General features: G+C 66.5%; 41 protein-coding genes and 3 pseudogenes (1 of these 44 running past the window's edge). 24 read left to right on the forward strand and 20 right to left on the reverse strand.

What is annotated here, in order from left to right:
* Positions 1 to 506: the 3' portion of a hypothetical protein gene (locus B9A95_RS03105; protein WP_084045479.1), read on the forward strand. Its footprint begins 226 nt before the window's first position; only the last 506 of its 732 coding nucleotides appear in the window; the start codon falls outside the window, past its left edge; its stop codon occupies positions 504 to 506.
* A 138-nt stretch (positions 507 to 644) separates the two neighbouring features.
* Here B9A95_RS03105 and B9A95_RS03110 read toward each other — a convergent pair whose 3' ends face one another.
* Positions 645 to 1070, reverse strand: a complete 426-nt coding sequence (locus B9A95_RS03110; RefSeq protein WP_084045480.1) for a hypothetical protein — start codon at positions 1068 to 1070, stop codon at positions 645 to 647.
* Between the two features lie 897 nt (positions 1071 to 1967).
* Between B9A95_RS03110 and B9A95_RS03115 the strand changes: the two genes are divergently transcribed.
* The 3 genes from B9A95_RS03115 (at position 1968) to B9A95_RS03125 (ending at position 6786) form a co-directional block, all read left to right on the forward strand.
* Positions 1968 to 4265, forward strand: a complete 2298-nt coding sequence (locus B9A95_RS03115) for an ATP-binding protein (protein ID WP_084045481.1) — start codon at positions 1968 to 1970, stop codon at positions 4263 to 4265.
* A gap of 524 nt (positions 4266 to 4789) precedes the next feature.
* On the forward strand, positions 4790 to 5011 hold the full coding sequence (locus B9A95_RS03120; protein ID WP_084045482.1) for a hypothetical protein: 222 nt from the start codon (positions 4790 to 4792) through the stop codon (positions 5009 to 5011).
* 584 nt (positions 5012 to 5595) lie between these two features.
* Complete coding sequence (locus B9A95_RS03125; protein ID WP_245808111.1) at positions 5596 to 6786, forward strand: oxygenase MpaB family protein; 1191 nt, start codon at positions 5596 to 5598, stop codon at positions 6784 to 6786.
* A 180-nt stretch (positions 6787 to 6966) separates the two neighbouring features.
* Here B9A95_RS03125 and B9A95_RS03130 read toward each other — a convergent pair.
* From B9A95_RS03130 to B9A95_RS03145, 4 genes and pseudogenes are all read right to left on the reverse strand, one after another.
* Positions 6967 to 7595, reverse strand: a pseudogene (locus B9A95_RS03130) (CoA transferase subunit B).
* Position 7596: 1 nt separating this feature from the next.
* Positions 7597 to 8330 (reverse strand): annotated as a pseudogene (locus B9A95_RS03135) (CoA transferase subunit A).
* Between the two features lie 97 nt (positions 8331 to 8427).
* Positions 8428 to 9156 (reverse strand): alpha/beta fold hydrolase, encoded by a 729-nt coding sequence (locus B9A95_RS03140; RefSeq protein ID WP_084045484.1) that lies wholly within the window; start codon positions 9154 to 9156, stop codon positions 8428 to 8430.
* Complete coding sequence (locus tag B9A95_RS03145; RefSeq protein WP_084045485.1) at positions 9149 to 10243, reverse strand: alpha/beta fold hydrolase; 1095 nt, start codon at positions 10241 to 10243, stop codon at positions 9149 to 9151. Before B9A95_RS03145 ends, B9A95_RS03140 begins: the two co-directional genes overlap by 8 nt.
* A gap of 159 nt (positions 10244 to 10402) precedes the next feature.
* Between B9A95_RS03145 and B9A95_RS03150 the strand changes: the two genes are divergently transcribed.
* The 6 genes from B9A95_RS03150 (at position 10403) to B9A95_RS03175 (ending at position 18161) form a co-directional block, all read left to right on the forward strand.
* Positions 10403 to 11563: an ABC transporter substrate-binding protein gene (locus B9A95_RS03150; RefSeq protein ID WP_084045486.1), complete on the forward strand. Its 1161-nt coding sequence runs from the start codon at positions 10403 to 10405 to the stop codon at positions 11561 to 11563.
* A gap of 107 nt (positions 11564 to 11670) precedes the next feature.
* Complete coding sequence (locus tag B9A95_RS03155) at positions 11671 to 12531, forward strand: branched-chain amino acid ABC transporter permease (protein ID WP_084045487.1); 861 nt, start codon at positions 11671 to 11673, stop codon at positions 12529 to 12531.
* A gap of 73 nt (positions 12532 to 12604) precedes the next feature.
* Positions 12605 to 13519 (forward strand): branched-chain amino acid ABC transporter permease, encoded by a 915-nt coding sequence (locus B9A95_RS03160; RefSeq protein WP_084045488.1) that lies wholly within the window; start codon positions 12605 to 12607, stop codon positions 13517 to 13519.
* Between the two features lie 26 nt (positions 13520 to 13545).
* Positions 13546 to 14292: an ABC transporter ATP-binding protein gene (locus tag B9A95_RS03165; RefSeq protein WP_170928394.1), complete on the forward strand. Its 747-nt coding sequence runs from the start codon at positions 13546 to 13548 to the stop codon at positions 14290 to 14292.
* Complete coding sequence (locus B9A95_RS03170; protein WP_245808112.1) at positions 14289 to 15023, forward strand: ABC transporter ATP-binding protein; 735 nt, start codon at positions 14289 to 14291, stop codon at positions 15021 to 15023. The genes B9A95_RS03165 and B9A95_RS03170 overlap by 4 nt, the downstream gene beginning before the upstream one ends.
* 51 nt (positions 15024 to 15074) lie before the next feature.
* Entirely contained in the window at positions 15075 to 18161 is a 3087-nt protein-coding gene (locus B9A95_RS03175) for an AfsR/SARP family transcriptional regulator (RefSeq protein ID WP_084045490.1), read from the forward strand.
* 127 nt (positions 18162 to 18288) lie between these two features.
* Here B9A95_RS03175 and B9A95_RS03180 read toward each other — a convergent pair whose 3' ends face one another.
* Both B9A95_RS03180 and B9A95_RS33160 read right to left on the reverse strand, forming a co-directional pair.
* Complete coding sequence (locus tag B9A95_RS03180; protein WP_170928395.1) at positions 18289 to 19455, reverse strand: glycosyl hydrolase family 18 protein; 1167 nt, start codon at positions 19453 to 19455, stop codon at positions 18289 to 18291.
* A gap of 99 nt (positions 19456 to 19554) precedes the next feature.
* Positions 19555 to 19944: a tachylectin-related carbohydrate-binding protein gene (locus B9A95_RS33160; RefSeq protein WP_084045492.1), complete on the reverse strand. Its 390-nt coding sequence runs from the start codon at positions 19942 to 19944 to the stop codon at positions 19555 to 19557.
* 285 nt (positions 19945 to 20229) lie between these two features.
* On the opposite strand from B9A95_RS33160, the gene B9A95_RS03190 reads away from it, so the two are divergent.
* The 4 genes from B9A95_RS03190 (at position 20230) to B9A95_RS03205 (ending at position 26914) form a co-directional block, all read left to right on the forward strand.
* Complete coding sequence (locus B9A95_RS03190; RefSeq protein ID WP_084045493.1) at positions 20230 to 22062, forward strand: sensor histidine kinase; 1833 nt, start codon at positions 20230 to 20232, stop codon at positions 22060 to 22062.
* Between the two features lie 19 nt (positions 22063 to 22081).
* Positions 22082 to 22735: a response regulator gene (locus tag B9A95_RS03195; protein WP_170928396.1), complete on the forward strand. Its 654-nt coding sequence runs from the start codon at positions 22082 to 22084 to the stop codon at positions 22733 to 22735.
* Positions 22732 to 23721, forward strand: a complete 990-nt coding sequence (locus B9A95_RS03200; protein ID WP_084045494.1) for a glycoside hydrolase family 5 protein — start codon at positions 22732 to 22734, stop codon at positions 23719 to 23721. Before B9A95_RS03195 ends, B9A95_RS03200 begins: the two co-directional genes overlap by 4 nt.
* A gap of 850 nt (positions 23722 to 24571) precedes the next feature.
* A complete protein-coding gene (locus tag B9A95_RS03205) occupies positions 24572 to 26914 on the forward strand; it encodes a peptidase inhibitor family I36 protein (RefSeq protein WP_139806422.1) in 2343 nt (780 codons plus the stop codon).
* A 213-nt stretch (positions 26915 to 27127) separates the two neighbouring features.
* Here the strand turns inward: B9A95_RS03205 and B9A95_RS03210 are convergent, their stop codons facing one another.
* Positions 27128 to 27826, reverse strand: coding sequence for a TetR/AcrR family transcriptional regulator (locus tag B9A95_RS03210; RefSeq protein ID WP_084045496.1), 699 nt, complete (start codon positions 27824 to 27826; stop codon positions 27128 to 27130).
* A gap of 139 nt (positions 27827 to 27965) precedes the next feature.
* Here B9A95_RS03210 and B9A95_RS03215 point away from each other — a divergent pair, with 139 nt between their 5' ends.
* Positions 27966 to 28853 carry an aldo/keto reductase family oxidoreductase gene (locus B9A95_RS03215; RefSeq protein ID WP_084045497.1) on the forward strand — a complete coding sequence of 296 codons (888 nt, stop codon included), beginning with the start codon at positions 27966 to 27968 and terminating at the stop codon, positions 28851 to 28853.
* A 50-nt stretch (positions 28854 to 28903) separates the two neighbouring features.
* Here the strand turns inward: B9A95_RS03215 and B9A95_RS03220 are convergent, their stop codons facing one another.
* The 6 genes from B9A95_RS03220 to B9A95_RS03245 all read right to left on the reverse strand — a co-directional run bounded on the left by B9A95_RS03220 (position 28904) and on the right by B9A95_RS03245 (position 37037).
* On the reverse strand, positions 28904 to 30154 hold the full coding sequence (locus B9A95_RS03220) for a VWA domain-containing protein (RefSeq protein ID WP_084045498.1): 1251 nt from the start codon (positions 30152 to 30154) through the stop codon (positions 28904 to 28906).
* Positions 30151 to 32397: a DUF5682 family protein gene (locus B9A95_RS03225; RefSeq protein ID WP_084045499.1), complete on the reverse strand. Its 2247-nt coding sequence runs from the start codon at positions 32395 to 32397 to the stop codon at positions 30151 to 30153. Before B9A95_RS03225 ends, B9A95_RS03220 begins: the two co-directional genes overlap by 4 nt.
* A 3-nt stretch (positions 32398 to 32400) precedes the next feature.
* The gene (locus B9A95_RS03230) at positions 32401 to 33486 is read right to left on the reverse strand and encodes an ATP-binding protein (RefSeq protein ID WP_139806423.1); all 1086 of its coding nucleotides are present in this window, start codon (positions 33484 to 33486) and stop codon (positions 32401 to 32403) included.
* Positions 33487 to 33512: 26 nt separating this feature from the next.
* The gene (locus B9A95_RS03235; RefSeq protein ID WP_084045500.1) at positions 33513 to 34967 is read right to left on the reverse strand and encodes a DUF5691 domain-containing protein; all 1455 of its coding nucleotides are present in this window, start codon (positions 34965 to 34967) and stop codon (positions 33513 to 33515) included.
* Complete coding sequence (locus B9A95_RS03240) at positions 34964 to 36346, reverse strand: SWIM zinc finger family protein (RefSeq protein ID WP_084045501.1); 1383 nt, start codon at positions 36344 to 36346, stop codon at positions 34964 to 34966. Before B9A95_RS03240 ends, B9A95_RS03235 begins: the two co-directional genes overlap by 4 nt.
* Before the next feature lie 406 nt (positions 36347 to 36752).
* On the reverse strand, positions 36753 to 37037 hold the full coding sequence (locus tag B9A95_RS03245; RefSeq protein ID WP_084045502.1) for a hypothetical protein: 285 nt from the start codon (positions 37035 to 37037) through the stop codon (positions 36753 to 36755).
* Positions 37038 to 37284: 247 nt separating this feature from the next.
* Between B9A95_RS03245 and B9A95_RS03250 the strand changes: the two genes are divergently transcribed.
* Complete coding sequence (locus B9A95_RS03250) at positions 37285 to 37527, forward strand: hypothetical protein (protein ID WP_084045503.1); 243 nt, start codon at positions 37285 to 37287, stop codon at positions 37525 to 37527.
* 331 nt (positions 37528 to 37858) lie between these two features.
* On the opposite strand, the gene B9A95_RS03255 is transcribed toward B9A95_RS03250, so the two are convergent.
* Positions 37859 to 38920 carry a lactonase family protein gene (locus tag B9A95_RS03255; RefSeq protein ID WP_170928397.1) on the reverse strand — a complete coding sequence of 354 codons (1062 nt, stop codon included), beginning with the start codon at positions 38918 to 38920 and terminating at the stop codon, positions 37859 to 37861.
* Between the two features lie 383 nt (positions 38921 to 39303).
* Here B9A95_RS03255 and B9A95_RS03260 point away from each other — a divergent pair, with 383 nt between their 5' ends.
* From B9A95_RS03260 to B9A95_RS03280, 5 genes are all read left to right on the forward strand, one after another.
* A complete protein-coding gene (locus B9A95_RS03260; RefSeq protein WP_245808113.1) occupies positions 39304 to 40557 on the forward strand; it encodes an ABC transporter substrate-binding protein in 1254 nt (417 codons plus the stop codon).
* A 65-nt stretch (positions 40558 to 40622) separates the two neighbouring features.
* Positions 40623 to 41546, forward strand: a complete 924-nt coding sequence (locus B9A95_RS03265) for a carbohydrate ABC transporter permease (RefSeq protein ID WP_084045506.1) — start codon at positions 40623 to 40625, stop codon at positions 41544 to 41546.
* A gap of 17 nt (positions 41547 to 41563) precedes the next feature.
* Entirely contained in the window at positions 41564 to 42436 is an 873-nt protein-coding gene (locus B9A95_RS03270) for a carbohydrate ABC transporter permease (RefSeq protein WP_084045507.1), read from the forward strand.
* A gap of 1 nt (position 42437) precedes the next feature.
* Positions 42438 to 43415, forward strand: coding sequence for a Gfo/Idh/MocA family protein (locus B9A95_RS03275; protein WP_084045508.1), 978 nt, complete (start codon positions 42438 to 42440; stop codon positions 43413 to 43415).
* Positions 43412 to 44425 carry a Gfo/Idh/MocA family protein gene (locus B9A95_RS03280; RefSeq protein ID WP_084045509.1) on the forward strand — a complete coding sequence of 338 codons (1014 nt, stop codon included), beginning with the start codon at positions 43412 to 43414 and terminating at the stop codon, positions 44423 to 44425. Before B9A95_RS03275 ends, B9A95_RS03280 begins: the two co-directional genes overlap by 4 nt.
* Before the next feature lie 160 nt (positions 44426 to 44585).
* On the opposite strand, the gene B9A95_RS34985 is transcribed toward B9A95_RS03280, so the two are convergent.
* The 3 genes and pseudogenes from B9A95_RS34985 to B9A95_RS36730 all read right to left on the reverse strand — a co-directional run.
* Positions 44586 to 44768 (reverse strand): hypothetical protein, encoded by a 183-nt coding sequence (locus B9A95_RS34985; RefSeq protein ID WP_084045510.1) that lies wholly within the window; start codon positions 44766 to 44768, stop codon positions 44586 to 44588.
* A 33-nt stretch (positions 44769 to 44801) separates the two neighbouring features.
* Positions 44802 to 45035: a hypothetical protein gene (locus B9A95_RS34990; RefSeq protein WP_245808114.1), complete on the reverse strand. Its 234-nt coding sequence runs from the start codon at positions 45033 to 45035 to the stop codon at positions 44802 to 44804.
* Positions 45036 to 45078: 43 nt separating this feature from the next.
* A pseudogene (locus tag B9A95_RS36730) lies at positions 45079 to 45624 on the reverse strand (hypothetical protein); the annotation flags it as partial.
* A 607-nt stretch (positions 45625 to 46231) separates the two neighbouring features.
* On the opposite strand from B9A95_RS36730, the gene B9A95_RS03295 reads away from it, so the two are divergent.
* Positions 46232 to 48043: an alpha-amylase family glycosyl hydrolase gene (locus B9A95_RS03295; RefSeq protein ID WP_245808115.1), complete on the forward strand. Its 1812-nt coding sequence runs from the start codon at positions 46232 to 46234 to the stop codon at positions 48041 to 48043.
* A 134-nt stretch (positions 48044 to 48177) separates the two neighbouring features.
* On the opposite strand, the gene B9A95_RS03300 is transcribed toward B9A95_RS03295, so the two are convergent.
* Positions 48178 to 49311: a glycoside hydrolase family 43 protein gene (locus B9A95_RS03300; protein ID WP_084045513.1), complete on the reverse strand. Its 1134-nt coding sequence runs from the start codon at positions 49309 to 49311 to the stop codon at positions 48178 to 48180.
* Between the two features lie 379 nt (positions 49312 to 49690).
* Here B9A95_RS03300 and B9A95_RS36735 point away from each other — a divergent pair, with 379 nt between their 5' ends.
* The gene (locus B9A95_RS36735) at positions 49691 to 49804 is read left to right on the forward strand and encodes a hypothetical protein (RefSeq protein ID WP_425429907.1); all 114 of its coding nucleotides are present in this window, start codon (positions 49691 to 49693) and stop codon (positions 49802 to 49804) included.
* 359 nt (positions 49805 to 50163) lie between these two features.
* On the forward strand, positions 50164 to 50343 hold the full coding sequence (locus B9A95_RS34455) for a Rossmann-fold NAD(P)-binding domain-containing protein (protein ID WP_212648233.1): 180 nt from the start codon (positions 50164 to 50166) through the stop codon (positions 50341 to 50343).
* A gap of 133 nt (positions 50344 to 50476) precedes the next feature.
* Here B9A95_RS34455 and B9A95_RS03310 read toward each other — a convergent pair whose 3' ends face one another.
* Positions 50477 to 50890: a response regulator gene (locus tag B9A95_RS03310; RefSeq protein ID WP_084045514.1), complete on the reverse strand. Its 414-nt coding sequence runs from the start codon at positions 50888 to 50890 to the stop codon at positions 50477 to 50479.
* Between the last annotated feature and the right edge of the window lie 68 nt (positions 50891 to 50958).

The raw sequence follows: 50958 nt of genomic DNA on the forward strand, positions 1-50958 counted from the left end.
TCGGCTGCTCTGTCCCGGACATTCAGGGCACCTGGCGGGGGCTACTTACCCATACCCACCTTCCTCCAGGTGTGGTCAACCCCGGCCCGTTGATTGTTTTTCTGGTGGTCCGCCAAAGTCCATTCGGACTCAAAGCGGCAGTACTGAGCATGGAGAGCCGTTCCCGCGTCCTGGCCGCGGCCTTTACCGAGGAACAGGGCGCAGTCCACCTCGTGTACACCTACCGGAAGGTCTCCCTTTTCAGGGACCGGCGGCAGGCCCCGCCCTGTCTGGGTACGGCCGTCCTTACTTTGGACGGAACTGCACCCACGTCGCTGCAGGGCACCTACTCCAATCAGCACCTGATTCAGGGCGAATTGAAGTTCAATATGCATGCCCCCGAGTTGGCACGGAGTTACCGGGAAGCGTTGGGACTCAGATACACCGTCAGGACTGCCCGGGGAAGACGGACCAAAAAGCGTCCTGTCAGTCTTCAACCTCTTTCGCCTACTCGAAGCCAGGTCTAGGGGCGACCACAAAAGGGCGGGTAACCGGCTGTGGTCCCAAATCCACCCCAATCTCCGCCCAGTTTGCGCCCTTCCCGACGCACTCTTGCCATACGTTACGGTTCAGTACGCGAGGGGACGCCGTGAGGTGGGTGAGAGTTAACTGTTCAGTCGGGCGATCTGGAAGCCCTCTGGACGTCCAGCAGCAAGGTGCACTTTAAGGTGTTCAGCGGCGCTTATCGTCTCTCGGTGGCCCTGTGCCTGCGCGTCCAACACCACCTTCAGCAATTTCTTCCTCGCGTCGCGGTTCAACTTCTTCGCGAACTGCTCTTCCTCGCAGAGGGCGAGCAGTTCATCCGGCGTGACCTCCTCGCTGAAGTCAAAGGCACAGTCCTTGAGCCCCAGCAGTCGGAGGGTGCGTGGACCCAGGGTTGCGGCCCCAGTGGAGAGGGCCGCGCGGTGATGAGGGGTGTCGAAATACGCAAGGCTGGGCTCGCCCGTACCCCCGTTTTCTGCGGTCCCGACCTGCTGACCGTCCTTGTACAAGCTCGCCGTAAGGCCATCCGAGGTCTGAGGGCACTTCACGTTTTTCAGTGCATAGCCGCCTGGACCGAACCCTGGGCTCGTGCTGGTGTCGGGAAGATTCGGCGTGAAGGATCAAGCATGCCGCAGATTCGGCCCGCGAGAAATTTCGTGGGCCAGGGGTAGGGTAACGGGTCGTTGACGCCTGATCGGGATCTCGACGGTGGCTTGAAGTTGTGCCTGTGTTCCGAGGTGGCCGTACGACGTGCCAGGTGCATGCGGAATAGGGTCTGCTGACGGCTTGTGACTTTATGCCGAACAGGTCTGAAGCATGCCAAGCAGGTCTGGTTGATGACCACCAGCCTTATGTGTACTGAGGCCCGCCCTTCATCCTCCCAATGCGCATTCGTAGCCTGTGCTCTACAGAGGAAGACATACACTGACCTCAATCCCTTTTTCTCACTTGTGCGTGCGCCTAACGAATGACACTACAAGCTGGATTTGTATCCATTGCCGGGAGCTCACTATCTGCCTCGCAGTCTTGGTTATTGCCCTGCTCAGCCGCACTGGTGTTTTGCCTGTGGGTGCGGCTCTACTCCTCAAGCTTATTGCCTTGCTGTTTCTGGGTAAGCTGCAAGGAGTAGGTGTCTCACACCTAGCCCAGTCGGCCAGCAGATTAGAGATTGTTGGCCTGTGATTCCTCAGCAACCTGGAACGCGCCTGCTCAGACCTGCTGAAGAGTTCCCTTCCGCCGGGACAGCGCCGGAGGGGCAACTTCTTTCCCGGCAACCCTAAGCGTTCCTTTCCCTTCGTTACGCGCTGCACCCCTCCGCTTGCACCAAACGGTTTTGTCACGGTCACACAGATGTGGTACCGCCCAGCTCGAGTTCAGACGGCCCGCTCCCACCCTTTGCAGCCCCAGGGGCTGTATTCACCTTCGCCGACAGGTATGTTGCGGTCATGTCAGGCGCGTCCACTACGCTTCCCCCATCGCTGAGCGAGCGTCTGCTGAGCGCCATTGAAACGCTCAGCACCGCTCAGACGCCGGAGGAGGTGCTGGACGTGATCCTCAGTTCTGCCTTGGGCGCTCTGAACGCCATCGCGGGCGCCGTTCTGCTTGTCGACTCCAGGGGAACGGGGTTGGAGGTCAAGCGGGTCCAGGGCCACGAGGAGAAGGCGCAGACCCTCTGGCAGGACGGTCCTCTGGACGGCCGTGTGCCCGCTGGAGACGCCCTCATGAGGCGGCAGCCCCTCTTCTTCGAACGTCGGGGAGCCCTGAACCAGGCCTATCCAGAACTCGAGGAGCGGACTGGCGGTGTGGCGGCCGTCGCCACCGCCGTCCTCCCCATGTTCCTCGATGACCGGCCGCTCGGGGCCCTGATCCTCGACTTTCGGGAGCCGCACGAATTTACCCTTCAGGAGGTGCGTTTCCTGCGTACCCTGACGGCCCAGGGTGCTGTGGCCCTCGGGCGTGCCCGACTTCAGCAGGACCTGGAGGCGCGCGTCGCGGCGCGGACCGCTGAGCTGGAGGAGCAGCGCGCCGCGCTCGACGCCTTCGTGGTCTACAAGGAGGCGGTGGGCCACGAGAGCGACGTTCGTGCGCTCGCGGGGCAGGCGGTCAGGACTGTCCGCGCCAACCTCCCCCACGTCAGCGCCGCCTACTACGAACGGGAGGGCAATCTGTGGAAGGCGCAGGCGTGGTCCGAGGATATGGCCCCCGAAGTCGTCGCCGAGATCACGGCGGGTGTCGACGTCAGGACCCCGAATTACGCAGAGACGGTGCGGTCGGGCACGCCCCTCTTCAAGGACGGCTGGGACGGTGCTGCTCAAGGCCTGTCTCGCACCGTGTCCCACGGGGCCACCGGCTTCCTGCCAACGGTGTACGGGGGCGAGACGCGCGGTCTTTTTGCAGTGGAAACCCGTCACGCCCACTCCTGGACAGAACGCGAGCAGTCCCTGATCCGGGCGGTGGTCCGCGGACTGCACCTGACGCTGGAGCGGACCGAGCAGACCCGGCGCCTGGCCATTCAGAACGCAGAACTCGAAGCCCGGACGCAGGCGCTGGAAGGATTTGCGCACCTTACCCGTGACCTGACGGACCAGAGTGACCCCCGCGCCTTCGTCAAGCGGGCGCAGGAGGTCGTGCTGTCGCTGCTGCCCTCCGGCTACGCGCTGTACTACGGGCGGGACGGCGGACGCTGGCGCAACTGGGTGCAGACGGGGGACGTGGGGCATTCCGGTCTGCAGGCCTTTATCGATGCTGGACCGCTCGTCGGTGAAACCCCGACCGTCGATATTCCGTGGACCACCGGGCAGCCCTTTTTCCAGGACACCTACGCGCAGGGCAGTGATACGCCGGCCGAAATGGTGCAGCACGTCAACGCGGCGGCGGCCCTCCCCGTCTCACGGCGTGGAGAGGTGATGGGCGTGTTCATCGCCGTCCTCTTCGAGAAGCGGGCCTGGAGCCGGACGGACCGGGTCGTTCTGGAAACTGTGGTGGGCAGCCTGGGACTCGCGCTGGAACGGGCCGAGAGCGTCGCGCTGCTGGAACGCCGCAACCAGGAGCTGGCGCGGAGCAACGCGGAGCTGGAGCAGTTCGCGTACGTTGCCTCCCATGACCTGCAGGCGCCGATTCGGGCCATGACCAGCTTCGCAGGCCTCCTGGAGCGCCGCTACAGCGACCGACTCGACGGACGCGGGCAGGCTTATCTGCAACATATCGTCGACGGCGGGGAGCACATGAAGCGGCTGGTGGATGATCTCCTGACGTTTTCCCGTGTGCATACCCAGCAGCGTCCCCTGCTGCCAACCGAAGTGGACGCTGTGTTCGACGCGGTGGTTCGCCGCCTGGAAGCGGAGGTGGACGGAGCGAGGGTTACGCGGAGCAGGCTGCCGGTGGTCCTGGCCGACGCCCAGCAGCTCGACCAGCTCCTGCAGAACCTGATCTCGAACGGCTTGAAGTACCGTCGGGAGGGCGTGACGCCGGAGGTCCACGTTAGGGCGGAACGTGACGGGGAGCTGTGGCGCTTCGCCGTGCGGGACAATGGGATTGGCATCGAGCCGCAGTACTTCGAGCGCATTTTCGTGATCTTTCAGCGCTTGCACGGCCGGGAGGAGTATGAGGGAACGGGCATCGGGCTGGCCGTCTGCAAGAAGATCGTGGAGCGGCACGGCGGGCAGATCTGGATGGAAAGCACGCCTGGAGAGGGAACCACCTGTTACTTCACCCTGCAGCCGGACGGAAACTTTCAGCAGTAATCACGACGGCAGCCGAGGTGGTCCTCGCCGTGCAGGCGTGGTGGAGAAGCCGGCCGACGGGCCGTATACGCCGTTCGGCCGCCCGCACCGCAGCGCGCAGCCTTCCAGAGCCAGTGGAGCGGTTGATCCGCGGCCAGTTCCCGGGACTCAAACCCCTCAGGGTGTGGAGAGGCGCGGCCCGCGCAGGTGGGGTGACTGGAGGTGAAGTCTGCGGCACGGCCAGGGAGAGCCGGACCCCACATATGACGGACGCAGCTTCTTCCGACGGCGCCTTACCCGCACCCAAACCATTCAGGATGAAGCGGACCGTCTTGGCCCGCCCCTGATGTCGGCCGATGCCCGTGGTTTCGGCCGAGCGGCAGAACACGGGCGTCCACTCTTGAGGGCTCCTTCGCCAGCAGCCTGACCAGGCTGCTGGCCCGGAAGGCTCACCAGCGCGAAGGCGCGGAGTAGGCAGGCACTTGTAGGAAGCAGGCCATCGGCCTACTCCGCAGCGCCGATCGCTGATTGCGGGCGGTTTCGGTTTGATTTACGGCCTAACCTTTTTTTACACGCGGGCCAAACTCGATCTTCGCTCCCGGCACACGGCGCTGGGCCTGCTGTTGATCGCCGTGACGATGCCCTGGCTGAGCCTACTGGCCGGCACGCTGCACCTGCCAGTGCGCGTCCTCAGCGCCTCGCTGGCGGTGCTCCCGGCGCTTGCTGGGAGACCCGGACCCGGGAAACCCGCTGGGCACACTGCCTGACGGCCTTGAGAACGCCCGACCCCGAGCGCCGCCGGTTCCCGGTCCTCGCCTGCACCCAGAGGGCCGGGGCACGCTCAGACCGGTGGAGCGCGCGGAACCTCCGGGGCAGCGGCGGCGCTCCCACGGAAGGGTCCTGGCAGATGCCCCCCGAACCATTTTCGTCCTGTCTGGATGGGATTTGGAGGAAGAGGCTGGCGGACCGGGTTCCACCCCACCGAATGATCAGGACGCCTACCTCCGCGCTTACAAAGTGATTCAAGCCGAGTAGAACGGTTGGGAGAAAAACGGGCGCTGGAAGCGGTCCATCTCCGGCCACTCCTTACCTACTCGCGTTCCAGAGGAACTGTACAAGCTCGGATTTGGTACCCCGTGTGCACCCGGGGAAAACTTTCCGACGACCGTTACATGGTGCGGCCTTTTTCAAAGCCACTTCGCGACTTGCGGCGCGCCGCCTGTGCCCCGCGGCAAGGGCACAGGCACAAACGTTGCGGGCGGCCACAGAGCAAACAGAACGGTTCGGGTGAGGTAGATACGCATAATGAGGCAGCATGAGCGCAACCATGAGGCCGAACCCTCCGTCCAGTTTGGTCCTTCTCGCCGCGGCCCGCGAGCGGTTCGGAAACGCAGGCGTGGACCTGCTGGTCCGGATGATCGAGCTCGGTGACCCCGTGGCTGACGAAGCGGACGCTGAACTGCGCGGTCAAGGGGAAGGCGCACGCCGTCAACTTCGCGCGGGACTGCGCCACGGCCGCCGGTTCGTCAGTAAGGACCTGCCCGCCGTGCACGCGCTGCTCAGCGAGACCGAGCGGGTGCCTGAATGGGTGGACCGCGCAGCGCTCGTGCGGGGTTCAGAAGCCTACCTCGCCATCGGCAACGTGTGGATCATGCTCTCGCTCGGGCCAGGGTCCTTGACGCACACCTACAGTTCGCCGTCCATCGCCCGGGTTCTGACCCGGACGGAAAACCTGACCGGAATGGCCCGGCGCCGCATTGTGGAAACGGGCATGTGGAACATCACCTCGGTTCTGCCGGGTGGGCTCCTGTTGGGCAGTGAAGGGTACGTGCACAACGTGCAAGTCCGGCTCCTGCATGCCCGCGTGCGCGCCCGTCTCTGGCAGCAGAACTGGGACCCCCGCGAAAGTGGGGGCCCCATCAATCAGTTGGAGATGGCCCGCACCTGGCTCGACTTCACCTTTGTGCCTTTTCATGCGCTGCAGACCTTTGGCATCACCTTCTCTGAATCGGAACTCGCCGACCTCTACCACTTCTGGCGGTACGTGGCGCACCTGTTGGGCGTCCACCCGGACCTGTACGCTGGCGTAACCAGCCAGGCAAAGGCTGCCGACCTGCTGGGCCTGATCAGCGCGACGGAACAACCCCCAGGTGAAGACGCTCGGGCGCTGACCCAGGCGATGCTCGTGGCGGTTGCGGATCTCCTGGGGCCGAGCGTCCCGACGTCACCGCCGCTCACGCTGGACCTGGTGCATGCTGTCGCCCGCCGCCTCCATGGGGACGTTATGGCAGACACATTGGGTATCCGAAAACCGCTCGTGCGTCACGTCCTGGGGCTGATCACGCTGGCCAATCGGTTGCGGCGCTGGCGAGAACGGATTCAGCCGGGCGCGCGTGCTCAGACCATTGAGAAGACCACCACGACCTTCGAAGGGCAGCTGGCCAGCCTGCGGGGTGAGACAACCTACCAGAGGAATGCGGAACAAGCGCCCGTTGCAGGCTGGCCGAAAGCCGTGGAACCCGCCAATGAAAAAGTGCCCTGACGCATACCCGACAATGTGGTCTGAACCGCCGCACCTTAGCGCATGTGTCCAAGTGCGGAGTTCTTTTTGACCGACCCCGGCGACCGAACTTGAATGGGCACGGGGGAGAATGGCGCCGTGAGGAGTGCCCTTCCACGCGCGGCGCCATTCGGACAAATACTTTAAGGTGCGAAAACCGGGTCAGGGGTGAATCTGGGCGCCGGTTTTGGCTTGGAGTTCCTGAAGGGAGACGCCTGGGGCGAGTTCGACGAGTTGGAGCCCTTCTGGGGTCACGTCCAGCACGGCGAGGTCGGTGATGATGCGGTCCACCACGCCCTTGCCCGTGAGGGGCAGCGAACACGCGCGCAAAATCTTGTGCGCCTCCCCTTTGGCGACGTGCTCCATCAGCACCACCACACGCTGCACCCCCGCCACGAGGTCCATCGCCCCGCCCATCCCCTTGACCATCTTCCCCGGAATCATCCAGTTTGCCAGGTCTCCCCCCTCACTGACCTGCATGGCCCCCAGAATCGCCAGATTCACGTGGCCTCCCCGGATCATGGCAAAGGAGTCGGCGCTGGAAAAAAGCTCGCGCCGGGCAGGGCCGTTACCGTCTGTTTTCCCGCGTTGATCAGGTCCGGGTCCACCTCCTCCTCGGTGGGAAAAGGACCGATGCCCAGCAGTCCGTTTTCGGACTGCAACCAGACGTTGACCCCCTCGGGAATGTGGTTGGCCACCAGCGTGGGCAGACCGATTCCGAGGTTCACGTAATAGCCGTCTCCCAGTTCCTGGGCGGCGCGGGCCGCCATCTCTTCCCTTGTCCAGGGCATTTCAGACCTCCTCTCCGGCTGCGCTGCCCACCCGGGCCTCCACCTTGCGGACCGTTCGCTGCTCGATGCGCTTTTCGGGATTTGGGTTGAGCACCACGCGCTGCACGAAGATGCCCGGGGTGTCGATCTCGTCCGGGTCCAGCTGCCCGATCTCGACGAGTTCCTCGACTTCGGCGACGGTCAGGCGGCCACAGGTGGCCGCCATAGGATTGAAGTTCTGCGCCGCCTTGCGGTACACCAGGTTTCCGGCCCGATCCGCCTTCCAGGCTTTGACGAGCGCCACATCCGCGACGATGCCGCGCTCGAGAATGTACGTCTCGCCGTCAAAGTCCTTGTGTTCCTTGCCCTCAGCGACGACCGTGCCCACACCCGTTCTGGTGTAAAACCCCGGGATGCCGGCTCCACCCGCGCGCATCCGCTCGGCCAGCGTTCCCTGCGGCGTAAACTCCAGCTCCAGCTCGCCGGCAAGATACTGGCGCTCGAACTCCTTGTTCTCGCCCACGTAACTGGAGACCATCTTGCGGATCTGCCGGGTCTCGAGAAGCAGCCCCAGGCCCCAGCCGTCCACACCCGCGTTGTTGCTCACCGCGGTCAGCCCCCTGACCCCACTGTCCCGCAGCGCGAGGATCAGCTGCTCCGGAATTCCGCACAGCCCAAACCCCCCACGGCGATGGTCTGCCCGTCCTCCACCACCCCGCTGAGCGCCTCCCCGGCGCTCCCATACACCTTGTTCATACGCCCTCCTGATTTTCGTCTGGCCGCCGCCGCTGCACCTCACGCCGCCCATCTCCAGACGGGGAGGAACTTCCGACCCGTTCCGGTCCAGGGCAGATCACCGTGAGCCGTGCTCTCCCAGTGAAGCGAGGAAGGCTTCCAGGCGACGACGAAAATTTACGGAGTCTTCCTGGGGAAAGCCGTGCCCGACGTGTTCCAGGAGGACGGCTTCCGTTTCCAGCGCAGCGGCCTGAGCGCGGACCAGCTCTGGCGTGATCAACGTATCGAGCAGCCCGCCCAGCACCAGGGCTGGAACACCCCTCAGGCGGGACACGTCCACCCGCCACGCCGCCAGGGCCCTGGCATTGCCCGCGTAGTGGGAGGCGGCCATCCGACCACCATCGTCGACCAGTTGATCGAAATTGGCTGGACGCCCGGAGGGAAAGAGGGCACCCAGGCTGAGTTCCCGCAGCCCCCGGTTCGTTCGCAGCAGTTCGAGCACCGGGTAGTTTTCCTCGGGCGTGACCAGACCGCCGGGAGGAGCGCTGGCCGCGAGGACCAGGCCGGACACCGCCTGTGGGTCGCGGGACGCCACTTCGAGCGCCACCGCGCCTCCCAGGCTGTGACCCAGCAGGACCGGGCGCTCCACTCCCTGGCCCCGCAGCCAGCGGGACAGCCAGTCGCCGTAAGCGGCGATGCTCACCTCACCTGGAGGCGGCGTGCCCGCGAAGCCGGGAAGGTCAGGTGCCAGGACGCGCCACCCGGTGGGGGGATGGGCGGCCAATGCGGTCCACCAGGCAGAGGAGGCGAAGTTGCCGTGAAGGGCCACGAGCGTCCGCTCAGGCATGGGGCACCTCGCGCCACGCGGCGGTGTCCGGCGCGAATGCTTCATCGGGCAACCCGTCTTCCAGCAGGGCGCGCAGCCCTCCCGCAAAGGGAGCGGTGTCCATCACGCAGCCCAGATGACCGTGGGGCGAGTCGAATTCGAGGTGGGTATGCGCTACGCCCGCCGCGCGGGTGGAGGCAGCAAAGGCGCGCATCTCCGCTGCCGGAAAGAACTGGTCTCCCCGGATATTGACGGTCAGGAGGCGCAGACCGGCCCTGCGCCACGGACCGAACGGGTCACCTTCCGGCAAAAGCGCGGCCAGATTGTGGGTGAGCACCACCCGCGCGATATCGAGAATGTGCGCGAGGCTGGCCGTGACCGACCGGGACCGCAGGTACGCGCCGAAATCGGCCTCTCGAAAATTCCGTTCCAACCCATCAGCCCCCATTCCGAACAGGGAGATAAGCCGGAGCGCGGCCTCCACATCCCCCGTTCCAGCCACGTCCCGCAGCAGTGGGCCGAAGGCGCCTTGCAGGACCGGTCCGGCGCAGGGGCTGGCGGCAATGGCCGCAACGCGGGGAGCCAGTTCTGGAGCCCGGCCCGCCCACTGCAGGGCCTGCATTCCGCCGAGGCTCGGCCCGACCACCGCGTGCCAGCGTTCAGCCCCGATCTGGCGAAGCAGCGCCTCCTGAAGCTGATGGAGGTCGGCAAAGTCCCAGGGAGGAAAGCGCTTGCCCCACACCTCGCCGTCCGGATGAAGGGTTGCCGGTCCCGTCGTTACCACCCCGGGACCGTGGGCCTGCACGTTGGACAGCGTGTTCATCGCAACCACGTAAAAGCGGTCGGTATCGATAGGGCGGCCCGGGCCGATCAGCTCGGCCCACCATCCGGGCGTTCCGTCCGCAGCCCGGCCCGCCGCCTGAGAAGTGCCGGTGTAATAGTGGCAGACCAACACGGCGTTGTCGCGCGCCGCGTTGAGCGCTCCCCAGCTGTGTCCTCCCAATTCCACTGCCACGGGCACGCCCGCCAGCACCGCCGTATGTCGCAGCGTAAACCTCTCTGGCGGCGAGCCAGGGCTGCCGCTCTCCTCTGCCTGATCACGTTCCATTGGTCCGAGGGTAGGCGGGAAGCGTTACGGCCCGGTCACAGAGAAGGGCAGATCTCGGGGACGGTGGACCGCACACGCGGGTGTTCAGCCAGTGTTCCGGCTGACGCCGGGCCGCTGTAACGCTGGAGTGATGGCGCTCGCCTACACTCACGGCTGAAGATGAAAAAGATGCTACTGACGGGCGTTCTGCTCGCGCTCTCCGGCGCGGGCGCAGTGAAGGTCGGCGTGCTGCTTCCGCTTTCTGGCGCGAGCAGCGTATCGGGTCAGGCCGCCCGCAACGGGTACCTGCTGGCCCTCGACGAGATCAACCGTGCGGGTGGCGTGCTTGGCAAGCCCCTGGACCTCGAATTCGCCGACGACGGTTCTGCGCCGGCGAAGGCTGTTCCCGAATTCGTGAAGCTGGTGACGGTCGACAAGGTGGACTTCATGGCGGGCGGCGTGAGCAGCGCGACCTCCATCGCCATCAGCGGTCCGGCCAAGCAGTACAACACATTCATGGCCTGGATCGGAGCGGCCGCGGTACCGGTCGAAGACGCCTTTGCAGACCACAAGTATTTCTTTCATTACCATCCGTGGTCGTACTACAACTTTGAGGCCATCTTGGGGTACTTCAAGACGCTCAAAACCCAGAAAAAGGCGAAGAACATCGCCATCGCCTACGAGGACGGCCCGTTTGGCAGCGCGGGGATCGCGGATACCGTGGCCGCCTTCAAGAAGGCCGGGTTCAACGTCGTGATGACCGAGAAGTTCAAGACGGGCAGCGGCAACTTCGGACCGCTGGTCAGCAAGGCCAAGGCCGTCAAACCCGACATTCTGTACTGGATCGGCTACGACACCGACGCCCTTCCCCTCGCCACCGAAGTCAAGCAGCAGAACCTGCAGCTCGGCCTGATGTACGGCACGCCGCCGAGTTGGCCGGTGGGCTTCGAGAAAAACAAACTGGCCGACAACGTGGCCGGCCTGAGCCTGTGGCTGCCCAGCAGTCCGCAGGCCGAGAGCCGCAAATTCGTGGCGGCGTACAGGAAGAAGTTCGGCAACGTGACCGAGGAGTACTTCGCTCCGCTGGCCTATGTGAACCTGAGGAGCCTCGCGGCGGCCATCAACGCAGCGGGCAGCACCGACAAAGACAAGGTGGCCGCCGAGCTGGCCAAGACGAATATGGCCACCCCGTTTGGCCCCCTCACCTTTTCCAAGAGCAGCAAAACCCAGTACCAGGGCTTCAAGGCCGGCAACTGGCTGCACTTCCAGTTCCAGGATGACCGGCGCGTTCCCGTGTTTCCCATCAAGTTCGCCCAGAAGCCGATGGTCTGGGGCAAGTGAGCCGCTGGCGGTGCGCCGTCAGCAGCTGAATGCTGAGGGTTCACCGCTCCTCCGGGCCGCCCGCCACCGCCGGGGCGGCCCGTCTCCTCGTGAACGGAGCCTTCTGAATGGAACTCTTTTTACAAACCCTGCTCAATGGCCTGCTGCAAAGCGGCCTGTACGCGCTGGTGGCGTCAGGATTGGCGCTGGCAGTTGGCGTGGTCGGGATCGTGAACTTCGCGCACGGTGAATTCCTGATGATCGGCGCGTTTCTCGCGTGGGGCATGAGCGCTTATCTGGGCCTGGACCCGCTGCTCTCGCTGCCGCTCGCCGCCGTGGCGGTCTTCGGCGTGGGGGCCCTGACGTACCGCGTGAGCATCCGGCACGTGCTGCTGGCCCCTGAGCTCAACCAGATGCTGCTGACCTTCGGTCTGGGCATCCTGCTGCAGAACCTGGCCCTGATGCTGCTGGGCGGCAACACCCGCACTGTCACGACACCATACCAGGGCAGCAGCCTGAGCCTCGGGGAACTGAGTGTGGGAGGGCCAAAAGCGTTGGCCTTCGGCCTGGCCGTGCTGCTGCTCGCCGGACTCTACGCGGTGCTGTACCGCACCAACCTTGGCCGCCAGATGCGGGCGGTGGCCCAGAATCGCCGGGGATCACAGCTGATCGGCATCGACGTGGACCGCGTGTACCTGATTGCTTTCAGCGTCAGCTGCGCGCTGGCGGCCATTGCGGGCGTGCTGGTGGCCGTGCTGCTGTTCGCCTCCCCTGCGGTGGGGCTGGTGTTCGCGCTTAAGGCGTTCGCCATCATCGTGATGGCGGGCCTGGGCAACCTGACGGGCGTCCTGTGGGCGTCGGTGGTGCTCGGCGTATCCGAGGCGCTGGTCCAGACCTACGTGCCGGGAGGCGGAGGCTGGAGCGACGCGGTGTTCTTCTTCCTGATCTTCGCCACGTTGGTGTTCCGCTCATACCGGGGGGCGCAGTGATGCGGCGGGTGGGCAGCCGCCCGGTTCAGCCTGAGGTGACCCCCCCCGACGCTCCAGCTTCACGCCCAGGTCCATGTTGCCGCTTGGCCTGTTTTTCCTGCTGGCCGCCGCGCTTCCCTTCTTGCCGCTGGGCACGCGCGCGGAGTACCTGCTTCAGATCGCCTACTTCACGCTGGTTGCCGGAGTCCTGGCGCTGTCGTGGGACATCCTGGCGCGCAGCGGGCAGGTCAGTCTGGCGCACGCAGCGTTCTACGGGCTGGGAGCGTACGGCTTCGCCCTGCTCAGCAAGGTGATGCCCTGGTTCGCGGCCATGCCCCTGGCCGCCGTAATGGCGGGGTTGATGAGCCTGGTGCTGGGTGCCGTGACCATGCGCCTGAGCGGAATGTATTTCGCCATCGCCACCCTCGCGTTCACGGAAGTGATGCGGACCGTGATCCAGAATCTGCCTGAACAGGTGGCCGGGGGAGCCAACGGCCTGCTGGTCCCGGCCCTGCTGGGCGGCAACGCACGGGCGCAGTATTTCCTGGCGCTGGGCGTCCTGGCCTTCACGGCGCTCGTGAGCCTGCTGGTCCGCCGCTCCCGCCTGCATCACGCCTTCGCGGCCATCCGGCAGGGCGAGGAAACCGCCCGCGTGTTGGGGGTCAGCGTCGTGCGTTACAAACTGCTGGCCTTCTTTATCTCCTCGTCGCTCGCGGCGTTGGGAGGCGTGCTGTTTGCCGGAAAGACGTTTTTCATCAACCCGCTGGACACCTTCAGCCTGGCCAACTCCATCGCGCCACTCACCACCAGCATTTTCGGGGGTCTGTACACCACGCTCGGGCCGATCCTGGGCGCGAGTGTGCTGCGGGTGGCGGAAGAACTGCTGCACAGCGGGGTCAAGAACGGTTACCTCGTCGTGTACGGCCTGGTGCTGATGCTCAGCATTCTGTGGTTGCCGCGCGGATTGATGGGCCTGTTCAAGAAAGGCCGGCAGGGGGGTGATCTGTGACGGCCCTCAGCGCTCAGCCTTCCGCCATGGGCGGAAGGGACGCCGTGCTGCGGGCCGAGGGCCTCAGCAAACGCTTCGGGGGCCTGCTCGCCGTGCAGAACGTGACGTTTACGCAGTATGCGGGCGAGATCCTCGCGGTGATCGGCCCCAACGGTGCGGGCAAGACCACCCTGCTCAACCTGCTCTCCGGCGTGTACCGGCCCACCTCGGGGCGGCTGCACCTGCTGGGGCAGGACGTGACGGACAGGAGCATGGAAGCCCGCTGTCACGCGGGGCTCGGCCGGGCCTTTCAGATCGTGAGGCCCTTTCCGGAGATGACGGTCCACGAGAACGTAACGGTGGGAGCGCTGTTCGGCAAGCCCGGCGGCCGCCTTCCGGAAGCGCGCGAGCGGGCCTACGCCCTGCTGGAACGCACGGGTTTGGCAGCGCATGCGGACAAGGCGGCGCACGAGCTGACCCTGCTTCAGGACAAACGGCTGGAAGTTGCCCGTGCCCTCGCCACGCAGCCGCAGGTTCTGCTGCTCGACGAGGTTATGGCGGGCTTGCGACCGGCAGAAGCCCAGGAAGCCGTCGGGCTGGTGCGCAGCGTGCGGGAGAGCGGCGTGAGCGTTCTGTTCATCGAGCACATCATGCCTGTGGTGCGCGACCTGGCCGACCGGGTGGTCGTGATGGACCAGGGTCAGGTCCTGGCCGAGGGCACCTACCGCGAGGTGACGGCCCACCCCCAGGTGGTGGCGGCCTACCTGGGCACCGAGGAAGGACTGCGCGCATGACGGCATCCCAAATGCAGGGACAGGAACTGCGGATCGAGCGTCTGGCCGCCGGATACGGCAAGGTGCAGGTGCTGTGGGACGTGAGCGTGCGGGTGGCTCCGGGCGAGTTCGTCGCCATGATCGGGGCCAATGGAGCGGGCAAGACCACCACGTTGCGCGCCGTGAGCGGTGTGGTCAAGCCCACGGCGGGACGGGTGCTGCTCGGCGGGCGGGACGTGACCCGCGCTGCGCCCAGCGCCGTCGTGGCCCTGGGTCTCGGGCACGTTCCGGAAGGGCGCGAGCTGTTTCCGAGGATGACGGTGCGGGAGAATCTGGAACTCGGAGCGGCCATGAGCGCCAGGGCGCGGAGCGCGCAGGCGCAGACGCTCGGGCAGGTGTATTCCCTGTTTCCACGCCTGGAGGAACGCGCTTCGCAACTCGCGGGCACCCTCTCCGGAGGTGAGCAGCAGATGGTGGCGGTGGGGCGCGCGCTGATGGCCCGGCCCAGCGTGCTGGTGGTGGACGAGCCCTCTCTGGGCCTCTCGCCGCTGATGACCCAGACGGTGTTCGGTGCCCTGAAGGCCGTAAATGCAGAGGGCGTGAGCGTCCTCCTGGTCGAGCAGAACGTGGGCCTGAGCCTGAAGCTCGCGGACCGGGCCTATGTGCTGGAAAACGGTCAGATCGTCAAGGAGGGGACGGGCACGGCGCTTCTCGCCGATCCCAGCGTCCGAGAGGCGTATCTGGCGCTGTGAGCAGGCGGCGCGCAAGGAGGCGTGTGCCCCGCGCTCCGCTAGCATGGACCCATGTTGCCAGGTGATTGGCGGGAACACGCCTCGGCGCGCCGGGCGCGACCTCCGCAGGTCCGGGGGGCGGTGGCGCGTCCCCGGTTGGTTGCGCTGCTCACCTCAGCACGGGTGGTAACGGTGGTGGCCCCCGCCGGCTACGGCAAGACCACCGCCTTCGCGGCGAACCTGGGGGAACTGGGCCGCACCTGCTGGCTCACGCTGGACGTGGACGACGCCGATCCACAGGTATTTGTGGCGGGACTGGCGGTCGCTGTATCACATCTGCCGAGCGGGGATGGCCCGGGTGCCCTTCTGGACGCTGGGGCCGCGCCGCGCCGGGTCGCCCGGCGCGTGGCGGACGTACTGGACGCTTCGGACGCGCTGCTGGTGCTCGACGAGGCGCAGCATGTGGCGGGCCCCCTCACGCAGGGCGTCTTACGGGAGCTGCTGGGTGAGCCGGGAGCAGGCAGCCGGACCGCGCTGCTGTCGCGGACCACGCTGGACGTTCCGGAACTGGCCCGCCTGGAAGCCGCAGGCGACCTGCGACGGGCGTCGGCGGCGGACCTGGCCTTCACGCCTGCGGAACTCACGGAGTTGCTGACCGCTCAGGGGATCGACGTGGATGGGGGTGAAGTGCGGCTGGCACACGCTGTGACGGAGGGGTGGCCCATCGCGGCCCGCTTTCTGGCCCAGGCGGCGGCCCAGGGCCGGGTTCGGCTGGCGGGCCTGGCCGATCTCGACGGCGGGGAAGCGCAGCTGGGAACCCTCTTCACGTATCTGGCGCAGGAGGTTCTGGGGCCACTTGACCCCAGCCTACGCGCCCTGCTGACCCGCAGCAGCGTCTTCGAGGAAATCACACCCGCCCTGCTCGCGGAAACGCTGCCGGAAACGCTCGCGGAGGAGGATCAGGTATCGTCCCTCCTGGAAGGCCTGGCGCGCGGCGGCACTTTCCTGACCCGGACCGGCGACAGCTACCGCGCCCATCCGCTCCTGCGCGCGCACCTGCGGGGCCTGCTTCAACCCCACGAGGTCGAACAGATCGCGGCGCGCGGCGCGGCCTTTTTCGAGCGCACCGGGCGTCCACGTCGGGCGATGGCCGCGCACCTGCTGGCGGGCAATCCAGTACGCACGGCGCACCTGCTGGTTCAGTTTGGTGCCCAGTGGCTCGCCCAGGGCCGCGTCACGCTGATCCTGCGGACCCTGGACCGCCTGCCGAAAGACGCCTGGACGCCGGAACTCTACGCCCTGTCCGGCGACGCTCTGCGGCTCTCGTCCCGCTACGCCGAGGCGCTCGCGGCCTACGGGCGCGCACCGGCCTTCGCCCGCGCGCTGGGCGAGGCCCAGGTGGCCCTGGACACGGTGCAGCCCGACCAGGGCTGGGCACCGCTCGCGCTCGCGGCCCAGCTCGCCCGGGATGAAGAGGCGTTGGACGTCCGGCGACTCTACGCTGAGAACCACCTCAATGCGGGGAATCTGGCGGAGGCGCTGGCCCTCGAACCGGACCTGGCGCGGGGAGCGCGGTATGCCCTGCGCTCGGGGCAACTCACCCGGGCACTGGCGCTGGCACAGGTGGCGGCGCGGGGCGAACTGGGTGGAGCCCGGGCCGCCCAGAATCACCGGGAGGGCCTTCTGCTCGCCAGTTTTCTTCAGACCGTCCTGGGAGAGCCGGGCGAGGCGGAACGTTCTGCCCGCGAGGGCCTCGCGGAAGGCGAGCGGCTGGAGAGCCTGTTCGTGCAGTCGCTCGCGCTGTCCCGCCTCGGCCACGCTTCGCAGATCGGCGGGGACCTGCCGGCAGCCCGACAGCCTTACCTGAGGGCACTGGCGCTGGCGCAGGACGTGGTGCCCCGGCTGCGGGTCGAACCGCTGATGGGCCTGGCCTATCTGGCTGGCCTGGAGGGGCACCCGGCCCAGGCCGCGGCGTACCGGGACGAGGCGCTGGCCCACGCCGGTGGGGACCGGTATGTCCTTGCCCTGACCCGGCTCACGTCCGCCCTGGGAGCGCTGCACGGCGGCAGACCCGCGGAGGCCATGCCCGACCTGCACGCGGCCTACGCGGACTTCAGGGCCTGCACCGACACCTTTGGGCAGGCGTGCGCCGCCCTGGCGCAGTACGCCGCGTCGGGCGAGGCGGTCTGGGCCGCCGAGGCGGTGCAGGCGGTCCTGAAGTTTCCGTTTCTGCTGACGCGGCGCGCACTGCTCTCCCCCGCGCGGTCCCGGGCGGCGCGCGCGGCCCTGCTGGCGCGGCTGGGCGAAGCCAGGCCAGAAGCCCAGGCGGGGCTGCTTCCCGTGGCCCACGCCCTGGGCTACACGCACTTGCCTCAGGCGCTCGAAACGCCTGGGGTCCAGGTCCGGGTTCAGGTGCTGGGGCGGGTCACCGTGACGCGTGACGGTGGCCGGGGCCGCGACTGGGGCCGGGCACGGGCGCGCGACTTGCTCGCGCTGCTGGCTGTGGAAGCCGGGGGTATGGCCCGCGAGGTCGCCCAGGAAGCCCTGTTTCCCGGTGCAGATCCGCAGGTGGGTGAACGTAACTTCCGGGTGACCCTCCACGCCCTCGGGCAGATTCTAGAAGAAGGCGTGGCCAGCGGCACCTTTCTGGAACGCGGCGACTGGCTGCGCCTGAAGCCCAGCCCAGATCTGGAAGTGGACCTGGAGGAAGCCCGGACCCTGCTCAGGATGGCGACCGGAGGGCCAGGCCGGGCCGCTGGCCTGCTCGCGTTGCCGCCAGCTCTGGCCGACAGCGACCTGCACGCCGTTCAGGAAGAGCAGCGCCAGTATGCCGTCCACCTTCCTCAGGCCCTGGCCGATGAGGCGGCCTACGCCCTGAAGACGGGGCAGTCCGAGATGGCCGCCGGGCTGGCCGAGCGGGCGCTGGCCATTGACCCGGCGCAGGAGCCGGCCGCACGCGCGCTGATGCGCGCCCAGTTTTTACGGGGTCATACCGCCGCTGTTCACCGGACCTACCGCTTCCTGTGCGCCACGCTGACCGAGCTCGGCCTGACGCCCTTGCCCGAGACCACCGCTCTGGCCCGCCACCTGGTGGGGGACGCGACCGGTGAGGGTGGGAGCGGCACGGAGGTGGCTCCGACTGCGCCGTTGAGAAAGTGATTCAACTCGCCGGGAGCGAGAAGGAGAAAAACGGGTCCCACCCCGAACCCGGGCAGGTACAGCGCAGGACCTGCCGCGTCTCCCTGGAGGACACCGAGGAGCCGTTCTGATCCCACGCGCCTGTCGGTCAGGGCCGGAAGGCGGCGTGGGCCGCCGTGAGGAGCGGGTCCACGCTTCCTGACGGTTCACCCTTGAAGTGACCCTGACCCAGAGTCCAGAGAATTACGCTTCCCAGGCCGAGGCTGCGGGCGTACTGGCCTTTGCGCCCGATGGAGGCGGCGTTCTCGTAGCTGACGTACGTGCAGGCGTGGGGACCGAGCGGCTTGACCGAACTCAGGTAGGGGACTTTGGCCCGGGCGTCCCATCGGCTCGCCCCAGCGGTGAAGTACTGGCGGACGATGTTGACATAGCTCATGTCGCCGTCATCCGCCACGGTCGTCATGCTGGGCGCCGACTGGGCCGGAGCCGTCACGCCCTGGTAACACAGCCCGTACAGGCCGATGCCCAGCCCCAGCTTCTGCGCCGGAATACCCGCCCTGAGGTACGCCCTGACGCTGCTTTGCACGCTCGTCGGCGTCCCCCCCGCCTCGCCCGCCAGCGCCGACGAGTGCCAGGCCTGCCAGCCAGGATATGCGCCGGCCATACCGTAACTCATGATGTTGATTCGGTCGAAAGTGCCTGACAGGGCCGCCAAGCTGGGCCGGGCTTCTTGCGTCGGCGCGTTGGCGTTCACGAAGGCGACGGGGAGGGTCAGCAGCAACCCTGGCCGCCGCTGGCGCAGGCGCGTGGCCAGGCCTCGCAGGGGAACCTCGTCGGCGGCAAAAAGCGGTTCCCAGTCCAGGTCTACCCCGTCGAAGCCGTAGTCCTCAACGACCTGGAGAATATTTTGCACGAGGGTGTCTCGCCGCCGGGCGGCGGCGCCCGCGAAGCCGGCGTGCTCCCCTGCCCCCCCCAGCATCAGGATGGCCCGAACGTGGTGGGCGTGTGCCTGGCGCACCATGGCTTTCGCCCAGAGGGGACCGCCGGACGCGTCGATATCGAAGGTGGTGTTCAGCGTGCCGTCTGCGTTGGGCGTGGCCCGGCCCACCACGAGGTGGGTCAGGGCACTCCAGTTCAGTTCGTCTGCTGGAAGGAGGTCCCGTTCGTAACCGACCGCGTATCCCATAATCCACGTCCCACCCGATGCGGGCGAGGTGACTGGAGCGGGGCCGGGCGAGACCACCTCCGTCCTGCCGGAGGATACCCACAGGGGCAAAGCGAGCGCGAGCAGCAGCAAGGGGCGAATTCGGGACATGACCTTCTCCTTCATGTGCCTTCGGGGCAGGGAGTTCCGCCGGCTGGAAGGAACGCCGCCGAGCATCCACGCCAAACAGTTTGGGCACAGGCCCTGCCCTCAGCTTACCGAGTGGAGAATACAAAAGGTGTTCTCCACTCCACGAGCAGCAAGGTTCAGCGGCACTCTGGTGCGGTGAACCGCGATGACGCGGTTTTTGCCAGCGGCCAGCTGGGTGAATCCGTTCCAGCCGGTCCCCACGACCTTGCCCCCGCGTGGATCCCAGGCCCCCGCCTCATACAGGCCCCCGCCTGTCCGGTACGCCAGATGCCAATACCATTTCAGATTGCCGTTGGGCATCACGCCGTAAATCACGCCCCCAGGTGCGGCAAACACCCTGGTAAAGATGTTCCAGCCGACGCCGATCTCCTCACCACCGCGTGGGACCCACGCGCCGGCGTCGTACAGGCCGCCTCCCGTGAGGGCCGCGTTGTGCCGGTACCCCTTCACAGAGCTTTCCAGGGTGACGGCATAGAGGGCCGTGGCGGCGGCTGGGCCTGGCCGGCAGGAGCCGCGAGCGCAAAGGTGAGCATCAGGGCAGAGGTCCGGCCGTGCTTCATGGTGGGCTCCTGGGTGAGCGGGCCGGCTCAGGTTTCCGTCTCCCGCTGCTGTCCACAGGGTGCGCGCCGCACTGTCCCGTTGTCTTGAGGCAGGCCGTGCCCCACAATCTGGGACAAGGTCCGTCCCTGCCATTCGGGACCCCCGTTCCGCCACGCTGGAGGCGTGCGAGAGCCTATGCCTTCCAGAACGTCAATGCGCGTCACCGCTGGGCTTCCCCAGGCCCTGCGCGTCTGGACCCTGCCTGCCCTGGTGCTGCTGGCCGCCGCGCCCGTGCTGTTCCTGAGCCTCCACGCCCACTGGCTTGATCTGGTGTGGTCGGTGCGGGGGCTCGACGACCGGACCTGGACGCCGTTCCTCACGCGGCTCCGGCTCGTGCTCGACGGGACGGCGTTGGGACTCGGCGCGGGGGCGGCGGCGCTGGTCTTGCGGTTTGAAACCGGGCGGGACCGCGTGGTGCTCGCGGCGCTCCTGGCCACGCTCGGCGTGTTGAGCAGTGGGCTCGTCCCCCTGGGCGTGTGGACCGCGCCGCTGCTGTGGGTGACGCTGGCGGGCCTCGGCGGCGTGTGGACCCTGGGGCAGCGCCAGAACACGCGGTCCGCGCGCCACTGGGGCGAGGCGGCGCTGCTGCTGTGCCTGCTGGTCTTTGCGGCCAGCTCACTGCCCACGGACCTCCTCGGCCGCCCGACCCTGCTCGGTTCCCTGAGGCTGGGCGCGTGGTGGAACGAACTGGGGCGTCCGGCGCTGCGCGATCTCGGATTTCTGGCCTTTTTGATGGGGGCCGCCCTGGTCTGGCTGGAGCGCCGTCCTGGAGCGCTGCAGTCTGGTCTGGCGCGCGTGGGGGTACTGGTCGGTCTGGCCGGCTTCACCGCACTCGTGTACGTCGGGGTCGTGGGAGGCATCGGGGCGTTGGTGGGAGCGGAGAACAGCCTGTGGCTCGGGATGGTGGCCGCAATCCTGATCGCCACGGGCTTCGGAAGTGTACGGGCCGCGCTGATTCACGCGGTCAACCGCCTGCTGTACGGCCTGCGAGACGATCCTTTCCTGATGACCCAGCGGCTCGCGCTGGAACTCGCCCGGGCCCCGGATCCCAGGGCACGCCTGGAAGCGGCGCTGGACCTGCTCAGCGTATCCCTGAGGCTCCCGGGCGTGGCCCTGCACCTGCTGGGCGGCGAGGTGCTGACCTGCGGCGAGGTCGGAAGCCACGCGGTGAGTTGGCCGCTCGTGGTCGGGGGCGAGCGTGTGGGGACCCTGGTGGCCGCTCCGCGTGGAGCGCGCGAGGCCCTGTCACCGGCCGATCACCGCCTCCTGGGGGTGGTGGCAGACCAACTGGCCGACGCTGCCCACGCCTGGCAACTGGGTGAGGCCCTCCGGGCGTCTCGGGAGCGGCTGGTGCGCGCGGGCGAGGACGAACGCCGGCGGCTGCGGCGTGACCTGCATGACGGTCTGGGCCCGGCGCTGTCGGGCCTGGGACTCAAGCTGGAAGCGGCACGGATGCTCCTTGAGCGCGCGCCCGAGCGGGCCAACGCGCACCTGACGGCCCTGCAAGACGACGTCCGCGAGAGTGTCGGCGAGGTGCGCCGCCTGGTCCACGACCTGCGCCCCCCCAAGCTCGACGATCTGGGTCTGCTCGGGGCGCTGGAGGAGGTATTGACGGGCGTGCGGTCGGGTGGAGTCGCCGCCACCCTGGAGACCCCGGCAGTCCTCCCTCCCCTGGGGGCGGCCGCCGAGGTGGCGGTGTACCGCATCGCGCAGGAGGCCCTCACGAACGTCGTGAAGCACGCCCAGGCCGGGCACGTCACCTTGCGCCTGCAGTTGGAATCCGGGCGACTGACGGTGGAAATCGAGGATGACGGCGTGGGTCTGCCCGACGTCCGTGAGCCCGGCGTCGGTTCTCAGTCGATGCGCGAGCGGGCCGAGGCGCTCTCCGGCACCCTCATCTGGTTGAAGGCCCGGGGTGGAGGTACGCTGGTGAGGGCCACTCTCCCGCTGGGTGAGGGACCGCCTTGAGGGACAGTCCAGGAGACGCATGAATGAAGTGCCGCCGCACCCGATCCGCGTGCTGATTGCCGACGACCACCGCCTGTTCCGCGAGGGACTGCGCGCCCTGCTCTCGGTTGCCGGGGACATCGACGTCGTGGGCGAAGCGGGAGACGGTCAGCAGGCGGTGGAGCTCAGCGCGCGTCTGGCTCCGGACGTCATCGTGATGGACATCCAGATGCCGCGCCTGAGCGGTCTGGAGGCCACCCGCCAGATTCTGCGCGCCTCTTTGCCCCCTGGCATCCTGATCGTTAGCATGTTCGACGACGACGACAATGTGTTTTCCGCGATGCAGGCGGGAGCGCGCGGTTACCTGCTCAAGGGGGCCGCCCCGGAAGACCTGCTGCGCGCTGTAGCGGCGGTCGCCCGGGGTGAGGCCCTGTTTGGTCCCGGCATTGCCCAGCGGTTGATGCGGTACTTTGCTCGGCCCTTACGGTCCGGGCCGCTGCCCTTTCCTGAACTCACGGACCGGGAGCGCGAGATCCTGGCGCTGATCGGGCAAGGTCAGCGGAACCCGGTCATTGCCCGCAGCCTGGAACTCTCGGAAAAAACTGTACGCAATCACATCACGAGTGTCTTTTCCAAGTTGCAGGTGGGCAGCCGCGCGGAGGCCGCCTTGCGGGCCCAGGAGGCTGGCCTGTGAGGCGGCTTCTGGTCGCCGCAGCGGTATTGGGCCTTCTGGGTGGAGCGGGCGCGGCCCCCTTGAAGGACTGGCGGCGCGGCGTCAACCTCGAGGGCTGGCTGGGCGGCGGGCCCTTCCGGCCGCTTGATGCGGCCCAGCTTTCCCAGCTGGGACAGATCCGGGCGGCCGGTTTCGATTTCGTCCGGGTGCCGCTGGACCCGGCCCTGTTGATCGAGGCTTCCGCCAGCAGTGACGAGCCGGGGCGATCCCTCGATCGCCTGCTCGGCGCAGCGCGCGCCCGTGGACTGGGCGTGCTGGTCGCCGTCGCTCCAGACCCCGGTCTCAAACGCAAGGTCCTCCTCGGTGGCATGGCGCGGGACACCCATCTGGTGCTTCTCGAACGCCTCGCGGCGCGGATGGTGGCTGCCCGGTTGCCCCGCGCGATGATCGAACCTCTGGATGAGCCGGTCGACCCCGGGCGGCGGGATTGCGGCCCCAGTACCTTCGACTGGAATGCGGCGCTCTCGGCGTTTGTGCGGGCGGTGCGCCGGGCAGCACCGGCCTTGCCGGTGCTCGTCTCCGGCATCTGCTACGCCGACGCCGACTCCATCCTGGACCTGCGCCCCCTTGCCGACAGGAACGTTGTGTACGGCTTTCAGTATTTGAATCCACTGGATTTCACGCAGCAGGGCAATCCCTCCAACGATGATTGGAAACGGCTCAAGGGCGTGCCATATACCGTGAACGACGCCAGAGCGATGCGGCGTTCCTTTGAGGCGGTAGGCCATTGGTCCCGCCGGTATGGGGTACCGGTGCTGCTCACTTCCTTTGCCGTCCACACCAGTGCGCCAAGCGCTGAGCGTCTGCGCTGGTTGCGTGATGTCCGCACCCTCGCCGAGGGTCAGCACTTTGCCTGGGCCGCCTGGAGCTGGCAAAGCCCCTTCGGCTTTGGAATAAGCGGTGGGGGAAAGGTTCCGGCCAGACTCAAGCAGGTCCTTGGTCTGTAACGCGGGGAGAGGGACCTCATCCGGCAACTGTGGAGCGCTCGGGGGTCAAGGGCACAGGCGGCCGAGTCAGGTTTGAGCGCGCCGTAAACATGTCGGTTTTGGGCGGAATGAGGCGGCCAGAGCCCACGGGATGAAGGCTCGCGGCGGGCAGCCGGGCGGCCCTCGCGTTGGCTCCCGAACCCTTTTCCAGTTCCGCAAAAACGGAAGCGAGGTTACCGTCAGCCCAGGCGCAACTGGCTGAAGACGTCCTGCTTGGCCTGGAAGGCTGCCTCACTGATTTGGGCCGTACAGACGGGGAACTCGGGGACCCGGCAGCATCACTGCGCTGGGGGTCTCTGCCCTGAGGCGCACGCCACGCGCCCTTGCATGTGGCGTCCAATTCCAAGGGAACGCCAAGCACCACGCCTTTCTGGACCTGCTACGGAGTGCGAGACGTCGCGAGGGCGCCGTCCCCTCTGGGAGTGGGGAGAGGAGGACATGGCCTGGACAGAACGCACCGGCAGCCCCGCTCAACCTCTGGCAAGAGCTGACGCAGGCGCACCCGGAGGCAGCGTGATGTCTTCCTCCTCTAACCAAAAAACTGCGTTCCACACGCAGCTCCGGGCGTCTTGCCTCTCCTTTCTCCGCTCCCAGAGACCGAAATTCTTAACGCAACGTGCATGTTTGTTCTTCCCCTCGCTTTGCCTTGACAACGTTTTCAAAGCTTTTGTAAGGTAGTCATAACGAATTCAGCAGCATTCGCAAGACCGCCTTCTCATGGAAACGCATGAGGGGGGTTGGACATGTACGACACTTCCTCGCAGGTGGCCGTACTTTTTGCCGCATTCTCCCGAGCACAGAAAGGAACCCCATGCTCCGTTCCCAGCGCCTCTTTGCAGTCACTTCCCTCGCCCTGCTGCTGGCCGCCTGTGACCAGCAGTCCGCGTCGCCCAGCGCGGACGGTACCTCGCCTTCAACGCTGCGTGCCGCGGCCACGGACTACACCAGCGGCGTCAGTGTGGCGGGCTCGACGGCCACCATCTGGTTCAAGTCGGCGGTCAACACCACCTGGGTGGACGCGCATTACACCCTCAACGGCGGGGCTCAGCAAAACGTCCGCATGACTTACAACAGCGCTGCCGCCCGCTACGAACAAAACGTGACGGTGGCCAACGGGAACACCCTCGTCTACTCCTTTACGTACAACAACGGCACCGCTGCCTACGACACGCCCAACACCACCTACACGGTGGGCAGCACGGGGGGCACCACAGGGCCGGTCTGCTTTTACACGGACGCGAATTACCAGGGAACGTCGTTCTGCGCCAGCGGCGACAGCAGTTGGGTGGGCACCGACTGGAACGACCGCATCAGTTCGGTCAAGGTGAGCAGCGGCTATCAGGTGCAGCTGTTCAACGACATCAACTACGGGGGGACCAGCAAGACGCTGAGCGCCGACGCCTCCACGCTGCCCGACTTCAACGACCTCACCTCCTCCTTCAAACTGACCAAGGTGAGCACGACCCTGCCGACCTCCGATACGCCCAACTTTGGGCCCAACGTGAAGATCTACGAGCCTGGCACCTCGGCCACAACCATTCAGGCTGATCTTGATAACGCTTTCAACGCCTGGAAGCTCAACGGGGGCGCGCAGTTCGGCAGCCAGCGCTTCACCTTCCTGTTCAAGCCGGGCACGTATGGCCGCGTGTGGGGCAACCTGGGCTTTTACACCACAGTGGCGGGCCTGGGCCGCAATCCGGACGACGTGACCATCAACGGGGCCATCAACGTCGACAGCGGCTGGAACCTGGGCGACGAGAAAAACGCCACCCAGAACTTCTGGCGCAGCGCGGAGAACCTCTCGGTGGTGCCCGAGGGCGGTACGAACCGCTGGGCGGTGTCGCAGGCAGCGCCCATGCGCCGCGTGCATATCAAGGGGGCGCTGACCCTGGCCCCCAGCAACCAGGACGGCGGCCAGGGCTACTCCAGCGGCGGCTACCTGGCGGACGTGAAGGTGGACGGCGCGGTGAGCAGCGGCTCGCAACAGCAGTGGTACACCCGTGACAGCGCGGTTGGCAGCTGGAACGGCGGGGTGTGGAACATGGTCTTCAGCGGGGTGCAGGGCGCTCCTCCACAGGCCTTCCCGAATCCGCCCCACACCACACTGGGCACCACGCCCGTCAGCCGCGAGAAACCCTACCTGTATTTCGAGAACGGCAAGTACGCGGTCTTTGTGCCCGGCCTGCGGACCAACTCCAGCGGCGTGACCTGGCCGAACACAGCGGGCACGTCCATTCCCCTCAGCCAGTTCTACGTCGCCCGGCCCACCGATAGCGCGGCGACGCTGAACCAGGCGCTCAGCCAGGGCCTCAATCTGTTCTTTACACCTGGCGTGTACCACCTCAGCCAGACGCTGAATGTTACGCGGGCAAACACGGTCCTCTTTGGTCTGGGCTTCCCGGCGCTGATTCCCGATGGCGGCGTCAACGGTATTCAGGTGGCCGACGTGGACGGTGTGAAGATCTCTGGTCTGCTGTTCGACGCGGGCACCACCAACAGCCCTGCGCTGCTGACCGTCGGGACAGCAGGCTCGCACGTGAGCCACGCGGCCAACCCCACCAGCGTCCAGGACGTGTACTTCCGCATCGGCGGCGCGGTGGCGGGCAAGGCCACCAACAGCCTGGTGGTGAACAGCGACAACGCGATCATCGACCACATCTGGGCCTGGCGTGCCGACCACGGTACGCAGCCGACGGGCTGGGCCATCAATACCGCCGACACGGGCCTGATCGTGAACGGCAACAACGTGCTTGCCACGGGGCTGTTCGTCGAGCACTACCAGAAATACAACGTGCTGTGGAACGGTCAGGGCGGCAAGACCATCTTCTTCCAGAACGAACTTCCCTACGACGCTCCCGCTACGGGCTGGAGCAGTGGCAACGGCTACGGCTACGCGGCGTACAAGGTGGCCGACAGCGTCACCACGCACGAGGCCTGGGGCCTGGGAAGCTACTGCTTTTTCAACGTCAACCCCAGCATCACGGTGGCCCGCGCCTTCGAGGTGCCGAACGTGGCGGGCGTGAAGTTCCACGACCTGCTGACCGTCTCGCTGGGCAACACGGGCGGCATCAGCCGCGTGATCAACAACACGGGGGCCGCCGTTCCCCTGCCCAACACCAACACGGCGCCGAGCAACGTTCTCAACTTCCCGTAAACGGGAGTCGCAAAGCGGAGAGGGCCAGCCCCGGCGGGGCTGGCCCTCTCCGTCGGGTATACGGCGGCGAACACTCCCAACTTTCTCCCAATGGTCTACCAACTTCGGCACCGAGCGGGGAACGTCTTGCACCGTTTCTCCGAACTCACTGTCGGAGCCGCCTCTCCGGGGCCCTTGCCTGGGGGATATCCGCAGGCAAGGGCCCTCCCGGACTTACGTCAACCGCTTGAGCCATTCCAGAAGGAGCGTGCGTTCCGCTTCGGTCAAGGCGGCCGGCAGGGTGGGCAGCAAGGCAATCAATGCGACCGCATGGGCCGCTGCCTGTTGCTTGCCCGGGTCGCCGACCGCGTCCCCTTCTGGTGTGAGCACCGCGCCCAGCACTGCCTCGCGCATCCGCTCTGCAAGTCCATCGTCCCGCTCCGGGGCGCGGAGCAAGACCAGCGTCACCCCTACAGCCGAAGCGTGGATCATGGCGGCGGCCCGCTCTACGTCCACGGCAAGCCTCCCCGCTTCCGCCACCCGCCCCATCAGCGCCTGCAGCATGGCCGCCGCCTCCAGGGCTGCGGGGGACTCCTCGCCAGGCCGCAGTCGGCCGTACATCAGCGTGTACAGGTGCGGATGACTCAGGCCGAACTCCACGTGCCGGTTCCAGCCCTTACGCAACTCTTCTACTGGGTCACCCGTACCCACCCGCGCCGCCTTGGCCTGGAGGTAAGACGCGAACCCGGCGCTCGCCACCGCATTGAGCAGGCCCTGCATGTCGCCAAATTGACGGTAGATGGTCGGCGGCTGCACGTGAGCCGCCGCGCTGACCGTCCGGGTAGAGACAGCGTCCACGCCCCCGGCTTCGAGCAGTGTGAGGGCGGCCTCGAGAATACGGTCACGCGGAGACGGCAAAAGAACAGCAGCCATATATCAACGGTAACATACTTTTGTTACCCCCTTGACATACAACCGATTACGGGATTACGTTACCACTGAAAACAGTGGCTCCAGAGCGTCCCATGGGTGAGGATGCCTGGCAGAAACTTGACCGACAGGAGGATTACGCATGACTGTGACGACCCATTTGGCCACTCAGGCAGACACCTTTGCCCTCGGTAACCGCACGGTGAGGCGGCTGGGCTACGGGGCCATGCAACTTGCCGGTCCAGGTGTTTTCGGCCCACCGCGCGACCGGGAGGCGGCCACCGCTGTGCTACGCGAGGCCGTCGCGCTGGGAATCAACCACATCGACACCAGCGACTTCTACGGGCCGTACGTCACCAACCAGATCATCCGCGAGGCCCTGCACCCTTATCCTGACGACCTCGTAATCGTGACCAAGGTCGGGGCCCGCCGCCCGGAAGACGGTTCCTGGGTGCCCGCCATGTCCCGCGAGGAACTGACAGGAGCCGTCCACAACAACCTTCGTCACCTCGAACTCGACACGCTTGACGTCGTCAACCTGCGCGTGATGGGCGACGCGCACGGTCCGTCGGAGGGCTCCATCGCTGAACCGCTGGCTGTCCTGGCCGAACTCAAGGAGCAGGGCCTGATCCGTGCCCTTGGCGTGAGCAACGTCACGCCCGCGCAGTTCGCGGAAGCCCAGTCCATCACCGAGATCGTGTGCGTGCAGAACATGTACAACCTGGCGCACCGGGAAGACGACGCGTTTATCGACGACCTCGCGCGGCAGGGCGTCGCCTACGTGCCGTTTTTCCCGCTGGGGGGGGTCTCGCCCCTTCAGTCGGGCGCCCTCTCTGGTGTGGCCCTAACGTTGGGGGCAACGCCCATGCAGGTGGCGCTGGCCTGGCTGCTTCAGCGTTCACCCAACATTCTGCTGATCCCCGGCACCTCGTCACCTGAGCACCTGCGCGAGAACGTTGCGGCAGCCGACATCACCCTGCCGGACGCGGCGTTGGGTGAGCTAGACGGGATCGGGAAGCACCGAGAATAACTGTTTTCGCCCTGAACACCTTCGCTGCGCCGAACCACCATGGACAGGGATCAGCCTCCGGCTTCCGCCCCCGCCCGGGCCGTCACGATGCCGCGCGATGCCGCCCATGCCCCGATGTCAGCGCCCTGCAATGCGGTCGCCATCAGGTCAGGAAAGAAGTCCGGCGTGCAGGCGAACACCGGGATGCCCAGGGTCGCCAGCTTCCCAGCGTTGTCGTGGTCGTAACTCGGCGTGCCGTCGTCGTCAAGGGCCAGCAGCACGATCACGCGCGCACCCATGTTGCGGAATTCATTCAGTCGGCGGATCATCTCGGCGCTGCCCGAGCCCTCGTACAGGTCCGAGATCAGGACGAAGGTGTGCTCCTCGGGGTTGGTGAGCAGGCCCTTGCAGTAGCGCAGGGCGAGCGGCGTGTCGTTGCCGCCCCCGAGTTGCACGCCGAACAGCACGTCCACCGGATCGGCAAGGTGGTCGGTGAGGTCCACCACCGTGGTGTCGTACACCACCACGTTCGTCTTCAGGGCTGGGAGGCTCGCCAGCACCGCGCCGAAGATGCCCGCGTACACCACGCTGGACGCCATGCTCCCCGACTGGTCCACGCACAGGGTCACGGCCTTGAGCTGCCGCCGCGCACGCCCATAGCCCACCAGCCGTTCGGGGATCACGGTCCGGCGCTCGGGGTCATAGGTCCGCAGGTTCTTCAGGAGGGTGCGGCCCCAGTCCACCTCGTTCTGGCGTGGACGCAGGTTGCGCTGCGAGCGGTTGAGGCTGCCCGTCACGGCGCTGCGCAGCGGTTCGGCGAGGCGGGTCTGAAGCTCGTCTACCACGCGGGCCACAACCTGCCGCGCCAGCGCCTTGGCGGCGTCCGGCATGGCGTCCTTAAGGCTGATCAGGGTGGCGGCCATATGCACGTCGGGCTGCAGGTGTTCCATCAGCTCAGGTTCAAGCAGCATGGTTTTCAGGTTCAGGCGGTCCACTGCGTCCTGCTGCATGACCTGCACCGCCGACTGCGGAAAGAGGTCCCGGACCTCGCCCAGCCACGCGGCGACCGCCGGGGCACTCTGGCCGAAGCCCACATTGCGGTGTGACTTGCGGCCCTTCTGGGGCTTCTCGGTCTTTACCGCAAAGGGGGCGCCGTCGTACAGCGAGGCCAACGCCACGTCCAGGCGGCGGTCGTGCTCGCCCAGCCCGCAGCCGATGCCGTCGGCGCTCTCGCCCCGGGAGGTCTCGCCGCCCAGGAGGAGCCGCCAGCGGCGCAGGCGTTCTTGTTCGGGGGTCAGGGCTTGTGGGGAAGCTTCCGTCATTGGACCCCTCCTTCAACGTGGGTTACGCCCAGCAGGCGCAGCACCACCGGCACCACCGCTGTCCCCAGGCCACTGTTGATCTGCGCCGCCTGCGCGGCACGTTCCAGCCCGCGCAGTTCCTCGCCCAGCCGCCTGCGCGCGTGGGGCTCCAGGCGCGAGAGGGCGCGGCGTAGGGGGGGCAGCACCTCACCGAAGGCGTCCATATCCAGGTCCACCACCCAGGCGTCAAGCAGGGCCAGCGCCGCCGGATCGTGGCGTAGAGTCCCGCCGTCCTCACCGATAAAGCCTCCCAGCCACGCGGCCACGTCCAGCGGAGGCGCACCCGGCGCGAGGGCCGAGGCCAGCCGGGTCTGCACCTGCCGATCATCGAGGACGCCCCGGTCCCGCAGGCGGTTCACGGCGTCCCCACGCAGCAGCGGCGCAGTGCCCCCGGCATCCAGGGCATGCAGGGCGGCGGTCCATTCAGCGCTTGCATCGGGGTCGTCGAGGAGGCGCACGGCGGCGTCGGCCCCGGTGATCTGGCGTTGAAGCGTTGTCGCCGCCTCCTCACCCAGCCCGTGCGCGGCGTTGGGCAGCCCGGCAGCCGCGCGGGCCACCAGCGTGCGGAAGACGGGCCGCAGGTCGTCACCCTCGCGCGCCCGCACATCGCCGTAACGGGCCAGCCGCGCCAGGGGCGGCAGCGAGAGCAGCAGTGCGGCGGTGTCGGCGTCGGCGGCGCGGGCATCCAGACGGGCGAGCGTGAAGTCGGCAGCTCCCGGTAACCCACACAGCCGCGTGACCTCCAGCAGCGCCGAGAGCGCGCCCAGGTGCGGGGCCCGCCGCGCCTGCGAGAGGGCAGCCATATGCGCCGCCCGCACCAAGGTGTTGCCGTAACGGCTCGCCTCCACGATCCGCACGCTGAATTCGGGGTCCCAGCGCAGGGTCCAGGCCTCTTTGAAGGTGCCGGTGCCGCTGGCATACGCCTCCTTTGCCCACGGCACGCCCAGCAGATGCAGGCGGTGAAAGAGTTGTGAGCGGCTCAAGCCCGCGTCCTCCCGTAAGTCAAGGGTGACCTCGCGGGTGACGGCCTCCCGCTTCAGGCGCAGACGGGCCAGCGTGGCGGCGAAGTCCTGTTCCAGCGGCACGGCAGGGACGCCGGAGGGCACGCTGCCCAGCGCCTCGCCCACGAACAGTTCCTCGGAGAGCAGGCGCAGCGGCGTGTCCGAATCCCAGGCGAAGACGGCGCGCGTGGCGTCCGTCAGTTCGTCCAGGCCCGCGAGGTGCCGCCCGCGCAGGGTGGCGAGCGCATCAGCCAGCCGCACGGCGTCGATCACTTGGGCGCTCGACGCGTCCAGCCCATGCTTGCGCAGCAGCCGGGCCGAGCGGGTCAGCCAGCGCTCGCTGACCTGCGCAGGCGTGCCGTAGAGGTGGGCGTACCAGCCCGGCGACGTAACGCCCGCTCCGTAGCCGCTCGCCTGCGTCAGCCGTCCGTGGGTCCAGGGGGTGAGGGTGAGGGCGACTTTCGCTTTGGGCAGCCCTTTCACGCGCGCTGCATCGGCCTTTACCTCGCGCGCCAACATTTCCGGAGTCAGCGCCGGGGCGTGCCAAGCGCCGCACACCACGGCCACCCTGCCCTTTTTCAACGCTGCGCGGATGGTCTGGCGCATCTGGGCCTCGCGGATCAGGTCACGCTCAGAGGTGTGTCCGTCCTCAGCCTCGCGCACCGCCGCCATCACCTCGGCAACTGCGGCGAACACGGCCTCACCCTCGCCGCGCGACTCCACGAGGGCGTCCCACCACCGCTCGAAATCGCTGTACCCCGCGGCCTGGGCCAGCAGCGCGAGGGGGTCCGAGCGCACGGTGTCGGCGGGAGCTGAGGGCACGTCCTCCCCGTCCAGGTCCGCCGCGTTCTCGGCGGGCGCTTCCCCCCCCTCCTCCTTCGGCGCGAGCGTCGCGCTGGCGGGCAAGTCCATGAAGGCCACGGGTACGCCGCGCGAGAGGGCCCAGCGAATCGCCACAAATTCAGGGCTGAACTCGGCCAGCGGGTAGAACACCGAACGTTCGGGATGACCCTGCACGTGGGCCATGACGGCGACGGGGGGTATGAGGGCCGAATCGCTGAGGAAGGGCAGCAGGCTGTCGGCGTCCACCGGTCCCTCGATGAGCAGCGTGGCGGGCGGATGGGCCTCCAGCGCCCGGGCCACGCTGCGTGCCGAGCCGGGGCCGTGGTGGCGGATGGGGTAGATGGTGAGCGCGTCGGGCATGAATCAGCTCACTTCCCGACACGCCGTGTAAAACGCCTTCCACCCCACCCGCTTCTTGATCGCCGTTTCCAGGTATTCGTTCCACACGGCCTGGTCCTGCACGGGATCTTTCACCACCGCCCCAATGACGCTGGCGGCCACGTCGCGGCTGCTCAGCTCGCCGTCGCCAAAATGGGCGGCCAGGGTCAGGCCATTGGTGACCACGCTGATGGCCTCGGCCACGCTGAGGCTGCCGCTGGGCGTCTTCAACTTGGTCTTGCCGTCCTCGGTTACGCCCGCGCGGAGTTCGCGGAACACCGTGACCACGCGCCGAATCTCGTCCAGAGCCGGGGGCACCTCGGGCAGACCCAGGCTGCGGCCCAGCGACTCGACGCGCCGGGTCACGATCTGCAACTCGTCTTCCAGACTGTCAGGCACGGGCAGCACGACGGTGTTGAAGCGGCGTTTGAGGGCGCTGGAGAGGTCATTCACGCCCTTGTCGCGGTTGTTCGCCGTGGCAATCAGGTTAAAGCCGCGCACCGCCTGCACCTCGGTGTTCAGCTCGGGCACCGGCAGCGTCTTTTCGGAGAGGATGGTAATGAGGGTGTCTTGCACGTCGCTCTGCACCCGGGTCAGCTCTTCGAGACGGGCGATCTTGCCCTCGCGCATGGCGTGCATCACGGGGCTCTCGACGAGCGCCGCCTCACTCGGACCCTCAGCGAGCAGGCGGGCGTAGTTCCAGCCGTAGCGAATGGCGTTCTCGTCGGTGCCCGCCGTCCCCTGCACGAGCAGGGTGGAGTCGCCCGAGACGGCGGCGGCGAGGTGCTCGCTGACCCAGCTCTTGGCCGTGCCCGGCACGCCGATCAACAGCAGCGCCCGGTCGGTCGCGAGGGTCGCCACGGCGATTTCCATCAACCGGGCCTCGCCCACGTACTTTGGCGTGATCTCGGTATCCCCCGCTCGGCCCCCCATCAGATAGGTCAACACGGCGCGCGGGCTAAGGTTCCACTTCGGTGGGCGCGGGTGGCGGTCGTGCTCGGCGAGGGCGGCGAGTTCAGCGGCGTAGGCTTGCTCGGCGTGCTGACGCAGGACTTCGGGGGTGGTCGTCATGGAAGGCTCCTTGAGGGCAGAAAGGGTCAGAGGGTGGAGTGGGCAGCCAGGGCGCCGCGCCAATCGCGGCGGACCCGGAGGGTGCCTTGCAGCTCGCGCCACGCGCGAAAGGCGGCCTGCTCTCTCCCGGCGTGGTCCTGACGCTGGCGTTCCTCCCAGTTGGCCGGCGTCTGCCAGGAGGGGAGCTGTTTGGGGCGCGGCGGCAGCTCGAAGGGCAGCGGCGTGGGCGGGGGCACAGTCAGGTCGGGCGAGAGGTGACGCCCCAGCAGCAGCGCCAATTCGCGCGCCTGCCAATTCGGGCCTTCCCGCCCGAAGAGGTCCAGCGTGCGGGTGGCGAGGGCGGACTGAAGGGCTTGCGCCTCTGACGAGAGGTCGGGGAACGGACCCAGTGCCTGCACGGCGGCCAGCAGCTTTTCCGAGGACACCCTCGGCTGCCCGGCCAGGTCACGTATTCGGGCCCGGGCGGTGACCGGGTCCAGCGGTTCCGGTGCGGGTGGGGACGGCTCCCGCAATTCATTGGCGAGGGACCAATGGTGCGCGTGGGCAGCCTTGTGCAGTTCGTTCCAACCCAAACCGAGCGTTTTCAGGACCAGTTCGGTGGGGAGGGCCCCCAGCAGGCGGTGGAGGTCGCCGTCGTCGTACTGTCCGGCCCGGGGCTTGCCGAGCGCGGCGGGCAGGTTGAAAGCCCCGAAGGTGATCTTCTTTTTCAGCAGTCCACTCACCTTGACCGCCTGCGGCAGCAGCGCGAGCAGCTCATCCTGTAGGGGGCCCGGGAGGTGACCCAGCAACTGGCGCACCTGCTTTTGCAGCTCGGGCGAGCGGTCGCGCGTCGCCGCTTCCAGCAGCGGGCGGTCCTCGAGGCGCAGGTCACGGCGTACCAGGGCCAGCAGATCCCTGCGCCGCTCGGCAGGCTGCGTGACCCACAGCTCTTGCACCTCCTGTGCGGCCTCTTCTGGGGCGCGGCGGCGAAGCTCGCTCAGCGCTTCCAGCCTCGCTTGCCAGGCGGCGAATTCCTCGGCCTTCTGTGCCTGCGCGCGCAGGGGGTGCGTGCCCAGGGTGGCCCGCGCCCGCGCGTCGCTCAGGCGCCACAGGGCACGGGCGAGGTTGGTATCTCGGCGGTACAGGGCCAGTACCTGCGCTGCGTTCAGGGTCCAGTCGCGCGCTGCCACGGTATCCAGCGCCTGGGCTGCCAATACGGGATCGGTGCGGATCAGCGTGGGCAACAGGGCCGCCAGGGCCGAGGGGAGCGAACGCTCGGCGGCAGGCAGCGGGATGGGTGGCGGGGCAGCGGCCTTCTGGAGGGGTGATCCGGCGCGGGCATACAGCCCAAGCAGGGCGGCGCGGCCCAACAACCGGGCCTCGGGCGTGTTGCCGGGCACGCTCGACAGGGCGGGGGCCAGCGCTCCGCTTGGGGCGGGCAACTCGGCCCGGCTGGTGCCGCGTGCGGCGGTGGCGCTCAGGTCCTGCAGATCACGGCTCATGTGGGCGCCCCAGGTCCGGTCTCAGCACCGGTCACGTCAACCTCAGTCTGGACCGCCCCCACGGGCAGGAAGCTTTTCCCGTCCCACTCGCCGAAATACGTCTGCATCTGCGTCTCGGCCTGGGCCAGCATGGCCCAGAGGTCCACCTCGTCTACCCGGGGGCTCAGTGGGACGGCGTACCCCTCGGCATCACACAACTGCGGCGGATCGAGGTGGAGGTACGCTGGACCGACAAATACGCCGATGCGTTCCAGCCAGGGATTCAGGGCCAGGGCCGCCGCGTAGCGTTCCTGCATGCCCGTCAGGGTGCCGTCCGGAAGGGGCAACGCGTTACCTGCCGCCGATACCTCTCCCTGCACCACGGCCCGCTGGGGATATGCCGAGGGCGCATAGGCCACCGCCGCCGTAAAGGGCTGATGCGGCGCGAGCGCTGGGGGCAATCCCTGTCCTGTCGGCGCGAAGTCGAGAAGCAGGACCGGCTTCGGCTCCCCGCCCGGTGGCCCTTCACCAGGCGGTAGTGCTCCCAGCAGCCAGGTGCGGCGCACGTTCAGCTTGCCCTCCTCCTCCTGCACGCTGCCGAGGGCCTGCCACACCTGTGGCGCAGCGGGAGGCAGGCTGCCGCGGTCCAGCGGCGCACCGAGGGCGGTGAGGAGGTCTGCCCGCTCGGCCTCGCTCAGCTCCTCGCGCTGCCGCCAGCCCTGCGTGAGCAGCCACAGCCTGCCCAGGTGGGCGGTGAGCATTTCGCCCGTCTCGTCGTGCAGCCACTCGGGAATCAGCCGGACCAGCCGGGCAACACCGGGAAGCTGTGCGTCGACGAGTCGCGCCGCCTGCCGGTCCCAGTCGCCGTACGGGCGTGCGCGTGCGGCCTGCAACCCCTCGCGCACGAGGTCGCTCAACCACAGTTCGAGGTCTTCCAGGCCCGCCGTTCTCTTGCGGTCGCGGGCTGCCCGGGCCTTTGCCTGGGCTTTGGCCTGTGTGGCGGGATCAACAGGGGTGTCGCCGATGGGCTCTGCGGCCTTTTCGGTGCGCTGAGCGCGGCCTCCCAACCACTTGGCGAGGTCGGGGGGCGGGGGAGCATCCTTCCACTCTCCGGCCTTCGCGGCGTGCAGCAGGAGCAGGCCCAGGGCGTGCTTGCAGGGAAATTTACGGCTGGGACAGCTGCATTTGCTGGCAATCTCGGCGGTGCGGGCATCCACTCCAACGAGGTAAGGGTGCGCGCCGCTGCCCTGGCATTCGCCCCACAGCACGGCACCGTCGCGCGCCAGCGTGGGCCATACGGCAGGGCGGGCGAGCTTCTGGGCGGCCTTGGCACTGCTGCCGTCGGGCGCGAGGGCGAGTGCGGCGTCGGCATTCAGGGAATTGATGAAAGGTGACGTCACGTAACCTCCTTTTCTCGTTATGTTTACCACGTAATTGTAACAGGTGGAATATTTGTTCGCAAGACCGCCGCGTCATAGCACACGAGAGGCGGGGGTGGGGACAAACTTGAGCTGACAGCCACATCCCAGGGCTTTCCAACAGCGCAAGAACGCCATGGGAGAAGGCCACCACGCCTTCTCATCGGCCCCTACCTTCCGTCTGGGACTGGAGAAGCACGGGTAGGCCGGTACTCCTCGGCTCCTCTGGGGAGGAGGTGCCCTCCTCCCCCTGTTCCTGCCAGGGCTCCACCGGGGGAGTGCCGCAAGCGGCCCCTGCACCGCCCCCACCACCGCTGTGCCGCCCAGAAACGGGTTGAGCGATGGCCGCGCCGCGAGTTCTGCGGCCACCCTTTGACCGCCCAGGACCTCAAAGCCGTACAGCGTCAGGGTGCGGTTGGGGTCCTGCAAACCGCGCCCGCGCCGCGAGCAGCTCTGCTCGGCGGGCACATTCGCCGCGCGCCTGCGTCAGCTGCTCCCGCTCGCCTGGCGTCAGGAGCCCTCCGTGCGCCTCTTGCGCTGCCGGGGCCCCAGGGGGGCGCGTTAGGAGCGCCTCAAGTTCGCTACGCAGCGTTTCCAGGACCGCGGTGTCCAGCGTCAATTTTTCCCGGGACGGCATCTCGTTCAACAGCGCCACCGTGACCAGCAGATCCAAGAACAGGCCTGGTGGAGGCGGCCTGGGGTGAGGGAAAAGAGCCGGCGGCCCGCGCCGCGTCTGTACCCGAAGGGGTGGCGTTCAACGAGGCAGCAGCCCAAAGGGCGCAGGCAGGAGATGGCCAGAGGCATCGGGTTTTAGATGGGCCCGGCTCTCCCCCACCTGCAAAACACACACCCTCTCTCAAGGGGGAACAGGTGGTGAAGTGGGCAGCTTCCCTCTATCCTGCCCTGAGGAGGATACAGCCATGGCAGGAACTCAGGCCGAAAACGAGCGCGTGCTGCTCAATGTCCGCATCGCCTCAGGGGAGCAGATCACCCCGGAAATCATGAGCAAGATCGTTACGTTCCTTATGCGCCAGCCGGGCGTCGTTCGCGCTCATGGCAGCGGGACGGCCAACCTTGAGCTTGAATACAACAGCAAGGTGGTCACCCTCGTAGAGCTGACGCGGGCCCTCTCCCCGGCGGGCGTTCGGCTCGGCATCGTCTAGCTGGCAGAAGAAACCCGCTTAGTGCAGTTCTACGGGTTGCTATGCGGGGAATGGCCACTCCATTCTGATCGACGAGCTTCACTCGCTCCGCTCTCCTGCAGGGCCGCGCCAGCCGGACGAAAAAAGGACGTTTTTCGGTCCACTGCGCCCAAGAATAAAAAGAGAGCCCGCCCTGGGAGAGGCCCACGCTTCCCTTCAGGGCGGTATGTGCTTCCGGACCGGGGAGGCTAAGGGCACCGGCGCTAAGGGGCAAACGGGCAGGAGGTGGGCCCAGAGTCTGTCCCGGGGATGCCACACCGCTTGCCAGAAGGCGTTCATCCCCTCCTCACCCTCAGGATGGATCTGGCAAAAAGCACAGGCTCGTGGGCGTCGGGCACCGAACAGTGCGGGGAGAATCCAACCCTCCGGTCACGGCGTCACGGGCATACACGGTAACGCTGCTGGAGTCCTGGTTGCCGATCAGGAGGTGGGTGGCACCGGGCGCAAATACCATACTGCGGGGCGTGCGCCCGAGCGACGGCATCTCGGCGAGCAGGGCCGCTTCGGCGCGCTCCCCATCCCAGTGGAAGACCGTCACCGTGTCGCGGCCCCGGTTGGAGACGTACGCGAAGCGGCCACAGGGGCTGACGAGCACCTCAGCAGTGAGGTTCGGGCCCCGACCCGTTCCCAGAAACGTACGGTGAATTTGCAGCAGTGCCAGGGTGCCTGAGGCCGGGTCGCGGCGCACGACGGCGAGTTCGGAACTCAGCTCCAGCGAGAGAAAGCCCACCGTGCCGTCCGGAGAAAAACTGAGGTGCCGGGGTCCGCTGCCGGGGGGCAGGGCGAGGGTGTGGAGGTGCTCCAGGGAGCCCGCGCCATACGCCACCACCTCGTCCGTGCCGAGGTCCACCACATACAGGTGCTGCCCGTCGGGGGAGGGCCTGGCGCAGTGGGCGTGCGGTGCCTCCTGGCGGGCCGCGTTGGGCCCCTGTCCCCGGTGTGCGGCGGACCGCGGCGTGCCCACGGGGAGGCCGCTGGACTCCAGCGTGTAGGCCAGCACCGACGCGCCCGAGCTGTAGTTCACGGCGAACAGCGCGTCCCCTGCTGGGTTGACCGACACGTGCGCCGGCGACTCGCCCTGCGTGGAATGAATGCCGAGCGGTTCGAGCGCTTCCCCAGGGGCCGCGATCCGGAAGCTGTGGACCGAGCCGTGCTCTACCTCGCTCACGGCATACACAGTGTGACCCTGGGGGTGCAGCGCGACGAACGACGGATTGACCACCCGCGCCGCCACATCGCCGGGGGAAAGGTCACCGTCCCGAAAGGTCATCCAGTGGATTCCCTCGCCCTGGGCCTGCGGCGCGTGGGGTTCGGACCGGGTATAGGTCCCGACGAGCAGAGAGTAAACGGGCATGCCCGCACCATAGCCGCCCCACCTGCCCATGGGGCACGGGTGAATAGATGCCTTCCCTTCTCGCCCGCAAAAAATTTTTAGCCTTCCTGACTCCACCCGCTTTTTGCGTCAATTGCACTCAGCCCCTTCCTGAGCGGTAAATTCCCTTCAGCCTGGCCCTCACGCGTCTTGACAAATGGGCGTCTCCTCCTTACGCTCTAACCCAAGTTACTTTTTTCGGAAAATAATATTCTGCGCCCCCAGTCGAGAGGAGGCCATCTGCCTCGAAATCTCCACCACCGCATTTCATGCCGTGACCGGATGCGCCGCCTTGCACGGTTCGTAGGCCAGCCGCCCGTAGCCTCACCACGAAGGGACCGAGAGAAATGACGAACACTGGACGTTTGACCCTGGGCCTGTGCCTGCTCGCCGCGCTGGGCCTGGGCCAGGCCGGGGCACAGAAGGCCACCCTGACCATCGAGAGCTGGCGCAACGACGACCTCAAAATCTGGCGAGACAGCATCATCCCCGCCTTTGAGAAGAGCCATCCCGACATTCACGTGGTCTTTTCACCCACCGCACCCACCGAGTACAACGCGGTGGTGGAGGCCAAGCTCAAGGGGGGAACCGCCGGGGACATCATCGCCTGTCGCCCCTTTGACGCCAGCCTCGCGCTGTACAAGGCCAAGTACCTGACCTCGCTGAACACCCTCTCGGGGATGAAGAACTTTTCCACTGTGGCCCGCGCCGCCTGGAGCACCGACGACGGCAAGACCACCTTCTGCGTGCCCACCGCCGCCGTGATCCACGGCTTTTTGTACAACAAGGCGGCCTTCAAGGAGGCGGGCGTGACGGTGCCCAAAACCGAGAAGGAATTCCTGGCAGCGCTCGACAAGCTCAAGGCGAACGGCAAGTACGCGCCCCTGGTGATGGGCACCAAGGACCAGTGGGAATCGGCCACGATGGGCTACCAGAACATTGGTCCGACGCTGTGGGGCGGCGAGAAAGGACGCACCGGGCTGCTGAAGGGAACAGCGCAGTACAACAAGGGCGGTTTCCTGCAGGCCTTCGAGGCGCTGGGCCGCTGGAAGGCGTACCTGCCCAGCGGGTATCAGGCGCTGGCATACCCCGACGCGCAGAACATGTTCGCGCAGGGACGCGGAGCGGTGTACCCGGCGGGCTCGTGGGACATTGCCACCTTCCGCACCATGAATCCCAAGCTGGATCTGGGGGCCTTCGCGCCTTATACCTTTGCGGCGGGGCAAAAGTGCGTGATCGACGACCATCCCGACATCGGCTTCGGGCTGAACGCGACGGGCAAGAACCAGGCGGCAGCGAGGACGTTCCTGAACTGGATGGCGGGCGACGAGTTTGCCAAGCTGTATGCCAACGCGCTTCCCGGCTTCTATCCGCTGGCGAACGTGAGTTACAAGGTGAACGACCCCGTGGCGCAGCAGTTTCTGGACTGGCGCAAGACGTGCGGGGCCTCGTTCCGGTCCTCGTACCAGTTGCTGTCGCGTAACGCCAACCCCAACAACGAAAATGACCTGTGGAACGCCTCGTCGCAACTGCTCAACGGCAAGATGACGCCCAAGCAGGCCGCCGACTTCGTGCAGAAGAACCTGGCGTCGTGGTACGCGCCGCAGAAAGGCAAGTAAGGGGCACGGGGGGCGTGGTTGCGCTCCCCTCTCCCCTGCTTTCCCGATATGAGTAGGTTCCTGCCATGACCAGCCCCGCCCGAGCCAGGCCCTTTCCCACGCATATCGTGGTGTTCCTGCTGCCCGCCGTCACGATCTACACGCTGTTTATGATCTATCCACTGCTGAGTTCGCTGTGGACCTCGCTGAACGGCAAATCGGCGGCGGGCACGCCGCTGTTCGTCGGGCTCGCGAATTACGTGCGGCTGTTCACGGCGCCCGAGTTCTCAGCGCCCTTCTGGAACGCGCTGAAGAACAACGCCATCTTCTTCGCCATCCACATGGCCCTGCAAAACCCCATCGGGCTGCTGCTCGCCGTGCTGCTGACGCGCAAGCTGGCGGGTACGGCGATCTACCGTACCGTGATCTTCACGCCCACCATCCTGTCGGTGGTTATCGTGGGCTTCGCGTGGAAGCTGATTCTCAATCCCGCATGGGGAATTGCACCGGGACTCCTGCGCGCGCTGCATCTGGAAGGGCTGTATCAGCCTTGGCTGGGGCTGGAATCCACCTCCCTAATCACCCTGGCGCTGATCTCGGTGTGGCAGAACATCGGTATTCCCATGATGCTGTTCACGGCAGCGCTGCTGCGGGTGCCAAACGAACTGTTTGAGGCGGCGCGGGTGGACGGAGCAGGGGCATGGACCATTTTCCGCCGCATCCAGCTGCCGCTGATCCTCCCTACCGTCGCCATCGTCTCGGTGCTGACCTTCGTGGGCAACTTCAACGCCTTTGACCTCGTGTACGCGACGCAGGGTGCACTCGCCGGACCGAACTTCGCCAGCGACATTCTGGGCACCTTTTTCTACCGCACCTTCTTCGGGTACCAGCTGCAACCCGGCGATCCGTATATGGGCTCGGCGGTGGCGGGAGTGATGTTGCTGATCATATTGATCGGCGTGCTGGTCTTCGCGGTATGGCAGCGCCGGATTCAGGAAGTGCAGTTCTGAAGGAGGACACCCCGCCCATGCAACGCAGCCCTGCCCTGCCCCAAGTCAAGCGGCCCATCCCGCGCCGCACTCCCAATGCGTCGGTGCTGTTTGGCCATCTCTTCCTGATCCTCTACTGCGCGCTGGCCCTGTTTCCCATCGTGCTGATGATCGTCAATTCCTTCAAAGACCAGCTGTCGATCTTCGGCGCACCCTTCGCACTGCCCAACGCGAAGACCTTCACGTTGGACGGGTACAAGACGCTCTTTGAGGGGGCAAACTTCGGTGGATACGTCCTCAACAGCCTGCTCGTCACGGTCACGTCGCTGGCGCTGATCCTACTCACGGGCTCGATGGCCTCGTTTGCGCTGGCCGAGTACCGCTTTCGCATGAGCCCGCTGGTGGCGCTGTACCTCTCGCTGGGAATCATGGTGCCGATTCGGCTGGGGACAGTGGGCATTCTCAACCTGGCGGTGGGGCTGCACCTCGTCAATACGCTGTGGTCTTTGATCCTGGTGTACGTGGCGCAGGGGTTGCCGCTGGCCGTGTTCGTGCTGACAGCCTTTATGCGCCAACTGCCCAAAGACCTGAAGGAAGCTGCCCGGCTGGACGGCGCGAGCGAGTACCGCATCTACGGCCTGACGCTGCCGCTCATTCGCCCGGCGGTGGGCGCGGTGATGGCCATTTCGCTCATCCCGGTCTGGAATGACCTGTGGTTTCCGCTTATCCTGGCGCCGGGCGAGAAGACCAAGACCATCGTACTGGGCGCGTCGGTGTTTCTCGGGCAATACGTGAATGACTACAGCGCGGTGCTGGCCGCTCTCACCCTGGCGATCCTACCCGCCGTGCTGCTGTACGTGCTGTTCTCGCGCCAGCTTATCAGCGGGCTGACCGAGGGCGCGGTCAAGTAGGATGCGCGTCGGCATCGTCGGCTCGGGCAGCATGGGGTGGGCACACGCGCGTGCCTGGCATACGTTGGGCGTGGAGCTTGCCGTCCACAGTCGAAACTGGGAGGAGGCGACGCGGCTGGCTTCTCTGTGGGACGCGCGGGTCTCTCCAGACCTGGACAGCCTGCTGGCCGAGGTGGACGTGGTCGACGTCTGCCTGCCCACCTTCCTGCACCGGGAAACCGCCGAACGCGCGGCGCGGGCAGGCTGCCATGTGGTGTGCGAAAAACCGCTGGCCCTGGCCGTGGAGGACGCCGAGGCGATGTTTGCCGCGTGTGACGCCGCTGGAGTGCGGCTCTTCGTGGCGATGGTACTGCGCTTCTTCCCGCAGTACCGTGCCGCGCGTGAGTTGGTGCGGGCGGGGCAGATCGGGGAACCGCGCGTGTTGCGGCTGAAGCGCGTGGGTTCACCTCCGCACGGTGGGACTTCCTGGTTCGGGGACGAGGCGCGGTCTGGCGGCGTCATCCTGGACCTGATGCTGCACGACATCGACTACGCCCTCTGGACGCTGGGTGAGGCGGAGCGGGTGTATGCCCGGTCGACCACAGCAGGGGCGCACCAGTACGCGCAGGCGGTGCTGACCCACCGCTCAGGCGCGTCCTGCCTGATTGAAGCGGGGTGGGCGTACCCGGATGGCCTGTTCCGTACGGGGATTGACCTGGCCGGGACTTCGGGGCTGATCGAATGGTCCTCGGACGCCGCACCCCCGGTCCAGACGTTTCACCCTCAGAAGCGGGGAGAACAGCAGGCGGTCGCGTTGCCCGCCGTATCGCCGGGGACGGACCCATTCGTGCTGGAATTGGGGGCGGTGCTCGCCGCTCTGAAGGAAGACAGGCCCTTTGAGGTGACACCTGGAGAAGCGCTGGGGGCGCTCCGGACTGCCTTTGCCATCCGCGAGTCCGCCCGGACGGGGCGCGCAGTGACGCTGGGGGTGGAGGCGTGAAACTTGGCCTGCTGGGAACGGCCCATGTCCACGCGGGACCCTATGTGACCCTGCTGCGGGAAATGCCGCAGGTGGACCTGCTGGGTTTCTGGGATGATGGCCCTGGAGCGAAAGACCAGGCCCAGCGGTGGAATCTCCCCCTGTACGACGGGCCGCAAGCCCTCCTCGCGGCCCGGCCCGATGGGGTGATCGTCTGCTCGGAAACCTCAAGACACCGCGAACTGGTGGAGGTGTGCGCCCGCGCGGGAGTTCACGTGCTCTGTGAGAAACCCATCGCTCCTACGCTGGCTGACTCGTTGGCAATGCGGGACGTGTGCGAGGAGCACGGCGTGCGGTTCATGACCGCGTTTCCCATGCGCTTCGACCCCTCGGCCACTGCCCTCCGCGATGCCCTGACGCGCGGCGAACTGGGGGACGTATTGGGTGTAAACGGGGTGAACCACAGCGAGAATCCGTCGGCCCACGCCCCGTGGTTTGCCGATCCGGCCCTCTCGGGCGGTGGAGCCGTGATGGACCACGTGGTGCATCTGGCGGACCTGTTGCGCTGGTGCTTCGGCCGTGAAGTGAGCGAGGTGTACGCCGACGTACAGTGGACCGAGGGTGCTGGGGTGGGGGGCACGCGGCTCGACACGGCCGGACTGCTGCTGCTCACGCTGGAGGACGGCGTGCAGGCCAGCATCGACTGCAGCTGGAGCCGCCCGGCGACTTACCCGCGCTGGGGTCACCTGAAGCTCGATGTGGTGGGTACGGAGGGCCTGACCGTTGTGGACGCCTTCGCAGACCATCTCACGCTTTACGCACCGGACAGCCTGCGCCCCGCCGAGTGGGTAGGCTTCGGCCCGGACCCCAACCGGGCAATGCTGGCGGCCTTCGTGCACACCCTGCAGACCGGCGAACCTCCGCCCGTCTCGTGGCAGGACGGACATGAGGCGCTGCGCGTGGTGCTCGCGGCCTACGAATCGGCGTGGCGGGGACAACCGGTGCGGCTCGGAAGCGAAGCGACGGTTTAAACTTCACGAAAATTGGCGCGGACACCAGGCACCTTCCCAGGCCTGGCTCCGCGCCGCTTCTGGCCAACCTTCAGCGCAGGTACGTGAGCCCCGTGCGGTCCACTCCTTGCCCGGCGCGGGCGTTTTGGCGCTGGCGAGGACATAGACGCGCAGATTGCCCTTACCGGATGCGTCCACGGACAGGCTGCCGTTCGCCACTGTCTTCAAATTGCCCGTCACGACGCCTGTGGAGGTGCCGGTTGGCACGCCGCTGAACGCGCCCAAAAGAGGCGGCGAAGCTCTCCACGTTCACGCCGGTGTCGCGCCGCCTGAAGGCCACCGCGCTGCCAAAGACGCCCTCCATGCTGTACTGCCCCTTTTGGGCGGCGGATGAGGTTCAGTTCACGTCTGTGCTGCGCGAGGAGACATCCCACCGTGAAGTCCAGCGTAATGCAGTCGGGCTTAGGCCCAGGCCCTTGAAGTTGCCCCGCCGGTGGGTGCCGCCGGTGGGGTGCCCCGCCTTGGTGCCGTCCAAGGAGGCGACGTTGTTGCTGGAGTCCGCGCTGATAAAGCGCCAGGTGACGACGCAGTAGACGCTCTTGTCGTAAAAATCCCCAGTTTGCAGTTGCACGACGGTTGCTGCTGGGGGTGACGCCCTTGGATTTGGTTCCAGCGCTGCTGACGCTGACCACCCTGAAGGTGTAAGCGGTACCGTTGCCCAGACCCGTCGCCGTGTACTTGGGGGCGGTGATTGGAGTGGACAGCGTGTAGGCCGGGCCGTTCGGTCCCTTGCGGTAGACCTGGTACCCCGTCATCACGCAAGCTGTGGGCAGTGCCCAACCCAGGAACGCCTGGGGATCGCCAGGCGCGCCGCTGAGGTGGCCAGGGTTAACCGGCGTGGTGGTAGAGCAGCCAACATTTGGATCGGTGCTGGAGCACGTGCCGGTGGCGCCGGCGTACCAGCCCAGCCTTCCTTGCTGCAGCTGAGATTGGGCGTCTTGTTCGCGGTATTGAATACGCCACGGGTTGGGCTTGTGGAAATGCACAGTGAGGCCAGCGGCGGTGGCGGCGGGTTTGGGTTTGGGGCCGCCAGCCTGAGGAGCGCCCACGGGATCCTGGCCATACTGCAAGCCCCCAGGGCCAGTGGGACGAGCAGCAGGGCGGCGAATCCTTGGGGAGAACGGGTTGTGGCGGCCTCCTCGGTGCTGAGAGCACGCCATGACAGGATGCGGCCGAAAAACCGGCACTGGTGGTGCAACGCGGTGCAGGTTTATGGAGGAGGCGTCGGCGCCCGACTTCCGGGAAAATAGACTTTCGGTCGGCGGGGTGAAGCGTCGTCAAAACGAAAGACGCTCCACGCACCCACGCAGGACAGACCCAGATAGAAAGATTCTGCTCACCACGTAATCAACTCTTTTTCTACTGCCATACGCCAGTTCTCTGTTTCTCGGAGTAGCATTTCTACCCATTAGGCCAGCATTCTCCTTATACAGAAATCAAAATCATCAGAAGCCAGCTATGTTCATGCCTAAATCAAGCCACGCACCACATTTGCGCCAGAGAAAGGAGGAGTGGCCTAGACAGGACTGTCAGAACTCTGTCAGCGCTGCTTAAGATGGAACCGTTTCAAAAACCAAAGGACATGCAAATCGTGCATGTGGGAGGCGTATGTTGCGACGTCAGTTCGGCAGCCTGCTGGCCCTCAGTCTTGTTCTCGCTTCGTGTGGAAGCAATTCCAACACACCGACAGCGACTTCGACAAAGACCTCTTCGGAACTTTCGTCCCAGGCGATCAGTGGAACCAACATTGACACCTGGAGGCAACAGGTGATCTACCTGACACTGCCAGACCGTTTCGCGAATGGAAACTCTTCCAATGACAACGCGGGGCAGCCCAACTGCTTGAACACGGCCAGCGCCACCAAATTTCACGGCGGTGACCTTGCTGGACTGCGCTCCAAACTCGGCTACGTCAGGGGCATGGGCGCGAGCACGTTGTGGTCCACGCCGGTCTACAAACAGGTGGGCGAGGTCAACGCAGGCACGAGCAGCGCCGCCTGCGGCTACCACGGCTACTGGGCCGACTACACGGATCCCGATGATCAGTCCATCGAGCCCAAGCTGGGCACAAGCGCCGATCTGAACGGGCTGATCTCGGACCTGCACGCGAGCGGCATGAAGTTCATGATGGACATGGTGGTGAACCACGCGGGGTACGGGGCGCGCATTCACGCGCAGCATCCCGACTGGTTCCACACGAACTGCACGGGCAAAGACGTGACCTGCCCGCTGGCCGGGCTGCCCGACTTCGCGCAGGAAAACACCAACGTTGCGGCTTACCTCACCAACGTCAGCAAGACCTGGACCTCGAACTACGCCATCGACGCCATCCGCATGGATACGGTCAAGCACGTGCCGACCACCTACTGGCAGAACTCCTGGGTGCCCGGTGTGCTCGCTGCCCGCCCCAGTACCTTCTTGCTGGGCGAGGTCTTTAACGACAGCGGCTCGGCAGCGCTCAAACCCTATCTCGACGCGGGCTTCGACTCGCTGTTCAACTTCCCGCTGCGCACATCCCTTGTGAACGGCATCGCCAAGGCCGGGAGCCTGGACAGCGTGGCGAGCAGCGTGCAGGACTATGTGGGCAACCTGGGCCTCAGCCGCGCCCTGTTGATGGTGAACCTGCTGGACAACCACGACGTGCAGCGCTTTGTCAACGAGCCCGGCTCGGGTGTGGCCGAAACCGAGATTCGCAAGCGGTATCAGCTGGCCCTGGCCACGCTGATGACTGTGCCCGGCATTCCGCAGCTGTACTACGGCGACGAACTCGGCATGTACGGTGGCCCAGACCCCGACAACCGCCACGACATGCCGGGCTGGGCCTGGACCGACGCCGGGCGCAACGCCACCTACAGCGGCTTCCTGGGGGGGGGCGGCACGCCCAAGACCACCTACGACTACGTGCAGAAGGTGACGGGCATTCGCCAGAGCAATGAGGCACTGTGGAAGGGAAGCTACGCAGAGATGTGGCGGCCCAACGGCGGGCAAAATGTGTACGCCTTCTACCGGGGCAGCAGCGCGAGCCGCGTTATCGTGGTGATGAACACGTCCACGAGCAGCGCCGCAGTGAACCTCGACATTCAGGGCAATGCGGGCATCAGCTCCACCGACAAGGCCGCCTTGACGAACGGCACCGCCTTCACCGACAAACTCGGCCTGGGCGCACCCCCGAGCGCGACGGTGACAAACGGCAAACTGCCCGTGACCCTGCCCGCGGGCAGCATGGGCATCTACGTAGCGGGCAGCAGCGGAACGGGTGGCGGAGGCACCAGCGTCACGTTCCAGGTCAGCGCCAGCACCTTTTACGGGCAGGGCGTCTACCTCAGCGGAAATACCGCCGAGTTGGGCAGCTGGAACGTGGCGAGCGCGCTGAACATGACGCCCTCGGGTTGCTCAGGCAGCGTCTGCACCTGGAAGACCACGGTGAGCCTGACGCCCGGTGCGGCCCTGCAATTCAAGTTCATCAAGAAGCCGGGCGACAATGGGGCGGGCGTGACCTGGGAAGGTGGGAGCAACCGCACCTACGCAGTCCCGGGCAGTGGCCCAGTGAACTACAACGGCGGGAACTGGCAACCCTGAAGGGGGCGGGCAGCGCCTGGCTTCTCGATCCGGCACCACACAGAGCGGAGGCACCGAAAAGGAGTTCTTTTCGGTGCCTCTTGCCCTCGCCTCTTCCACCCTGCTTCCGAGCTGTCACCGCTCCTGGGCCGCCTTTACTCGAAGAATTTCAGGCTCCAGCCCGTGTCGGTGTTCGGACCGCTGCAGCAGGTGCGCGAGTAGGTGGTGTTGCCCCACCACATAAAGGAGCCGCTGTACCAGATGCGGTTGCCCCAGCTGTAGGCCGTGCCCTTCGGAACGGCGTGGTACATCATCGGAAATCTGGACCCCGAAGGCGGGCTGGTGCCGATGTCGCCGTTGAGCAGCGCGAAGCTGTGGTGGCCCGGGCCGTTGACGTATAGGGTGGGGTCCCAGCCAGACATCAGCGTGTTGCGGTTGGAGCCAAACAGGCAGCCGTTCGACTTGTACCAGTCCCACACGTTGGTTGGGGTGCCCCCCGCGCGCAGGCGGAGGTCCGCCAGGCAGTACTGATCGCTCCAGCTGCCGTTGGCTGAATAGATGACGTGCAGTTGCCCGTTCGGATCCTTGATGGGTTCGGGCCCCTCATTGATGTAGGGATTGCCCACCACCCGCTCCCAGCCCTCGCGCGGCTGCGAAATGACGTAGCGGGATCCGGTCGTGGCCGTGGGGCTGCTCATGCTGGCGATATAGAGGTTTTGCTCGACGTTCGTGTCCCCAGCCCAGCCGGACCAGACGAACCAGCGGGTATTGTTGAAAAAGAACGCGCTGCCATCGATGGCCCACTTGTCGTCGGGAAGGTACATGCGCGCCGGGTTGCTGTAGCCACTGCCGGGGCTGCCCGATTCCGAGACGTACATGCGCTGCCCACCGCCCCCATCCCCCGAGGCGAAATACACGTAGTAGCGGCCCGTACCCGGATCGCGCACCAGCTCGGGGGCCCAGACGTTGGGCATGTTTTTCGGGCTGGACCAGATGAGCGTCCGTCCCGCGCCTCCCAGGGCGTCCAGGCTGCTCGCCGCGCGCGAGTAGATGTTGTTGCCATCCGATTCCACCGAGTAGAAGGTACTGCCCACCCGAATGACGCTGGGATCCGCGTTGCGAATACTCGTCTGGCCCTGCGGGGTCAACCGGGGCTGCGGCTGGCCCTGCGAGGCGGGGGCCGACACGACAGGCACAGATGAGGTGGAAACGGGCGGCGAGGAAACCGTTCCGCAGGCAGCCAGCAACAGGGGCAAGGACAGACTCAGCGCGGCGATGACTCTGGGCATGGGGACTCCGGCCAGGAGGGATTTTAGAAGAGGGCGCAATCAGGCACGCTCCTGCCACTGGCATTTCGCGCCTGGCACGTGAAAGGAGGAGCAGAGCGTGGCTCACGGTAGATTTTCGAAGCCCCTCTACATCACCATAAAATCCACAAAGTGTCAAGTTTTGTTGCAAGAGAATCCATGGGAGAGGATGCACCGCTGTCCGCCACCTGGGGTGGACCGTTTACGCCTCCACCGTGAAAACCCCCCCACACCGTTTCCACCGTCCCGTTATCCTCCTCTGTGACGTTTGTATTGATGCCCGGCCTCACCGCAGTCTCCACGGCCGCTTGCTCTCCGGTAGACCCACAGCTCCGGCGCGTCCGTATTCATCGGCTCCGCGGTGGTTCCCGAACTTCTTCGCGCTGGCCACGAGGTCACCGGCCGGGCCCGTTCGAAAGCCTCATCGGAGACCCTCAACGCTGCGGCGGCCGTGGGCATACCGGCGGCAACCTGACGGACTTGGACCGCCTGCAAGGTGGGGTGCGGCAGCGGCGGAGGGCGTGGTGCACCTCGCGTACGTCCGCGCCTTCTCGCCGCCCGAGAGAACAGAGCTGCAGGCCATCCAGGCTCTGGGGCTGCGCTGGAATGGAAGGCGCCGGGCAACCTCTGCTCATCGCTTCCCGGCTCGCTGGGCTCTCCCTCGAACGTGCAGCCGAACGGGACCGGGGCCCCTGCGCTGGCCTATCCCCGCATCGCCTCAGCCAGGGCGGCCCTCCAGCGGCAATTTACCGGCTGGATGCGGCCCGTCTCTTTCGTCTCGCGCTGGAGAGGGCCCCCGCAGGCCCAGTCCTGCGCGGAACCGCCGGGGAGGGCGTGCTGGTCCGCGTCACCGCAGAGATTACCGGGCGACACCTGGGGCTGACGGCCGTCTCGGTCCCCCAGTGGGAGGCCACCGAGTATTTCGGCTGTCAGTCCCGCTTTCTCGCCGCCGACCCCTCTGCGTCTTGCACACGGACGCGCGAACTGCTGTGCTGGCAACCTTCCCATCCGTAGCTGACCGAGGCTCTCGAACGGGAGTTCCCCTTTTTGGGCCCATCCTGTAGGGAAAATCAAGGCCGCCGCTCTTCTCCGCCTCGCGCCCCTCACCCCACCGCCTTCTCCCACGTCAGCAGGCTCCGGGGAGGAGCTACTGCCGGGTCAGTTGCGCGCTGCGCCAGTAGGCCAAAAAGGTGTCGATTTGTTTCAAGAAGGCGTCGAAGTCGTGGGCCTTGACGATGTAGGAGCTGGCATGCAGCGTATAGGCCGCCTCCACATCCCCCTTGGCCTTGGAGGTGGACAGCATAATCACCGGCAAAACAGCGAGCTCAGGGTCAGCCTTCAGCGCCTGCAAGACGTCGAACCCCGACAGGCCTGGCATGTTGACGTCCAGCAAAATGACTTCAGGCTGCACTGCCCGGGAGCGCAGCAGCTCCAGAGCCACTTCACCACTGCTGACGCACGTGAGCGTACAGTCTGGACAGAGGTGATGAAAGGCTTCCTCGGCCAGCAGTTGATCCCCCACGTTGTCGTCAACAAGCAGAAAGTGCTGCGGCAGTGCCATACCTGGGAAGATAAAGCCTTTTAAAGAAGAATGTGAGCTTCTCCTCACAGTAAAGCACCTGCTTCTCC

Source organism: Deinococcus hopiensis KR-140 (assembly GCF_900176165.1).
Lineage (GTDB): Bacteria > Deinococcota > Deinococci > Deinococcales > Deinococcaceae > Deinococcus > Deinococcus hopiensis.

Excerpts from the sequence above, each read along its gene's own strand:
- B9A95_RS03235 (WP_084045500.1), bottom strand. The coding sequence starts at position 34,967 with ATGAGCCGTGATCTGCAGGACCTGAGCGCCACCGCCGCACGCGGCACC.
- B9A95_RS03115 (WP_084045481.1), top strand. The coding sequence starts at position 1,968 with ATGTCAGGCGCGTCCACTACGCTTCCCCCATCGCTGAGCGAGCGTCTG.
- B9A95_RS03175 (WP_084045490.1), top strand. The coding sequence starts at position 15,075 with ATGTTGCCAGGTGATTGGCGGGAACACGCCTCGGCGCGCCGGGCGCGA.
- B9A95_RS03300 (WP_084045513.1), bottom strand. The coding sequence starts at position 49,311 with ATGCCCAGAGTCATCGCCGCGCTGAGTCTGTCCTTGCCCCTGTTGCTG.
- B9A95_RS03160 (WP_084045488.1), top strand. The coding sequence starts at position 12,605 with ATGTTGCCGCTTGGCCTGTTTTTCCTGCTGGCCGCCGCGCTTCCCTTC.
- B9A95_RS03170 (WP_245808112.1), top strand. The coding sequence starts at position 14,289 with ATGACGGCATCCCAAATGCAGGGACAGGAACTGCGGATCGAGCGTCTG.
- B9A95_RS03150 (WP_084045486.1), top strand. The coding sequence starts at position 10,403 with ATGAAAAAGATGCTACTGACGGGCGTTCTGCTCGCGCTCTCCGGCGCG.
- B9A95_RS03205 (WP_139806422.1), top strand. The coding sequence starts at position 24,572 with ATGCTCCGTTCCCAGCGCCTCTTTGCAGTCACTTCCCTCGCCCTGCTG.
- B9A95_RS03275 (WP_084045508.1), top strand. The coding sequence starts at position 42,438 with ATGCGCGTCGGCATCGTCGGCTCGGGCAGCATGGGGTGGGCACACGCG.
- B9A95_RS34985 (WP_084045510.1), bottom strand. The coding sequence starts at position 44,768 with ATGGAGGGCGTCTTTGGCAGCGCGGTGGCCTTCAGGCGGCGCGACACC.
- B9A95_RS03145 (WP_084045485.1), bottom strand. The coding sequence starts at position 10,243 with ATGGAACGTGATCAGGCAGAGGAGAGCGGCAGCCCTGGCTCGCCGCCA.
- B9A95_RS03310 (WP_084045514.1), bottom strand. The coding sequence starts at position 50,890 with ATGGCACTGCCGCAGCACTTTCTGCTTGTTGACGACAACGTGGGGGAT.
- B9A95_RS03270 (WP_084045507.1), top strand. The coding sequence starts at position 41,564 with ATGCAACGCAGCCCTGCCCTGCCCCAAGTCAAGCGGCCCATCCCGCGC.
- B9A95_RS03165 (WP_170928394.1), top strand. The coding sequence starts at position 13,546 with ATGGGCGGAAGGGACGCCGTGCTGCGGGCCGAGGGCCTCAGCAAACGC.
- B9A95_RS03220 (WP_084045498.1), bottom strand. The coding sequence starts at position 30,154 with ATGACGGAAGCTTCCCCACAAGCCCTGACCCCCGAACAAGAACGCCTG.
- B9A95_RS03180 (WP_170928395.1), bottom strand. The coding sequence starts at position 19,455 with ATGTCCCGAATTCGCCCCTTGCTGCTGCTCGCGCTCGCTTTGCCCCTG.
- B9A95_RS03140 (WP_084045484.1), bottom strand. The coding sequence starts at position 9,156 with ATGCCTGAGCGGACGCTCGTGGCCCTTCACGGCAACTTCGCCTCCTCT.
- B9A95_RS03215 (WP_084045497.1), top strand. The coding sequence starts at position 27,966 with ATGACTGTGACGACCCATTTGGCCACTCAGGCAGACACCTTTGCCCTC.
- B9A95_RS03225 (WP_084045499.1), bottom strand. The coding sequence starts at position 32,397 with ATGCCCGACGCGCTCACCATCTACCCCATCCGCCACCACGGCCCCGGC.
- B9A95_RS03230 (WP_139806423.1), bottom strand. The coding sequence starts at position 33,486 with ATGACGACCACCCCCGAAGTCCTGCGTCAGCACGCCGAGCAAGCCTAC.
- B9A95_RS03195 (WP_170928396.1), top strand. The coding sequence starts at position 22,082 with ATGAATGAAGTGCCGCCGCACCCGATCCGCGTGCTGATTGCCGACGAC.
- B9A95_RS03190 (WP_084045493.1), top strand. The coding sequence starts at position 20,230 with ATGCCTTCCAGAACGTCAATGCGCGTCACCGCTGGGCTTCCCCAGGCC.
- B9A95_RS03210 (WP_084045496.1), bottom strand. The coding sequence starts at position 27,826 with ATGGCTGCTGTTCTTTTGCCGTCTCCGCGTGACCGTATTCTCGAGGCC.
- B9A95_RS03265 (WP_084045506.1), top strand. The coding sequence starts at position 40,623 with ATGACCAGCCCCGCCCGAGCCAGGCCCTTTCCCACGCATATCGTGGTG.
- B9A95_RS03250 (WP_084045503.1), top strand. The coding sequence starts at position 37,285 with ATGGCAGGAACTCAGGCCGAAAACGAGCGCGTGCTGCTCAATGTCCGC.
- B9A95_RS03255 (WP_170928397.1), bottom strand. The coding sequence starts at position 38,920 with ATGCCCGTTTACTCTCTGCTCGTCGGGACCTATACCCGGTCCGAACCC.
- B9A95_RS03155 (WP_084045487.1), top strand. The coding sequence starts at position 11,671 with ATGGAACTCTTTTTACAAACCCTGCTCAATGGCCTGCTGCAAAGCGGC.